Origin of the sequence: Chengkuizengella sp. SCS-71B (genome assembly GCF_040100845.1) — a bacterium.
Classification (GTDB): Bacteria; Bacillota; Bacilli; order Paenibacillales; family KCTC-33759; genus Chengkuizengella.
In genome coordinates, this window is record NZ_JAZHSH010000001.1 from 2,669,216 (window position 1) to 2,726,886 (window position 57,671).

68 protein-coding genes and 3 pseudogenes (2 of these 71 running past the window's edge) are annotated in these 57,671 nt (G+C 33.7%); 27 read left to right on the top strand and 44 right to left on the bottom strand.

Going from position 1 to position 57,671, the window contains the following annotated elements:
* Together VQL36_RS12960 and VQL36_RS12965 are read left to right on the top strand one after the other, a co-directional pair.
* A protein-coding gene (locus VQL36_RS12960; RefSeq protein ID WP_349249725.1) for an ABC transporter permease crosses the window boundary here: on the top strand, positions 1-572 show its 3' portion. Its footprint begins 454 nt before the window's first position; only the last 572 of its 1,026 coding nucleotides appear in the window; the start codon falls outside the window, past its left edge; it ends in the stop codon at positions 570-572.
* Between the two features lie 45 nt (positions 573-617).
* Positions 618-1,298, top strand: coding sequence for a TetR/AcrR family transcriptional regulator (locus tag VQL36_RS12965; RefSeq protein WP_349249726.1), 681 nt, complete (start codon positions 618-620; stop codon positions 1,296-1,298).
* 64 nt (positions 1,299-1,362) lie between these two features.
* Here the strand turns inward: VQL36_RS12965 and VQL36_RS12970 are convergent, their stop codons facing one another.
* Complete coding sequence (locus tag VQL36_RS12970) at positions 1,363-2,520, bottom strand: MFS transporter (protein WP_349249727.1); 1,158 nt, start codon at positions 2,518-2,520, stop codon at positions 1,363-1,365.
* A gap of 360 nt (positions 2,521-2,880) precedes the next feature.
* A complete protein-coding gene (locus VQL36_RS12975) occupies positions 2,881-3,300 on the bottom strand; it encodes an organic hydroperoxide resistance protein (RefSeq protein ID WP_349249728.1) in 420 nt (139 codons plus the stop codon).
* Between the two features lie 186 nt (positions 3,301-3,486).
* Here VQL36_RS12975 and VQL36_RS12980 point away from each other — a divergent pair, with 186 nt between their 5' ends.
* Positions 3,487-4,959: an aminotransferase class I/II-fold pyridoxal phosphate-dependent enzyme gene (locus VQL36_RS12980; protein ID WP_349249729.1), complete on the top strand. Its 1,473-nt coding sequence runs from the start codon at positions 3,487-3,489 to the stop codon at positions 4,957-4,959.
* 43 nt (positions 4,960-5,002) lie between these two features.
* Here the strand turns inward: VQL36_RS12980 and VQL36_RS12985 are convergent, their stop codons facing one another.
* Positions 5,003-5,290 carry a DUF3055 domain-containing protein gene (locus VQL36_RS12985; RefSeq protein WP_349249730.1) on the bottom strand — a complete coding sequence of 96 codons (288 nt, stop codon included), beginning with the start codon at positions 5,288-5,290 and terminating at the stop codon, positions 5,003-5,005.
* A 201-nt stretch (positions 5,291-5,491) separates the two neighbouring features.
* Between VQL36_RS12985 and VQL36_RS12990 the strand changes: the two genes are divergently transcribed.
* On the top strand, positions 5,492-5,911 hold the full coding sequence (locus VQL36_RS12990) for a DUF1885 family protein (RefSeq protein ID WP_349249731.1): 420 nt from the start codon (positions 5,492-5,494) through the stop codon (positions 5,909-5,911).
* 123 nt (positions 5,912-6,034) lie between these two features.
* Here the strand turns inward: VQL36_RS12990 and VQL36_RS12995 are convergent, their stop codons facing one another.
* The 4 genes from VQL36_RS12995 to VQL36_RS13010 form a co-directional block, all read right to left on the bottom strand.
* Entirely contained in the window at positions 6,035-6,316 is a 282-nt protein-coding gene (locus VQL36_RS12995) for a DUF1292 domain-containing protein (protein ID WP_349249732.1), read from the bottom strand.
* 111 nt (positions 6,317-6,427) lie between these two features.
* On the bottom strand, positions 6,428-7,024 hold the full coding sequence (locus tag VQL36_RS13000; RefSeq protein WP_349249733.1) for a stalk domain-containing protein: 597 nt from the start codon (positions 7,022-7,024) through the stop codon (positions 6,428-6,430).
* Positions 7,025-7,142: 118 nt separating this feature from the next.
* On the bottom strand, positions 7,143-8,039 hold the full coding sequence (locus VQL36_RS13005) for an alpha/beta hydrolase (RefSeq protein ID WP_349249734.1): 897 nt from the start codon (positions 8,037-8,039) through the stop codon (positions 7,143-7,145).
* Positions 8,040-8,072: 33 nt separating this feature from the next.
* The gene (locus VQL36_RS13010; RefSeq protein ID WP_349249735.1) at positions 8,073-8,414 is read right to left on the bottom strand and encodes a hypothetical protein; all 342 of its coding nucleotides are present in this window, start codon (positions 8,412-8,414) and stop codon (positions 8,073-8,075) included.
* Between the two features lie 179 nt (positions 8,415-8,593).
* Between VQL36_RS13010 and VQL36_RS13015 the strand changes: the two genes are divergently transcribed.
* Positions 8,594-9,343 (top strand): MBL fold metallo-hydrolase, encoded by a 750-nt coding sequence (locus tag VQL36_RS13015; RefSeq protein WP_349249736.1) that lies wholly within the window; start codon positions 8,594-8,596, stop codon positions 9,341-9,343.
* A gap of 132 nt (positions 9,344-9,475) precedes the next feature.
* Here VQL36_RS13015 and VQL36_RS13020 read toward each other — a convergent pair whose 3' ends face one another.
* A complete protein-coding gene (locus VQL36_RS13020) occupies positions 9,476-9,727 on the bottom strand; it encodes a DUF3892 domain-containing protein (RefSeq protein ID WP_349249737.1) in 252 nt (83 codons plus the stop codon).
* Positions 9,728-9,820: 93 nt separating this feature from the next.
* Entirely contained in the window at positions 9,821-10,939 is a 1,119-nt protein-coding gene (locus tag VQL36_RS13025) for a conserved virulence factor C family protein (protein WP_349249738.1), read from the bottom strand.
* A 233-nt stretch (positions 10,940-11,172) separates the two neighbouring features.
* Between VQL36_RS13025 and VQL36_RS13030 the strand changes: the two genes are divergently transcribed.
* From VQL36_RS13030 to VQL36_RS13050, 5 genes are all read left to right on the top strand, one after another.
* Positions 11,173-11,325, top strand: a complete 153-nt coding sequence (locus VQL36_RS13030; protein ID WP_349249739.1) for a hypothetical protein — start codon at positions 11,173-11,175, stop codon at positions 11,323-11,325.
* Between the two features lie 225 nt (positions 11,326-11,550).
* Positions 11,551-13,083: an aldehyde dehydrogenase family protein gene (locus tag VQL36_RS13035; RefSeq protein WP_349249740.1), complete on the top strand. Its 1,533-nt coding sequence runs from the start codon at positions 11,551-11,553 to the stop codon at positions 13,081-13,083.
* Between the two features lie 88 nt (positions 13,084-13,171).
* On the top strand, positions 13,172-13,789 hold the full coding sequence (locus VQL36_RS13040) for a sterol desaturase family protein (protein ID WP_349249741.1): 618 nt from the start codon (positions 13,172-13,174) through the stop codon (positions 13,787-13,789).
* A 172-nt stretch (positions 13,790-13,961) separates the two neighbouring features.
* Complete coding sequence (locus VQL36_RS13045) at positions 13,962-14,576, top strand: TetR/AcrR family transcriptional regulator (RefSeq protein WP_349249742.1); 615 nt, start codon at positions 13,962-13,964, stop codon at positions 14,574-14,576.
* A gap of 2 nt (positions 14,577-14,578) precedes the next feature.
* Entirely contained in the window at positions 14,579-15,712 is a 1,134-nt protein-coding gene (locus VQL36_RS13050; RefSeq protein WP_349249743.1) for an alpha/beta fold hydrolase, read from the top strand.
* On the opposite strand, the pseudogene VQL36_RS13055 reads toward VQL36_RS13050, so the two are convergent.
* The 3 genes and pseudogenes from VQL36_RS13055 to VQL36_RS13065 form a co-directional block, all read right to left on the bottom strand.
* Positions 15,713-16,197: pseudogene (locus VQL36_RS13055) on the bottom strand (tetratricopeptide repeat protein).
* Between the two features lie 69 nt (positions 16,198-16,266).
* Entirely contained in the window at positions 16,267-17,040 is a 774-nt protein-coding gene (locus VQL36_RS13060; protein WP_349249745.1) for an ATP-grasp domain-containing protein, read from the bottom strand.
* Positions 17,041-17,197: 157 nt separating this feature from the next.
* Complete coding sequence (locus VQL36_RS13065) at positions 17,198-18,124, bottom strand: S-Ena type endospore appendage (protein ID WP_349249746.1); 927 nt, start codon at positions 18,122-18,124, stop codon at positions 17,198-17,200.
* A gap of 237 nt (positions 18,125-18,361) precedes the next feature.
* Between VQL36_RS13065 and VQL36_RS13070 the strand changes: the two genes are divergently transcribed.
* From VQL36_RS13070 to VQL36_RS13085, 4 genes are all read left to right on the top strand, one after another.
* Positions 18,362-19,849: a DUF11 domain-containing protein gene (locus tag VQL36_RS13070; RefSeq protein WP_349249747.1), complete on the top strand. Its 1,488-nt coding sequence runs from the start codon at positions 18,362-18,364 to the stop codon at positions 19,847-19,849.
* Positions 19,850-19,961: 112 nt separating this feature from the next.
* On the top strand, positions 19,962-21,464 hold the full coding sequence (locus VQL36_RS13075; RefSeq protein ID WP_349249748.1) for a DUF11 domain-containing protein: 1,503 nt from the start codon (positions 19,962-19,964) through the stop codon (positions 21,462-21,464).
* Between the two features lie 198 nt (positions 21,465-21,662).
* Complete coding sequence (locus VQL36_RS13080; RefSeq protein ID WP_349249749.1) at positions 21,663-22,061, top strand: S-Ena type endospore appendage; 399 nt, start codon at positions 21,663-21,665, stop codon at positions 22,059-22,061.
* 325 nt (positions 22,062-22,386) lie between these two features.
* A complete protein-coding gene (locus tag VQL36_RS13085) occupies positions 22,387-23,115 on the top strand; it encodes an NAD-dependent protein deacylase (protein WP_349249750.1) in 729 nt (242 codons plus the stop codon).
* 28 nt (positions 23,116-23,143) lie between these two features.
* Here the strand turns inward: VQL36_RS13085 and VQL36_RS13090 are convergent, their stop codons facing one another.
* The 4 genes from VQL36_RS13090 to VQL36_RS13105 all read right to left on the bottom strand — a co-directional run bounded on the left by VQL36_RS13090 (position 23,144) and on the right by VQL36_RS13105 (position 27,919).
* Positions 23,144-23,509: a hypothetical protein gene (locus VQL36_RS13090; protein ID WP_349249751.1), complete on the bottom strand. Its 366-nt coding sequence runs from the start codon at positions 23,507-23,509 to the stop codon at positions 23,144-23,146.
* A gap of 211 nt (positions 23,510-23,720) precedes the next feature.
* Entirely contained in the window at positions 23,721-24,998 is a 1,278-nt protein-coding gene (gene aceA / locus VQL36_RS13095; protein WP_349249752.1) for an isocitrate lyase, read from the bottom strand.
* A 50-nt stretch (positions 24,999-25,048) separates the two neighbouring features.
* A complete protein-coding gene (gene aceB / locus VQL36_RS13100) occupies positions 25,049-26,638 on the bottom strand; it encodes a malate synthase A (RefSeq protein WP_349249753.1) in 1,590 nt (529 codons plus the stop codon).
* Positions 26,639-26,938: 300 nt separating this feature from the next.
* Positions 26,939-27,919 carry a D-glycerate dehydrogenase gene (locus tag VQL36_RS13105; RefSeq protein ID WP_349249754.1) on the bottom strand — a complete coding sequence of 327 codons (981 nt, stop codon included), beginning with the start codon at positions 27,917-27,919 and terminating at the stop codon, positions 26,939-26,941.
* A 126-nt stretch (positions 27,920-28,045) separates the two neighbouring features.
* On the opposite strand from VQL36_RS13105, the gene VQL36_RS13110 reads away from it, so the two are divergent.
* Entirely contained in the window at positions 28,046-28,252 is a 207-nt protein-coding gene (locus VQL36_RS13110; RefSeq protein WP_349249755.1) for a hypothetical protein, read from the top strand.
* Between the two features lie 76 nt (positions 28,253-28,328).
* Positions 28,329-28,973, top strand: a complete 645-nt coding sequence (gene fsa, locus VQL36_RS13115) for a fructose-6-phosphate aldolase (RefSeq protein WP_349249756.1) — start codon at positions 28,329-28,331, stop codon at positions 28,971-28,973.
* A gap of 225 nt (positions 28,974-29,198) precedes the next feature.
* On the opposite strand, the gene VQL36_RS13120 is transcribed toward fsa, so the two are convergent.
* Positions 29,199-29,645 (bottom strand): hypothetical protein, encoded by a 447-nt coding sequence (locus VQL36_RS13120; protein ID WP_349249757.1) that lies wholly within the window; start codon positions 29,643-29,645, stop codon positions 29,199-29,201.
* A 305-nt stretch (positions 29,646-29,950) separates the two neighbouring features.
* Between VQL36_RS13120 and VQL36_RS13125 the strand changes: the two genes are divergently transcribed.
* Together VQL36_RS13125 and VQL36_RS13130 are read left to right on the top strand one after the other, a co-directional pair.
* Complete coding sequence (locus VQL36_RS13125) at positions 29,951-30,415, top strand: hypothetical protein (protein WP_349249758.1); 465 nt, start codon at positions 29,951-29,953, stop codon at positions 30,413-30,415.
* Between the two features lie 258 nt (positions 30,416-30,673).
* Positions 30,674-30,970: a hypothetical protein gene (locus VQL36_RS13130; protein WP_349249759.1), complete on the top strand. Its 297-nt coding sequence runs from the start codon at positions 30,674-30,676 to the stop codon at positions 30,968-30,970.
* Between the two features lie 376 nt (positions 30,971-31,346).
* Here the strand turns inward: VQL36_RS13130 and VQL36_RS13135 are convergent, their stop codons facing one another.
* Together VQL36_RS13135 and VQL36_RS13140 are read right to left on the bottom strand one after the other, a co-directional pair.
* Positions 31,347-31,601, bottom strand: a complete 255-nt coding sequence (locus VQL36_RS13135; protein WP_349249760.1) for a spore germination protein — start codon at positions 31,599-31,601, stop codon at positions 31,347-31,349.
* 656 nt (positions 31,602-32,257) lie between these two features.
* The gene (locus tag VQL36_RS13140) at positions 32,258-32,719 is read right to left on the bottom strand and encodes a hypothetical protein (protein ID WP_349249761.1); all 462 of its coding nucleotides are present in this window, start codon (positions 32,717-32,719) and stop codon (positions 32,258-32,260) included.
* A gap of 1,063 nt (positions 32,720-33,782) precedes the next feature.
* Between VQL36_RS13140 and VQL36_RS13145 the strand changes: the two genes are divergently transcribed.
* Together VQL36_RS13145 and VQL36_RS13150 are read left to right on the top strand one after the other, a co-directional pair.
* Positions 33,783-34,049 carry a hypothetical protein gene (locus tag VQL36_RS13145; RefSeq protein ID WP_349249762.1) on the top strand — a complete coding sequence of 89 codons (267 nt, stop codon included), beginning with the start codon at positions 33,783-33,785 and terminating at the stop codon, positions 34,047-34,049.
* Between the two features lie 215 nt (positions 34,050-34,264).
* Positions 34,265-34,810 (top strand): hypothetical protein, encoded by a 546-nt coding sequence (locus VQL36_RS13150; protein ID WP_349249763.1) that lies wholly within the window; start codon positions 34,265-34,267, stop codon positions 34,808-34,810.
* Between the two features lie 414 nt (positions 34,811-35,224).
* Here the strand turns inward: VQL36_RS13150 and VQL36_RS13155 are convergent, their stop codons facing one another.
* The 5 genes from VQL36_RS13155 to VQL36_RS13175 form a co-directional block, all read right to left on the bottom strand.
* A complete protein-coding gene (locus tag VQL36_RS13155) occupies positions 35,225-35,377 on the bottom strand; it encodes a hypothetical protein (RefSeq protein WP_349249764.1) in 153 nt (50 codons plus the stop codon).
* A 47-nt stretch (positions 35,378-35,424) separates the two neighbouring features.
* On the bottom strand, positions 35,425-35,601 hold the full coding sequence (locus tag VQL36_RS13160) for a hypothetical protein (RefSeq protein WP_349249765.1): 177 nt from the start codon (positions 35,599-35,601) through the stop codon (positions 35,425-35,427).
* A gap of 250 nt (positions 35,602-35,851) precedes the next feature.
* Positions 35,852-37,927, bottom strand: coding sequence for a right-handed parallel beta-helix repeat-containing protein (locus VQL36_RS13165; RefSeq protein WP_349249766.1), 2,076 nt, complete (start codon positions 37,925-37,927; stop codon positions 35,852-35,854).
* Positions 37,928-38,181: 254 nt separating this feature from the next.
* Entirely contained in the window at positions 38,182-38,649 is a 468-nt protein-coding gene (locus VQL36_RS13170; protein ID WP_349249767.1) for a hypothetical protein, read from the bottom strand.
* 109 nt (positions 38,650-38,758) lie between these two features.
* Positions 38,759-38,920, bottom strand: a complete 162-nt coding sequence (locus tag VQL36_RS13175) for a hypothetical protein (RefSeq protein ID WP_349249768.1) — start codon at positions 38,918-38,920, stop codon at positions 38,759-38,761.
* A 151-nt stretch (positions 38,921-39,071) separates the two neighbouring features.
* On the opposite strand from VQL36_RS13175, the gene VQL36_RS13180 reads away from it, so the two are divergent.
* The gene (locus VQL36_RS13180) at positions 39,072-39,581 is read left to right on the top strand and encodes a hypothetical protein (protein ID WP_349249769.1); all 510 of its coding nucleotides are present in this window, start codon (positions 39,072-39,074) and stop codon (positions 39,579-39,581) included.
* A gap of 699 nt (positions 39,582-40,280) precedes the next feature.
* Positions 40,281-40,751, top strand: coding sequence for a hypothetical protein (locus tag VQL36_RS13185; protein WP_349249770.1), 471 nt, complete (start codon positions 40,281-40,283; stop codon positions 40,749-40,751).
* A 282-nt stretch (positions 40,752-41,033) separates the two neighbouring features.
* Here VQL36_RS13185 and VQL36_RS13190 read toward each other — a convergent pair whose 3' ends face one another.
* From VQL36_RS13190 to VQL36_RS13210, 5 genes are all read right to left on the bottom strand, one after another.
* A complete protein-coding gene (locus VQL36_RS13190) occupies positions 41,034-41,159 on the bottom strand; it encodes a YjcZ family sporulation protein (protein WP_349249771.1) in 126 nt (41 codons plus the stop codon).
* A 296-nt stretch (positions 41,160-41,455) separates the two neighbouring features.
* Complete coding sequence (locus VQL36_RS13195) at positions 41,456-41,614, bottom strand: hypothetical protein (RefSeq protein ID WP_349249772.1); 159 nt, start codon at positions 41,612-41,614, stop codon at positions 41,456-41,458.
* 643 nt (positions 41,615-42,257) lie between these two features.
* Entirely contained in the window at positions 42,258-42,386 is a 129-nt protein-coding gene (locus VQL36_RS13200) for a hypothetical protein (protein ID WP_349249773.1), read from the bottom strand.
* A 175-nt stretch (positions 42,387-42,561) separates the two neighbouring features.
* A complete protein-coding gene (locus VQL36_RS13205) occupies positions 42,562-42,729 on the bottom strand; it encodes a hypothetical protein (protein ID WP_349249774.1) in 168 nt (55 codons plus the stop codon).
* 59 nt (positions 42,730-42,788) lie between these two features.
* Positions 42,789-42,938 carry a hypothetical protein gene (locus tag VQL36_RS13210; protein ID WP_349249775.1) on the bottom strand — a complete coding sequence of 50 codons (150 nt, stop codon included), beginning with the start codon at positions 42,936-42,938 and terminating at the stop codon, positions 42,789-42,791.
* A 227-nt stretch (positions 42,939-43,165) separates the two neighbouring features.
* On the opposite strand from VQL36_RS13210, the gene VQL36_RS13215 reads away from it, so the two are divergent.
* Positions 43,166-45,139, top strand: a complete 1,974-nt coding sequence (locus tag VQL36_RS13215; protein WP_349249776.1) for a phospholipase D-like domain-containing protein — start codon at positions 43,166-43,168, stop codon at positions 45,137-45,139.
* A 470-nt stretch (positions 45,140-45,609) separates the two neighbouring features.
* Here VQL36_RS13215 and VQL36_RS13220 read toward each other — a convergent pair whose 3' ends face one another.
* From VQL36_RS13220 to VQL36_RS13230, 3 genes and pseudogenes are all read right to left on the bottom strand, one after another.
* Positions 45,610-45,924 carry a hypothetical protein gene (locus tag VQL36_RS13220; RefSeq protein WP_349249777.1) on the bottom strand — a complete coding sequence of 105 codons (315 nt, stop codon included), beginning with the start codon at positions 45,922-45,924 and terminating at the stop codon, positions 45,610-45,612.
* A gap of 20 nt (positions 45,925-45,944) precedes the next feature.
* Positions 45,945-46,523 (bottom strand): annotated as a pseudogene (locus tag VQL36_RS13225) (peptidase G2 autoproteolytic cleavage domain-containing protein).
* Positions 46,524-46,852: 329 nt separating this feature from the next.
* Positions 46,853-47,083, bottom strand: a complete 231-nt coding sequence (locus tag VQL36_RS13230; protein WP_349249778.1) for a hypothetical protein — start codon at positions 47,081-47,083, stop codon at positions 46,853-46,855.
* A gap of 872 nt (positions 47,084-47,955) precedes the next feature.
* Here VQL36_RS13230 and VQL36_RS13235 point away from each other — a divergent pair.
* Together VQL36_RS13235 and VQL36_RS13240 are read left to right on the top strand one after the other, a co-directional pair.
* On the top strand, positions 47,956-48,465 hold the full coding sequence (locus tag VQL36_RS13235) for a hypothetical protein (RefSeq protein ID WP_349249779.1): 510 nt from the start codon (positions 47,956-47,958) through the stop codon (positions 48,463-48,465).
* Between the two features lie 341 nt (positions 48,466-48,806).
* The gene (locus tag VQL36_RS13240) at positions 48,807-48,995 is read left to right on the top strand and encodes a YjcZ family sporulation protein (RefSeq protein WP_349249780.1); all 189 of its coding nucleotides are present in this window, start codon (positions 48,807-48,809) and stop codon (positions 48,993-48,995) included.
* A gap of 226 nt (positions 48,996-49,221) precedes the next feature.
* Here the strand turns inward: VQL36_RS13240 and VQL36_RS13245 are convergent.
* The 4 genes and pseudogenes from VQL36_RS13245 to VQL36_RS13260 form a co-directional block, all read right to left on the bottom strand.
* Positions 49,222-49,467 (bottom strand): annotated as a pseudogene (locus VQL36_RS13245) (transposase); the annotation flags it as partial.
* A gap of 590 nt (positions 49,468-50,057) precedes the next feature.
* Complete coding sequence (locus VQL36_RS13250) at positions 50,058-50,270, bottom strand: hypothetical protein (RefSeq protein WP_349249781.1); 213 nt, start codon at positions 50,268-50,270, stop codon at positions 50,058-50,060.
* 100 nt (positions 50,271-50,370) lie between these two features.
* On the bottom strand, positions 50,371-50,841 hold the full coding sequence (locus tag VQL36_RS13255) for a hypothetical protein (protein WP_349249782.1): 471 nt from the start codon (positions 50,839-50,841) through the stop codon (positions 50,371-50,373).
* A gap of 94 nt (positions 50,842-50,935) precedes the next feature.
* Positions 50,936-51,277, bottom strand: a complete 342-nt coding sequence (locus VQL36_RS13260) for a YolD-like family protein (protein WP_349249783.1) — start codon at positions 51,275-51,277, stop codon at positions 50,936-50,938.
* 157 nt (positions 51,278-51,434) lie between these two features.
* Between VQL36_RS13260 and VQL36_RS13265 the strand changes: the two genes are divergently transcribed.
* Positions 51,435-51,920, top strand: a complete 486-nt coding sequence (locus VQL36_RS13265) for a hypothetical protein (RefSeq protein WP_349249784.1) — start codon at positions 51,435-51,437, stop codon at positions 51,918-51,920.
* Positions 51,921-52,092: 172 nt separating this feature from the next.
* On the top strand, positions 52,093-52,611 hold the full coding sequence (locus tag VQL36_RS13270) for a hypothetical protein (protein ID WP_349249785.1): 519 nt from the start codon (positions 52,093-52,095) through the stop codon (positions 52,609-52,611).
* A gap of 48 nt (positions 52,612-52,659) precedes the next feature.
* Here the strand turns inward: VQL36_RS13270 and VQL36_RS13275 are convergent, their stop codons facing one another.
* The 8 genes from VQL36_RS13275 to VQL36_RS13310 form a co-directional block, all read right to left on the bottom strand.
* Positions 52,660-53,004 carry a phage holin, LLH family gene (locus VQL36_RS13275; protein ID WP_349249786.1) on the bottom strand — a complete coding sequence of 115 codons (345 nt, stop codon included), beginning with the start codon at positions 53,002-53,004 and terminating at the stop codon, positions 52,660-52,662.
* Position 53,005: 1 nt separating this feature from the next.
* On the bottom strand, positions 53,006-53,788 hold the full coding sequence (locus tag VQL36_RS13280; protein WP_349249787.1) for a peptidoglycan recognition family protein: 783 nt from the start codon (positions 53,786-53,788) through the stop codon (positions 53,006-53,008).
* 23 nt (positions 53,789-53,811) lie between these two features.
* Positions 53,812-54,123, bottom strand: a complete 312-nt coding sequence (locus VQL36_RS13285) for a hypothetical protein (protein WP_162038556.1) — start codon at positions 54,121-54,123, stop codon at positions 53,812-53,814.
* 1,142 nt (positions 54,124-55,265) lie between these two features.
* Positions 55,266-55,418 (bottom strand): hypothetical protein, encoded by a 153-nt coding sequence (locus VQL36_RS13290; protein ID WP_349249788.1) that lies wholly within the window; start codon positions 55,416-55,418, stop codon positions 55,266-55,268.
* Between the two features lie 469 nt (positions 55,419-55,887).
* Positions 55,888-56,058: a hypothetical protein gene (locus tag VQL36_RS13295; protein ID WP_349249789.1), complete on the bottom strand. Its 171-nt coding sequence runs from the start codon at positions 56,056-56,058 to the stop codon at positions 55,888-55,890.
* Positions 56,059-56,556: 498 nt separating this feature from the next.
* Positions 56,557-56,682, bottom strand: a complete 126-nt coding sequence (locus VQL36_RS13300) for a hypothetical protein (protein WP_349249790.1) — start codon at positions 56,680-56,682, stop codon at positions 56,557-56,559.
* Between the two features lie 454 nt (positions 56,683-57,136).
* Positions 57,137-57,325 (bottom strand): helix-turn-helix domain-containing protein, encoded by a 189-nt coding sequence (locus tag VQL36_RS13305; RefSeq protein WP_349249791.1) that lies wholly within the window; start codon positions 57,323-57,325, stop codon positions 57,137-57,139.
* A gap of 47 nt (positions 57,326-57,372) precedes the next feature.
* A protein-coding gene (locus VQL36_RS13310; protein ID WP_349249792.1) for a hypothetical protein crosses the window boundary here: on the bottom strand, positions 57,373-57,671 show its 3' portion. 40 nt of this gene lie beyond the right edge of the window; only the last 299 of its 339 coding nucleotides appear in the window; the start codon falls outside the window, past its right edge; its stop codon occupies positions 57,373-57,375.

Consider the following 57,671-nt stretch of genomic DNA (forward strand, 5'->3'; position numbering starts at 1 on the left):
TGATTGGAGTTTTTGCATTTTTCTTCGTATTTCTTACATCAGGAATTTCATTTTTAAGGGAACGAACAACAGGCACATTAGAACGTTTATTAGCAACACCGGTTAAACGATGGGAACTTGTAATAGGATATGTGATTGGATTTGGAATATTTTCTGTTATTCAAGCGGCACTTATTGCCTGGTTTTCGATTCAAGTACTTGGCATGTTAATGATGGGGTCCATTTGGTTTGTTTTATTAATCACTTTGTTATTAGCCCTGACAGCACTTACATTAGGTACTCTTTTATCTGCATTTGCCAATAATGAGTTTCAAATGGTGCAATTTATTCCACTTGTGATCGTGCCACAAGTATTTTTGTCTGGACTTTTTAATTTGGAAAGCATGTCCGAATGGTTGCAGTGGTTAAGTGTATTGATGCCATTATCTTACGGAGCAGATGCTTTGAGAGAAATTATGGTACGTGGAAGTGGATGGAGTGAAATAGCAAGTGATGTTTATGTGCTCTTAGGATTTTCTGTTACTATTATGATAGCCAACATTTATGTACTGAAAAAATATAGAAAAATATGAAATACTCCAAGAAGTGAACAAAATTATTACAGAGGAGGAAGCTTCGTGTCAGAATCAATGGAACAATGGATCGAAGAACTACTAAAAATTAACGATGAAGATGAAAAGAAAACAGATAAACAAATGAAAATTATTACTGCAGCCATTGAAATTTTTGCTAAAAAAGGGTATTCCGCTTCCTCTACAAATGAAATAGCGAAGAAAGCAGGTGTCGCTGAGGGAACGATTTTTCGCCATTATAAAACGAAGAAAGAATTATTGATTTCAATTGTTGCACCAATGATGGTAAAACTTGTAGCTCCATTCATATTACGAGATGTTGAGAAACTCTTAACTAGTTCACACCATTCATATGAGCATTTTTTAAGGCAATTGATGAGCAATCGAATTCAGTTTATTAAAAAAAATACTTCTGTAATAAAAATACTACTACAAGAAATTCCCTTTCAACCTGATTTACAAGCTTTATTTGTAAAACATGTAGCTTCAAAAGTCTACACGAAACTGTATAAAATTGTAGAACATTTTCAAGGTAAAGGAGAAATTATATCAGTCCCCCCTCCATCTGTCGTTCGATTTACTGTATCCACAATCATGGGGCATTTATTAGTAAGATATTTTATTCTTCCTGATTTGAAATGGGATGATGAAAAAGAAATAGATCATACGATACACTTTATTATGTATGGTATAAGTAATATCCCAAAAGAAGATGGATTCTCTTAATTCAATTTTATAAGGTTAAAGAAAAAGAAGTTATCTACTTGGATAGCTTCTTTTGAGTTCAACATTATTTCATTAAAACAGTACTGGTATTCATTTCTACTTTTTTGTAAGTTATTACAAGTTGAATTGCTGCAACACTTATAACTGCTCCTATAATAAAAGGTAAAGTTTCGTTGATTGCGAATAAAGCCGAAGCAAAAAGTGGTCCTGTTATTCTACCTAAGCTATCCATAGAAGAATTTAAACCTGTTGCAACCCCCTGACCTACTTTTGTTTTTTGAGTAATTAAAGAAATGACACAAGGTCTAATAAAAGCGTTACCTGCAGCAAACACAGATAAATATAAGGAGGCTGTCCATAAATCTTTTGAAAATAACAACAATATAAATCCAAGTGCTGAGAGTAACAGTCCGAATTGTATAAATTTAGATTCTGATCCTGGTTTTACATATCTGCGTATTACTCCGCCTTGAATCAGAGCTCCAACAATTCCACTTATCAAAAACATAATTCCAATCTTTTCAGACGTTGCATCAAATTTAAGATCCACATAATAGATTAAAGTTCCCTCAAGTCCAGCTAAAGTAAACGTTACAAAAAAGGACATGATGTATAAATATTTCATTGGACCTGTAAATGCTGACCAACGTGAAACCTTTTCTTTTGTTTTATTCATTCTTTGCTCTTTAGATAAGGATTCTGTCAAATAAAGCAACACAAAAATAAAAGTAATAAAGGCAAGACCCGAAGAAACAAAAAATGGTGTTTGTGTACTAATTGTACTTAATAATCCTCCTATAGCTGGTCCAAAAATAAAACCAAGACCAATGGACATCCCAACAAGTCCCATTGCTCTTGTCCGATTTTCATTTGTTGTAATATCCGCTACATACGCTACTGCACATGAGGTTACAGCACCAGAAAAGAATCCGCCCAATATTCTAGATATGTACATTAACCATAAACTTTCTATGGAAAGTGCAAAAATAAAAAAACTTATACTGAAACCTAGAATTCCAATTAAAATAATCGGTCTTCGACCCCAACGGTCAGAGAGTTTCCCCCAAATTGGAGACATAATAAATGATACCGCAGAGTATAGGGCCAGCATCATATTCATATGAAAAACAGTCACTATTTTTGGTAGTACAGGGATAATGATAGCAAAGCCAATAAAAGTCGTAATTAGTAAAACCATGATGATACCAATCTTTTTCTGCAACTTAACTCCTCCAACTTCCAATCAACATATAAAAAAAACCTTATATCATCGTACCATAATTTTTTATTTTGTAAAAATGAATATGTGTTAAAATTTCGAAATAAGACAAATGTAAAGTTAACTATATCAAATAGAAAAAACTCGCCAATTGACGAGTTTTAATAAAAGAGTAGTTCAAAAAATACCCTTCTTAGAGTTTTCTTCTCAAATCAATCTAATCTATCTAAACTAGCCTTTGAACACAGATTTATCCAAAATATTTTTGCGTACAGACGCCCATCTCTATAGATGGTATCTTCAAATCAGGTGGAGTAGAGTCTCCATCTGATTTCTCGATGTTTAAGCTTTTCTTAAACGAGTTCACTGTGCTAATAATAGTTTTACTTCTATATTCCCTCGCGTTGCTTTGGAATATGGACAGACTTGATGAGCTGCTTTAACTAACTCTAACGCCTGTGCTTGCTCTATTCCTTCAATTTTCACTAATAACTCCGCTCCTATTTTAAAACCTCCTTCTGGATCTTTACCAATTGAAACTTTTCCTGTAACAGCAGTAGATTTCACTTCAACTTTCTTATTTCTAAGCACTACTTTTAATGCACTATCAAAACAAGCTGAATAACCAGCAGCAAATAATTGCTCTGGATTCGTAGCATGACCTCCAGGTCCTCCAAGCTCTTTTGGTGTCTTTAAATCTAAATTAATCACATTGTCATCTGAAATAACTTTACCATCTCTTCCCCCTGTTGCAGTTGCAGTAGCTGTGTACAATACTTCCATGTTTGTTACCTCCAAATTTTATTTACATTGTACATACATCATCGTTATTTTATGCAGTTTTCAAAGATCTAATCATATGAAAGAACAACCTTTATTACCTGAAAGTAAAAAAGGTGAAAAGTTATTTTATATTTGGTATACTCTAGCTTTAATATTAATTTAATTTTGAAGGAATGAAGCAAGCTGATGAATCAACAACATCGTACTCCTCTATTTACATCTTTAATTGAACATGCAAAAAAGAAACCTCATCAATTTCATATTCCTGGTCATAAAACTGGGGAAGGTATGGATGAACAATTTAAGAACTTTATTGGAAGCAACGCACTCTCCATTGATTTAATTAATATTGCACCTTTGGATGACCTCCATCAACCTACTGGCATTATCCAAGAAGCCCAACAATTGGCAGCAGAAGCTTTTGGGGCAGATCATACCTTTTTTTCAGTACAAGGTACTAGTGGAGCGATAATGACAATGATTATGTCGGTATGTGGACATGGTGATAAAATCATTGTTCCAAGAAATGTTCATAAGTCCATTATGTCTGCAATCATATTTGCAGGAGCAAAACCTATTTTTATCTACCCTGCTATGGATGAAAAATTAGGTATTGCACATGGGATTACAACTCAAGCCGTACAAAGAGCTTTAGAAATTCATCCGGATGCAAAAGCAGTACTTGTTATCAATCCTACCTACTTTGGAATTGCAGCAAACTTAAAAGAAATAGTTGATATCGCACATTCTAATGCAATTCCTGTGTTAGTAGATGAAGCTCATGGTGTTCATATTCATTTTAATGAAAAGCTACCTTTATCAGCGATGCAAGCTGGAGCGGATATGGCAGCAACTAGTGTTCATAAATTAGGGGGGTCTCTTACTCAGAGTTCAGTTTTGAATGTGAAGGAAGGGCTGGTTGATGCAAAAAGAGTTCAATCCATTATGAGTATGTTAACTACAACTTCAACCTCATATATTCTATTGGCATCATTAGATACTGCTCGTAAAAATTTAGCTATCAATGGTGAACAGATGGCTGAGTTCAGTTTATCCTTAGCTGATTATGCAAGGAAGAAAATTAATGAAATCAAAGGATTTTATTGTTTTGGAGAGGAGATACTTGGGAGTGAAGCAACTTATGATTACGATCCAACCAAATTAACTATACATCTTCAAGGAATTCAGCTTTCTGGGTATGAAGTTGAAAATATATTAAGAGATGTTTACAACTTAGAAGTAGAATTAAGTGATATGTATAATATTCTTTGTATAATCACTCCAGGTGATACGATAGAAAAAATAAATTGGTTGATACAATCTCTACAGAACATTTCTGAACGACACTATAACCAAAACGAATTAAAAAATTTATTTGTAAAAACACCAGAAATCCCGCAGTTATCTCTCTCACCACGGGATGCCTTTTATGCAGACACTGAGGTAATTCCGTTTCAGGAATCTGCAGGTAGAATTATTGCTGAATTTATTATGGTATATCCGCCTGGGATTCCAATATTGTTACCAGGTGAAATTGTGACGCAGGAAAATATTGATTATATAAATGAACATTTAGAGGTCGGTTTACCTATTCAAGGACCTGAAGATAAAACAATTAAAAATGTGAAAGTTATCGTAGAAACATCAGCCATTCGTTAAACCTTTATATGGTGAGGGGTTCTGAGGACATGGAAATCAAGGATTAGTATTGAGCAATATTAGGTACGGAAGGTATTCTATGTTTTAAAAAACCTGAAAGCTCCTCTGCCTCCACCTCATTGATGTTAAAAATACGTTGTAAATAATCTAAGTTATCTAAATCATCAAAACATAGTAGTGAAGATCTTCCCGTTTGCATACACACTACAAGTGGCTTACCAAAAAAATTATCTGTGTAAACAAAAGCAAAATCATAACGAAAATGTTCAGAAGTAAATCCAATAAAATTAACATGTGTATTCTCATTTACATCATATAATTTATCGAACATACTTTTCACCTCCTATTATTTTTCTGAATATTGTTTACAATTTATTATAACATAAATCTATAGATTATTTATAATTATGAATTAATAATAACAATTTATTCATACCTTCAAGATATTCATTGTAAATGTTACCATCAGATGTTATGATGTTTATGAAAAAAAGCTTGTTAGTTAGGTAATAAATTAAGGCGGGTGTCTAATTTGAGTCAAAGCGCATACATAAAATTCAAAGAGAAATCTACAGTAACGTCTATAACCTTAGATGAAGTGAAAGCGCAATTATTAACTTATAAGGAACAAGTGAATAAAACAGGCCAACAATTAGGGTGGGATTATGGTGAGGCTGCATTTCCTTATACTATTGAAACAAAAACGGATGCAGAAGGAAATTGGTTTTATCTCAAAGGAATCAATCATCTGTATAAATATATTATCGTAGGGGTTAAGAATTTGACTCAAGATGATGATGAACAGACATACATTCAAGTTGTATTACCCGATGGCTGCACTCATGGAGATAAAGCAAAAGGGAATGAATTGTGTAAATATTTAGGAAAACAATTCAAAGCTGAGCTACAATTATTTAATGGACGTAAAATGTACTTCAACCCTCGTAAGTAGAATTTTAAAAAAATTTATAATCATACATTTATATTGATTCGACTATCGATCAATCATTTGTTTGTAAAATTTATAAAGTGTAAAAAACCGTTTAATGACTAGTCATTAAACGGTTTTTATATGTTATGATTTTTTGTTTTCTTCTGCAACAATTTCCTCATAAATGGTTACAACTCGTTGCCACTCCTCGTCACTTTCAATGGGTTCAAGAAAAGTCTCTTCGTTTTCTTCAACCAGTTTAAAAATTACTCCGTCACCTTCTGGATTGTTATTATCAATTAGTACAGCATATTGATCATCAACCACCGAAAATGTATAAACAATCGACATTTCATATTCATTACCTTGATCGTCCGTAATAACAAAACTTTGTTCATCATCTTGATGGTTTAATTCTTCCGTCATTTTGTACCTCTTTTCTAGTAGATGTTCATCATACTATGTTTTGTGTAATTCTCATAATTTACGTATGTACACACATATCGTATCATGAACAGTTTATGAAATCAATTTGCCTTATCCTGCAGTAAACACTTTTTGTCCTACAAGAGAATACTCTTTGCTTCCAGTCAATTTCATATAAACATTTACTGTATATTCACCTGTTAATTTAGCTGTAAATTTAATATTTGGAGTATACAACCACATATTCTCCTCTTGATCAGTCAAATCTGGCTCAGTATAATTATAAACAATAGAACCAGCAGGATCAATAATCTCATATTTCAGAGAATCTATATCTGTTAATAACGTATCAATTTGAGTAAAGATAAAAAACTCATTTTCATTGTTTTTAGGTACTGTACCAAATGTGCCAAATTGCCCATCTTTTAATCTAGTTAATAATGATACTTGGATATTTGGCTTGTAGATAGAAACAGTATCTGTAGCTGCATTATATTCAACCATAGCTTGAAGTATGTTTGTTATATCTCGAACTGGCAACATTGTCGTCCCTTCAATATTTAAAGCCGGTTTAGATAACAGCTCTCCATTGACTTCGACAGAAATTTCCTTTCCGCTGTATTGTTTAATTTTACTGTCAGCGGCAACAGTGGCAGCCCCTAAAATGGAAAGCCCTATTATAAGTAAAAACGTGCGTTTGAATTTCATACTTTGTTAAACCTCCAAATAATTTCTTCTTAATAATGTTATACTCTCATATCAAACAAGAGTTGCGATAAGTACATAATTTTTTTTAAAATATAGAGAAATTTATATTTTATATTCATCAAGAAATTTTATTGAAAAATGTAATGACTTTATTTGTGTATTCTACTGGAAACTGTTGAAAAGAACGAACATGTACTTCACATTTTGTTTTCCAAAAATTAAAATGATCAGGATGTTTGTTGAACATCTTTTCACTGTCCGTATAAGAGATAGATTGATCACCAACACTATGAATAAATAAAATTGGTCTTGGATAAACAGCATCTACTGATTTAATAGGTGACACCTCTTCTGGTTTAATTCCAACTATAGGCCCTAATAGATTCATAATTAAAGGTGTGAATATAAAATTAGGTAGATTAGACCATGTTGCTAAATTAGTTTTCAAATAAGTTTTCAAATCATGATAGGGACTATCTGCTATAAGTCCAGCTACAGAAGGCTCCTCGGCCGCTGCTTGAATTGCAGTAGCAGCACCCATGGATACTCCTAGCAAACCTACTTTTCCTTTTTTATTTTGTTGTATCCAATCTATTGCTCCTAATACATCATACTTTTCAAGCTGCCCTAATGTGGTTACATCTCCACTTGATTCACCTGAGTTTCTTAAATCAAATAATAGAACATTGTATCCTGCTTTAACTATGAAGTAAGCTAATGATAAAAATGGAAAATTATCTTGCTCCCTGTTTTTTGTATAACCATGAACAAAAATGATGGTCATATTAGCAGGTTCAATTGAATGATTAGGTATAAACCATCCTTTTAGTTTAGTGGGCTGATTTCTGCTTTTAAATTCAATATTTGCATATTTAAGGTCGTAACTTGTAGGAGAATCTAAGATGGGTTGTTTTTTGGGGTGAGATAAGTGCCACCCTACATACATGGCTATTGAAATACACCCTAACCCTATGAATATAAAAAAAATAATACTTAGGACTATGACTATAATCAATTTATTAACAACTCCCTCATTGTAAGAACAGCCTCATTTAATCATTAAAGCATTTAGTTTTTCTTCACATTTATTTTTTAATACGGCAGGCATAATCTCACAATGATGCTCATAACCTTCGAAAACATACATAACATGAACATTTTTGTTATTTAACATTTCTTCAACTACAATTTTACAGCCAATTTGTTTTATTCTTTTTTTTATACGTATATGATCGTGAAGCACCACTTTATGTAAACGATCAATAAATGTAATCCAAAAGCGATTTAACTTCAATGATTCTATTGTTTTTTTATCAAAATCCATTGCCTTTAACAAATACAATGATACTATATATTCATTTATCATTCGATTGATATTTGACTCTTTCATTTTCATCCAACCTTAAATTTTTTTCTTTATTACATATAATATCGAACATATGTTTGTTTTGGCAATGTTAATATATGCAAAAAGATCGACTTTCATGCAAATAAAATTTTTGATCTGCATTTTTTACATCATTATGGTAAGTTTATAAAAGAGAATTGAGTGTGGGAGGAATTCAAGACATGACAATACAAATTCAAATGATTGGAACTGGGAGTGCCTTTTCAAAAAAATACTTTAATAACAATGCATTGGTCTATGCTGATGATTTCACTCTTTTAATTGATTGCGGCATCACAGCCCCTATGGCTTTACATCAATTAAACAAAACGGTTCAAGAAATCAACGGAATATTAATTACTCATTTACATGCTGATCACGTAGGTGGAGTAGAGGAATTAGCCTTTCAAGCGAAATACTTATATAATATAAAACCAAAACTTTTTATATGTTCTAAATTGTTACCTATTTTATGGGAAAACAGTTTAAAAGCAGGGTTGAGTGATGGACAAGGAAATAAGTTAGAAGATTTTTTTGAGGTCATTCCGATAATTGAAAATGAAAATATAATTATCACTCCTTCTTTAAATATAGAAATGATACAAACAAAGCATTTTCCAAATAAATTAAGTTACTCATTATTTATTAATAATGACATATTTTATAGCGCAGATATGCAATTTGATCCTGATCTGCTTGCATACATTCATAAAGAAAGAAATTGCAAAACCATTCTTCATGATTGCAATTTAGAAGAGCCTGGAAAAGTCGAAGTACATGCTAGCTTAAGCCAGCTTTTAACTCTTCCAGAAGAGATTCAAGATAAAATTTTACTCATGCATTATGGGGATAACATGGAATCGTTTGTTGGTAAAACTGGAAAAATGTCATTCATAGAGCAACAAAAAAAATATATATTCCCCCAACAGTGATGAAGAATCACAAAATAACATGAAGGTAATCTCGATGGAGATGAAATCATGGAAACGATTAAAAAGCATGAGTCCGATTCAATACCGGACTCATGCCAACAAATTGCCTAATGAAATAGTGAATATAATATATTAAAATATAGGTAATTGATCTAAATTATTACTAGGATCTCCATCCGCATCTCCACGTAAATAGGTTTCACCATCTCTACCTTTAAATGCATTCACACCACTAATATTGCCGCTCTGAACTTCTTGCAAAGCTTGTTGATAACCTAATGTTCGTCCATCGGATGTTTTAAATTCAGTTAAATCCCCATCTCCATTTTTTCTTACAGCTACAATTTCAACACGGTTTCCTTGATTCTGCTGATTATTCTCCATTCGAACTCATCCCCTTAGTTGAAAAATTGGTGTTGCTGTGAATATGTTATTACACTAATATTTTTTACAGAAAAGAATGATTTATTCTAGAATTTATTTCCGGCTTTTCGTCATCTGCTGCCAAACAGTTCCTGCAGCTTCTTCGCCACTGTTAATTCTCTCCAAAGCCATTTTCACTTGTAAACTGACTTCAAATTCTGGATCACTTTCAGCTTCTTTCAAAGCAGCTAAAGCTGTTTCATCTCCTACTTCATACAAAAAGCGTGCTGCTCTCCAGCGAACTAATTTATTTACATCTTTTAATGCTTGTATCATGGGCTCAACTGCCTGCGGATCACCAATATCTGATATTGTATCTCCAGCTGTTCTTCTCACAGAAACAGATGTGTCTTTCAAAGCTTCAACCAACAAAGGTAAAACTTCAGTATTTTGAATTTCTCCTAAATAAACCACGGCTAACCGTCGGATAGATGCTTTAGGATCCTTTAATGTTTTTAAAATTATAGGTAGTACTTCAGCAGTTGGTTCCATCTGATCTAATGCGGCAAACCTTCTGCGCCAATCAGGGTCATCCAATGACTTTTTTGCTTCCACTAGTGTCATTTTTCCAATAATCATAGGGGTATCATCATTCGTATGTTGTGCTTGCTGTAACAACCCTTCTATTCTTTCGACATTATAGGATGCATCTAATTCATCCAACACTTCATTAGCGATATCTTTCGGCTCTCCATAACGAATGCCCCACTCCTCTAGCTTTCTCTCTTTTATTAAATTTGGAGATGCTAAACCTGCTTCTATAGCAGCATTCGTAAATCTTTCGGGTAAATTTTCCCGTACTTCTTCCATTTCTGACTTTACTCTAATTTGCATGGGTATTTTTCTAAATGTTTGTACATAAACTTTAACTTCTCCAAACCCTTGATCCATGGAATCAAAATCGTTTATAGCTTGTCCCTCACCAAATATATCCTTTAATTGCTTTAAAATTGATTTCCAATCTGCGTTTGGTACTCGATCAACTGCCAAGAAATCGACGGTGTGAAAGATCGAAGTAACCCCTTTTATATCTAGAATTTGTTTCATTAATTCAGGTGCTTTTTCTTTATTTTCTGCAGTATAAGTTTTTCGTACCCCAGTTGGAAGCGACTCATCTATATTGATCTTCATAGAATTTGGACTTGGAGTAGGTTCAATTGAAACTATTTTCATATATATTCACTCCTCAAAAATTTAATAAACTAATAGCGCTAAAACAAAATAACGTATAAAAAAACTTACTGCTGATAAAAATAATATTTATTACTGGGGAATAGCCAGATGGATGGCACATATGACAAATAAAAGTCATTATCTAGGTTCAAATCCTAGTTCTCCAATCAATTTGTACTGTAGAATCATTTTAATCTTATCATAATTATAAACAAAACAGAGGTGATAATAAAATGAATTCAAACGAATATCAAATTGCTCAATTAAATAACGAACAAATCGAAGAAATAAAACTTTTAGAAAGCAAAATTAAAAATAAGTCTGGAGATCTAGTCACTTTAATTGCCTATTCTAATACAAATGAGCATGAAAATACTCAAAAATAAGATTTACTCACCGTGAACATAAGGAAAACCGATCGAAAAACCATGAACTGCACCCCAATTTTTAGACAATATCTAATAATCGAAGGTGCAGTTTTTCTATGTCAAAATTTTTACCATTGGTTGAATAAAAATAAGTTTAAAAAACTAAATGACTATTTTAGTACACTGTAAAAAAATAAGATTTTATCATATAATAAGATTAATTAAATATGGGAGGAGATTAAGATGGAAGCATTAGAAGTTATGAGCCCACTTAGTGGTGACACTATTGGCTTTGTAAATACTACTCCACTCCACGCAACGACTCTTATGTATGATCAAGCCAGAAAAGCACATAGTACTTGGCAATACATATCAATTAAAGAACGTTTGCAGTACATACGTAGATTAAAGCATATTATTGTTGAACAATTAGAAGATGGCATTGATATTATTCATCAAGATGCAGGAAAGCCTAAAGTAGAAGCGATTACAGCAGATCTATTTACTGTATTGGATACAATTGCCTATTTAGAAAAACACGCAGCAAAAATTTTAAAAACACACAAAACAAAAACTCCAATTGCACTCATTGGGAAGAAATCCTACTCTTCCTACCAGCCTCGAGGAGTTGTTTTGGTGATCTCTCCTTGGAATTACCCCTTTCAGCTCGCAATGAATCCAGTTATTAATGCTCTTTTAGCAGGAAATTGTGTCATACTCAAACCTTCAGAAGTTACCCCGCTTGTGGGGCAGTGGATGGAAAGTTTATTTGAACAAGCAGGATTTCCTGAACATGTCATTCAAGTGGCTCATGGTGGTAAAGAATTAGGGGCAAAACTTGTATCTGAAAAACCTGACTATATCTTTTTCACTGGATCAGACCGAACAGGAAAAATCATACAACAAGAAGCTGCAAACCACCTCATACCAACTTCCTTAGAATTAGGTGGAAAAGACCCCATGATCGTATTCAATGATGCTAATTTTGATCGAGCTGTTAGAGGCGCTTTGTGGGGATCTTTAACAAATTACGGTCAAGTATGTATGTCTGTTGAACGTATTTATGTAGAGAAGGAAAAATATGAATCATTTATTCATGAATTAAAAAAGGAACTTCAGAATTTAAAAATTGAACCATCAGATGATGCAGACTTAGGATCAATGACATTTGAAAACCAACTTCAAGTAGTACAAAACCATGTTACATCTGCTGTTTCAAAAGGGGCTAAAATTTTCAGCGGGAGTCACAAGAATCTTCATAAGTTTCAAGGAATGAAAATGGAGCCCATCATATTAACTAATGTTGATCACGAAATGGACGTTATACAAGAAGAAACCTTTGGTCCTGTAATCAATGTTATTCCATTTGAAAATGAAGAGGAAGCGATTCAGTTGGCAAACGATACACGATATGGGCTCAGTGCAAGTGTATGGAGTAAAGATCTAAATAAAGCAAAAAGAGTAGCAGTAAAATTAGCTGCTGGTAGTGTTGTTGTTAATGATGTCATTATAACCATCGCAAATCCGTATCTTCCTTTTGGTGGTATAAAAGATAGCGGTATAGGCAGGTACCACGCTCAGGCTGGTCTACAAATTTTTTGCCACCAAAAATCAATTATGGTTGATAAAGGCATCAAAAAATCTGAAGTAAATTGGTATCCCTATGAAGGGAAACTCCCTCACTTTAAAAACTTTATTACAAGCTGGTATGGAAAAAGGAAAAATGTAATTAAATTTCTTTCGTCGTACATTCAACTTCTTAGAAAATCCAAATGAAAAATGATGAGATATACATTTTCATAAATCTATATCTCATAAAATGAAACGGGATAAGTATTTTTCAAAAAAGTTGGAGGTTAGAATAATGAAGTATATTAAAGAGTTTTTTAGTATCAAAGATATTCAAATTACTTCTATTACTTTTCTTATCTTACTCCTAATCACATCACTTAACCTAACAAACGGAAAATTGTGGATAGCTATGTTTCTAGGTATTGTTGGATATGCAATCACTGAATATTTGATTCATCGTTTTTTATTTCATATGAAACCCCCTCGAAAAAACTTTCTATTAAACTTAATGAAGCGTATACACTATCACCACCATGCTCATCCTAATGATTTGAACTTATTATTCCTTCCTGTATGGTATAGCTTTCCAATCTTTTTAACTGCTGGTATTATTGTGTTTTTCATCACATTTGACCTAATGATAGCCATTGCATTTACAACTGGAGTCCTCGCTTATTTGTTGTATTATGAATGGTCACACTATGTTGCACATCGACCCATCACCCCGCTTACCCCCTGGGGTAAATTCATGAAACGAATGCACTTATGGCATCATTATAAAAATGAACAATTTTGGTTTGGTGTAACTCACCCCACATTTGACGTGTTATTTAATACGTACAAAAATGAAAAAAAAGTAGAAAAAAGCGACACGGTGCGTGATTTGGAAAAGAAACAGTTAAATTCATAAAATCTCTAAGCCCTCAAATGATATTGGGGGCATATAGCTCACCCCTCTTGAAAGCTTCGGCTAGTTCAAGAAGGGTTTTTTCATATTTTAATAGACTTGACGGTCTAGACCTGCAGGTCTATAATTGGTTTATGGATAATTTATACCTTTTCTTTAAGCTAGGAGGGATTTTTTGAGCACAGGTTTTAACAAGAATTTTGAACATAACGAAGCTTTAATGAAAGCATCACTAAATGAGTTTATAACAAGAGGATATGAAAAAGCCTCTATAAATCACATTTTAAAGATGGCAAACATGAGTAAAGGATCATTTTATTATCATTTTAAAAACAAAGAAGATTTGTACTTTCATTTGATTCAGACATTAATTGAGAAAAAACAAGCATTTCTTTCTAAGGCAATGACTGTGGAAGACTACTCTACAGACATCTTTTCTATTTTTAAGACACAGATTCGACTTGGTATGCAATTTGCGGCAGATTATCCAGATATCAATCGATTTGCAAATAGTTTCGTAAAAGAGAAAGGAAATGACATCTATGAAAGAGCATTAAAAAAGTATAATTTTGAAAACAATGATCAAATAAACCAAATGATAGAAGCTTCATATCATAATGGGGAGTTTAGAGAAAATTTACCGATTGAATTTATTAAACGAATCATTGGGTTTTTGTTCACCCACCTCGGGGAAATAACAGATATTAGCAAGCCTGAACATATTGAAGAAGAAATGAATTATTTCATAGACTTTTTAAAAATGGGGTTATCGAGGGAAAGGAGAGAATAATGATGTTAGAATTCAATTTTCCTGTTGGTTATCATCATTTTCACAAGACAAAAATCATGGATTTTCAGATGAATCGCTGGGTTTCTATGGGATACTCAAGAATGGAAGATATGATGGATGCAGCCAGAAACATTCAGAAAGTCGATGATTGGAAGGATGAAATGATACGTCAAGCTAAGAAAGCGAGAGCTGAAAATCGAATCATGAACGCTACATTTTATTATCGTGCTGCAGAGTTTTTTACGCTTCCAACCGATCCTGATAAAATGAAGATTTATGATCAATTTATAGCATTATTTTATAATGGGCTCGTTGCAGGTGAGAATATAGAACGTGTTTTAGTTCCGTACGGTAAGCACTTCTTATCCGCAATGAAAGTGCCAGCAAAAGGCAATTTAAAGAAAGGAACACTCGTTATCCACGGTGGGTTTGATTCTTTCATGGAAGAATTTTATTCTATGGCAGTATATTTCTCTAAACTAAACTATGAAGTCATTCTATTCGAAGGACCTGGGCAAGGTTATGCTTTGAAAAAACAAGGATTACCACTAAGTTATGAGTGGGAGAAACCTACTTCAGCGATATTGGATTATTTTGAATTGGACAATGTCACTTTATTGGGCATATCAATGGGAGGATGGCTGTGTTTTCGTGCTGCAGCGTATGAACCTAGAATCAAAAGAGTCATAGCTTCTAGCATTGCATACGATTATATGAAAATCCCTCCTCCATTTGTAGAGAAATTTGCACTATGGTTATTTAAACATCCAAAATTGATGGCTTGGATGTCCAACTTAAAAATGAAAATGATGCCACAGGAAAAATGGGGCATAGAGCATTTAATGTATATTACACATACAAAAACTCCACTAGAAAGCGGGTTTGCTATACTCGAATTCAATGAAGAACATTTAAAATCTGCAATGGTAAAACAAGACGTACTGATATTAACTGGTGAAAAAGACCATTTCATCCCAGTAAAAATGCACCATTTACAAATTCAAGCTTTAAAAAATGCAAAATCCATTACAGACCGTATCTTTACAGAAAAGGAACAAGGACAAAATCATTGCCAAGTCGGTAATATGGGACTTTCCCTTAGTGAAATAGCAGAATGGATGGAAAATATATCCTAATCATTTCCACACACGCCTAGTTTATCGGAATAAAAATTAATTGCTCTTTTATAATTAGTAATGGATTGATCATTTGTTGTTTCCACAATATTTTTCAGGAGGATTTCCATTGCTTTTTCATGATTTGCTAAGTTGAATAAAGTCATGCTATAAAACACTTGTAGTGCTCTATAATTCGGAAATTCTTCTATTGCTTTTTGAAAAACAAGCTTAGATTTCTCATACTCTCCTAGTGTTCTGTATGTACTGCCTAGCCCAAGATAGGCATCCTTTAATTCCTCTTTAGATAATCCTAAAGATATTGCCTTTTCATAGAAAGGTACCGCCTCTCTTTCTTTTTCCATCACATCAAAACTCCATGCAACTTGGTAATGAACTGCAGCATCTTCAGGATTCTTCTCAACCAACTGCATCAATAATAAATTTGACTCCTCATATTTACCCTCTTCACGTAATTTAACCGCTTTTTCTAGGTTTAAATCCATTTTCATCTCTCCCTCTTACTATTAATTATGCTATATCTAGCCTCAATTTTAATATCTAAGCAATGCTTCTCAATGTATTTCAGTACTCCTCGTAATATATTCAACTATTTTTTGTTCAAGAGATACTTTATGTTTTGGAACGCCTTGGTTTCCAAATAAAATATTAAACTCTAGTATATATGGTTTTCCATTGTTGAAAATCACATCGAAACCAGCATGATTTATCCCTAGTTTCTGAGAAACGTCTAATACTAGCCGAAGTGTTTCATCTGGAATATTGTCATAAGATACCTTTCCACCTTTTGCTACATTATGATGAAAGCCGCCAGTTTCCTCTATTCTCCAATATGCAGTTACAACTTCATCCCCAATCACGCAGATTCTCAAATCTCGATCATTTGATAAGAACTCTTGAATGTATAATACTTCTACTTTGTCAGCATAGTCCTGAAACTCTTTTTCATTCTGTATCAAAAACACACCTTGTCCCATTGAGTTTTTGATTTCTTTAGCAACAAATGGAAGCGGGAAGATTTCCATGATATAACGTCTATTTTCATCTGTATTACTTAATATTTCTGTGTATGGAATCTGTTCAGGACAAACAGCCTTCAGTACACGAGTCATTTCAATTTTGTTATGACCTAAATGGTAAGACTCAATGCTAGGAAAAATCTTTTTTTTCAATCCGTAAACGAGAGAATTTACCTGCCAATATTCAGGAAATAACAGCATATCCGCTTCTTTGATCTTTTCGATATCTTTGTACATATTTAGTGGTTTTATATATGATATGTTCGGAATACCTATCGTTCTAAGTGGGTTAAATGTAATTAGTTTCATATTTTTGTATCCTCTCTCTTAACTTCCTTCAAATTTTAACAGAAAGAAATCATGTCAGCAATGGAGATCCTTTTTTAGGTCTGAAAAAAAAGTAGCCAATAATTACAAGACTACTTTTCTCCAGTCTCCCTTGTTTAAACTCCTCATGCTAGAACTATCAATTTGCTTTCTTAATTGAAGATATTCTAAATAATTTCTGCCACCATTTTATCTTATTATTTCTTGGTGTTTTTTCCATTGAAGTTTCTTCAAAAGCTTCCGTCTTCAATTTTTCTTTAGATTCTATACTCTCTATAGCTTTTACTTCTACTTTCTTTGGATGTTCCTCCGTGATTTTTCCTATTTTCTTTTGATTTTCATTCATTTCCTTCAAAGCTGTTAAAAAGAGTTCATCTCTTCTATTTATTGTATTATCTAAATTTTTCAACTGACGATCAAGTTTATCAACTATTTTACTCATCTCTTTAGAAAACCTTTCATTCTGAACTTGAATATTACGTTGTCTTTCTAGTTGCTTATTCTCAATTGTACTCGGCTCTAACATCTCGATATGATCTCTATTTTTTGTGTTTATAGACCTAATCTCTGTATCGTAAAATGAGTGTCTCCTTATATGATGTTTTACTTTTTTTCGATCAAGTTTAGTACAAACTGTAAAAGCAAAATCAAGTTGAACAGTACCTGTACAGTTATCTTTCTCAGGACCCATACATACTATATCCACTCGTATGATATCCGCTAATGTAGTTGTAAAAGATGATCTTGGTTCAATTTCTGTAACCAGAGGTGTCATGGAGTATAAGATTTCAATTGCTACTTGCATCGTACATGTCTCACTTGTATTCACAATGGTAATGGCACCTGAAGGCAAGGAAATTCCACTTGTTTTATCACCTACAAAAATAGGGGTAGGCATAATATCATCACAGGCTTTATTGATAGGAATACAACGACTGATCTGTAAGGTTTTTTTATTTGATTTTTTCTTACACTTTTTATTAGACTTTCTTTTTTTACGAGTAGATTTTGTAGTGCAGTGAACATTGACGTTTACACTACAATGATTCTTCTTTATTCTACTCAAAGCAATCACCTCCTACATGACTGAATTGGTTATCATGTACCATACTATTAAGCTAATCACTTATTTGATTTATGACAATCGCACATTTATTAAAAAATTGGCGAATGACACATGGGAATTGTCATGTATTTTTGTAGCAATAGAGATTTATAGGAATATATTATATTAAATAAACAAGCACTCACAATACTAGAAACTAAAATGTAAGAATACTCGATGAGTTAGGAGTGATACAACATGTTCATAAACCGATTTACAATAAATACTTGTGGTGCGATGACTTTTACTGGCAACACTTTAGGTTTGAGTCAACAAACAAACCAAAATGCTGCTGGTACAGCAGGAAGTATTGGGGCTTTTATTACATTGGATACTAGTCAACCTATGGTAGATGCTTTTCCTCTAGACCCATTCCCAGGTGGTGGAATAGCTACAACTACACTTTCTATTAATATAAATAGTTCCGCAGCAAATTTGGTCATTCCAGCTGGGAGTACGATACTTTATGCAGAGTTAATCTGGGGTGGTAATTATTTATCAAGAGATCAAGATATTACTGGATTAATAAATAACGATGTCATCTTCATGGTGCCTGGTGGCGGTGCTTTTCAAATTTCACCTGATCCGCTAACAGCTAATGCACCTACTTTTATGACTGGTGGTAATACATTAGGATTTTATATGCGATCAGCAAATGTGACCAATATTGTACAGAACTTTGGAGCCGGTCAATATGCAGTTAGCCAAGTCTCAGGATTGGTAGATCCATTAATAGCTTCTACAAATAATACAAATCATGCTGGTTGGACACTTGCTGTTATTTATGAAAATTTCACTTCTTTTCCTTTTCGTAATATGACTCTTTTTGTAGGAGCACAGGGAATAGTAAACGCCACCACAAATCCAATCATTGATGTATCAGTAGCTGGATTTAATACCCCTGCTGTAGGAGCAGTATCAGGGAGAGCATTGATTAGCGCTGGGGAAGGAGACGCTAACATCACTGGAGATCAATGCCTGTTTGGTCCAAATGTAGCATCACTAGTTAATTTATCTGGGCCAAACAATCCTGCAATGAATTTTTTTGGATCACAAATCGAAGATGATACAGGAGCCGTAGATACGTCTGGTACTTATGGATCTAGAAATCAAATGCCTGGAACGCCAGGAATGAACATAAGTGCTGGACGTCAAGGATGGGATATAGCAAATGTGGATGCTTCAAGTGCATTAATTAACAACCAAAATGCTGGAGTTTTTAGATTTACCTCTACACAAGACGCCTATATGCCAAATGCTCTAGGTTTACAAATTGATCAGCCAGATAGCGTATTAAATATAGAAAAAAATGTAGACAAATTTCTTGCAAACAAAGGAGATATTTTAACCTACACGATTGAAATAACTAATCCAGGACCATCAATTGCCACAAATATAGTATTAACGGATATCGAACCTGTAGGTACTGATTTTATTGAAAACAGTGTAACTATTAATGGGGTTTTACAGCCAGGAGCTGATCCAAATGCTGGAATTGAGTTAGGGGATCTTGAAGTCGGGGAAACAATCACAGTTCAATTCAGAGTTAGAGTTACAGCAGGTAAATGTTTTGTCACAAACGTAGCCATTGTAAGATTTAGCTGTAATCAAACAGCAGAAAGTAATCAGGCTCTGACGACGATTTGTCATCATTGTCCTGGTTGTAAGAATTGTTTAGATTACTAACATCCTATTTCAATTTATAGGACAGCCGCATAAGCATTCATTGAATAATCATTTTATAAATAGAAAATCACATTTTTTTCTTGAAAATATGAACTCTAGAAAGGAGTACAACATGTTCATAAATCGATTTACTATAAATACTTGTGGCGCTATGACTTTTACAGGTAATACGCTAGGACTAGGTCAACAGTTCAATCAAAATAACGCAGGAACTGATGATAGCATCGGAGCATTCATTACACTAGACACAAGCCAACCAGGACAGAGCAATTTTCCACTGGACCCTGATCCTGTCGGTGGAATTGCAACTACTACTTTAAACATTAATTTGAATAGCTCTGCAGCAATTTTAGTGATTCCCGCAGGAAGTACGGTTCTTTATGCGGAGTTAATCTGGGGAGGGAATTATTTAAGCCGTAATGAGGATCTGACCACTTTGATCAATAACAATGTGATCTTAACGGCACCTAATGGCAGTATGTCCTCAATTACACCTGATCCTGTAACTGCGAATGAACCCACCTTCCCTGGAAATCCCCCACCAAAAACTTTAGGATTTTATATGCGTTCATCAAATGTAACCAATATTATTCAAATGCATGGAGCAGGTGAATATTCCGTTGGTCAAGTAACGGGATTGACAGATCGACTGAATAATTCGACTGATTCTACAAACCATGCAGGATGGACATTAGCTGTTATTTATCAGAATTTATCTCTTCCCTTTCGAAATATGACCCTATTTGTAGGTGCACAAGGAGTTGTCAATATTATGACAAACCCTATTATCGATGTAAATGTTGCTGGTTTTTCTACTCCATCAGCTGGAGCAATATCAGCTAGGGTGCTGATTAGTGCTGGAGAAGGAGACGCAACGAAATCAGGAGATGAATTCCTATTTGGTCCCGATACAGCCTCACTCTCAAATTTATCTGGGTCTGCACCAAATAATCCTGCTATGAATTTTTTTGGTTCACAAATAGAGGATGACAATGGAGCAGTAGATATGTCAGGTACTTATGGATCTAGAAATCAAACACCAGGAACACCAGGGGTCAATATGTTTGCAGGACGTCAAGGTTGGGATATCGCAAATGTGGATGCATCAAATGCATTGATAAACAATCAGAATTCAGGTGTTTTTAGATTTACTACTACAGAAGATGAGTATTTACCAAATGCAATAGGACTACAAATTGATTTGGATGATAGCATTCTTAACCTTGAAAAAAAAGTAGATCAATTTTTAGCTCACAAAGGAGATGTAATAACCTATACAAGTGAAATCACCAATCCTGGCCCCTCCATAGCAACGAATGTAATTTTTACTGATATCGAACCAATTGGCACTGATTTTATTGAAAATAGTGTAAGCATTAACGGAACCCTACAACCTGGAGAAGACCCTAATGCAGGAATTCTTATTGGACAAATCGGAATAGGAGATACTGTGATCGTTCAGTTCAGAGTAAGAGTAACAACAGGTAAATGTTTTGTAACAAATGATGCTAGTGTAAGTTTTAATTGTGACCAGACTGTGATAAGCAATCAAGTACTCACCACCATATGTAATGATTGCCTTGGTTGTCCCAGTTGTTCAAAAAAGCCTCATTAAACTTATTAAAATATGAAGTGGGATTTAACTATAATCAATCAATAATCCCTATTATATCTGTAATGTGATTTATATAAGAAATTGTGCTTTTTATCTAGTAGATTCGCACATGCAGCCAGTACCTATTCGACATATATTATTTTATGGGGTTATACAATATACCTCAAATATATTAAAAATATAAGGAGATGTTTTATAATGAGTTGCAATAGTTATAAAAGTGACGTTTGTTGTCCAATCTCGTGTGCTGGTATTGATTTATTCCCTTCACAATTAATTTTAATTAAAAGATGTACACCTATTAGAACTCAGTGTGATAATTCAACAGAAGCTACTTTATTTACAACAACAATTACAACAACTTCACAACTTCCTAGCGGAATGATTACAGTCGTAAATACTAGTTCTGAGTGTACAATGACAGTCACAGTAACAGATGAAGGAGTAGCTACTCCTTATGAGGTTATGCCCTTATCTTCAATAACAGTGGAAGTAAGCAGCTTATCTCTGGTTACTGTAACATGTGATGGAACTGATCCGGATGCGTTCTGTAATGGTACTTTTGATGCTGATTTACAATATACTATCAATAAATAATCTTAAGCATTGATTGGCTTAATTTACGTACGGATTACAACTAGTTTGAAATTATATCAATCCTGATAGTATTATCGGGATTGATATAATTTATAAATAATTTTATTTTACATTACCTTCATCCCTTTCTACTGATAAATATGTCTTCTGATTATATTTCCATTTTCAATTTGAAGCTTTTTCCTCCTTTTCACCATTAGCATTTTTTGCACTATAGAATTTTTTTAATATTGGTAAAAAAAAGATCATTTCTTCATATAATTAATGTTAATATGAGGTAATCTAATGAATTGATTACTTCTACTTAATGAGGGAGGATGTAACCATGAACAAAGGGGTAGATACAATAGAACGCGTTCGATCCATCATTAAACGAAGTTCTAATATCGTTTTTTTGGGAGGGGCTGGTGTGTCGACGGAAAGCAACATCCCTGACTTTAGATCCAATAAAGGTTTATTTCAGCAAGATCGTTCAGTAGAAGAGATTTTAAGTTTTAGTTTTTTCAAAAAGTACCCAGAAGAATTTTATTCATTTTATAGAGAGCATTTGATACATGAAAATGCGCTGCCCAATCAAGCCCACCAATCACTAGCGCGTTTAGAACAGCAAGGAAAAATAAAAGCAGTAATCACCCAGAACATTGATGGGCTTCATCAATCTTCTGGGAGCCATATCGTTCTTGAATTACACGGTTCTATTCATCGAAACTTCTGTATGGATTGTCAAATGTTCTATGCACTAGACAAAATAATAAATAATGAAGGAACTATTCCTAGATGTGAACAATGTGAAGGAATTATTAAACCCGACGTTGTTTTATATGAGGAAAGATTAGACGAAGATATTCTTGATAGCGCTGTAGACTTTATTTCAAAAGCCGAGGTATTCATCGTTGGAGGGACTTCCCTAAGTGTATACCCGGCTGCGGGATTGATTGAATATTATAGAGGGGAGCACTTTATTCTAATTAATAAAGCACCAACTCCCTATGATTCTAGGGCAAATTATGTCATTTATGATCATGTCGGAAAGGTTATGAGTCAATTCGTTTAATTTAATAATTTACTGCCCCTATTCATTACTAGCGAAGGATTAGGATTCCAACAATTGTAACGATCATCGCTCCAAAAGCTACTACAACGCCTGCCCAAGCTGGAACAACGGACTTACTGTTTCTTTTATCCTGACGTAAATCATCAATTTGCGAGTTCAAATCATCAATTTCTTTATCTCTTGCTTTGAACATTTCATTAAGCTCTGGTCTCGGAACAAAACTCTTATTCCAAGTATCAAGTTTTGTATCCATTTTAACAACTACGTCACGTATTGATTTGAGCTCAGCTTCCAATTTTGCCATGCGTTCAATATCTTCTTTCTCCATGTTCATCTCCCCCGTTTCTATTAAAATTTCATTTTTTTTATATTGATATGCTTTATAATATGACACTAATGAATGAATGGATTGGATGGATGTCCAATAGAATTAAAAATCCGCAAATATCATTTTTTATTACCACATTTTTTTTCATAAAGTTATACACAAAGAAAAAAGCTTCCCCTAGTTAAAGTGAACCCTTTGTAAGGAACCTTTTAGTATTGGAGAAGCCTTTTTAACCTTCAAGTTTTTATGTTTTTAATCCAATGAATGTACTAAATGTTTACGCACTATGAAATTGCGCTTCTTCAGTTGAGCCTTTTAAGGCTGTAGTTGATGATGTACCACCAGTAATCACTTGTGAAACTTCATCAAAGTAACCTGTCCCTACTTCTCTTTGATGTTTAGTTGCTGTATAACCATATTGTTCGTTCGCAAATTCTGCTTGCTGCAGTTTGGAATAAGCAGCCATACCGCTTTCTTTGTATCCTTTTGCAAGTTCAAACATACTGTGATTCAATGCATGGAAACCTGCTAGCGTTACAAATTGGAACTTATATCCCATCTTCCCTAATTCCTGCTGGAACTTTGCAATGGTTGCGTCATCAAGCTTTGCTTTCCAATTAAAAGATGGGGAACAGTTATATGCAAGTAATTTGTTTGGATACTTTTCATGAATAGCATCAGCAAATCGTTTTGCCTGTTCTAGGTCTGGAGTGGAAGTTTCACACCAAATTAGGTCTGCATATGGTGCATAAGATAGACCTCTAGCTATTGCCTGATCCAAGCCTGCTTTTGTTTTAAAGAACCCTTCTGAAGTTCGCTCACCTGTAATAAATGGTTTGTCAGCATCATCAATATCACTTGTAATCATATCTGCTGCATCTGCATCTGTTCTGGCAATTAATACTGTCGGAACCCCCATTACATCTGCTGCTAATCTAGCTGAGATTAAATTACGCACAGCCGTTTGTGTAGGTAATAATACTTTACCGCCTAAATGACCACATTTTTTTTCTGAAGAAAGCTGATCTTCAAAATGCACACCAGAAGCACCGGATTCGATCATTCCTTTCATTAATTCAAATACATTTAATTGACCGCCAAAACCTGCTTCTGCATCTGCAACAATCGGTGCAAACCAATCTATACTATCATCTTCTTCTAAATGACTTATTTGATCTGCACGCTGTAAAGCTTGATTAATTCTTTTTACAACGTGAGGTACACTGTTTGCCGGGTATAAACTTTGATCAGGATACATTTGTCCAGCTAAATTAGCATCTGCTGCTACCTGCCACCCACTTAAATAAATCGCTTTTAAACCTGCTTTCACTTGTTGAACAGCTTGATTTCCTGTTAATGCGCCTAATGCATTAACATAACTTTCAGACTGCATTAATTTCCAAAGTTTTTTTGACCCTTCTTTTGCTAATGTGTGTTCAATATCCATAGACCCACGTAATTTGATTACCTCTTCTGCTGTATACGGTCTAGTTATATCATTCCAACGCTCATCAATTTGCCAACTTAATTCTAAATTTTGTATTCTTTTCATCATTTCTACTTCCTCCAATTTGTTTTTTATTGTATTTTATAAAATGATTTCTTTTATAAATGTTTGTAACCAGGTAACGTTAAGAATTCAGTAAATTCATTATTTTCAATTAATTTATTAAACAGTTGTACAGCTTCCTTTATAAAACTATTTTCAAATCTTTCAGCACCTCGCTCAGCCTTTATTTTCTCTAACTCTTCTTCTTGTAATTGCTGAACAAGTTCCAAAGTTAATTTTCTTCCATCATCGAGAATCCCTTTCGGATGTCTTATCCACTGCCATAACTGTGCTCGTGAAATTTCAGCAGTTGCTGCATCTTCCATCAAATTGTGAATAGGAGCAGCACCATTACCAGACAGCCAAGAATCAATATATTGAATACCAACATTAATATTGGTACGTACACCAGTCTCAGTGATGTTTCCTTCTGGAACAGCAAGTAAATCCTTAGCTGTTACTTTAATATCTTCTCTTTTTCTGTGAATCTGATTTGCACTCGGCATGATTTTATCAAACATTTCTAATGCAACAGGAACCAGACCAGGATGTGCAACCCATGTTCCATCGTGACCATCTAAAGCTTCTCTTTCTTTATCTGCGCTAACCTTTTGGAAAGCTTCTTCATTTGCCTTAGGATTATTTTTAATCGGAATTTGAGCAGCCATTCCTCCAATTGCTGGTGCATTTCTTCGGTGACAGGTCTGAATGACTAATTGTGAATAAGCCCTCATAAATGGCACAGTCATCGTTACTTCAGAACGATCTGGCAAAATCATTTCATCATGATTTCTGAATTTTTTAATATAGCTAAAAATATAATCCCATCGTCCACAATTTAATCCTGCTGAATGCTCTCTTAATTCATATAAAATCTCATTCATTTCAAAGGAAGCTAATATCGTTTCGATGAGTACTGTTGCTTTTATCGTCCCTTGCGGAATTTGCAACTCATTTTGAGCAAAAACAAACACCTCATTCCAAAGCCTTGCCTCAAGGTGATTTTCTAACTTTGGTAAATAATAATAAGGACCGCTTCCAATTTCCATACACTTCTTAGCATTATGATACAAGTACAATCCAAAATCTACTAAGCTTGCTGATGCTGGTTCTCCATCTACAATGATATGTTTCTCCTCTAAATGCCAGCCTCTAGGACGAACGATTAATACAGCGATCTCTTCATTCAAACTATATTTTTTTCCATTCGCGTTTTCAAAAGTAATTGATCTATTCACGGCATCACGAAGATTGATTTGCCCCTCTATACAATTTTCCCATTTGGGGGAGTTAGCATCTTCAAAATCTGCCATAAAAACCTTTGCTCCAGAATTCAAGGCATTGATTATCATTTTCCGATCAACTGGACCTGTAATTTCTACTCTTCTATCTTGGAGATCCTTAGGTAAAGAGGCAATTGTCCAATCACCATTACGAATATGTTCTGTCTCCTTAATAAAATCAGGCATTTCTCCTTCATCTATTCTCTGTTGGCGTAAAATTCTGTTATATAACAATTCTTTTCTTTTACCTCTAAATTGGCGTTCTAAATTTGAAATAAATTGTAAAGCTCCGTCTGTTAATACTTCCTTAACTTTTCCATTTACTTCATTAAGAACCTCAATCCCAGATATATCGGTATTCATTAGATAAACTCACCCTCTCAATCATTTGTTATAGTACAGTTTATTAAATTTAATTGTATTATATAACAGATAACTTAAAAAGAGAACCCCTTTTTTAAAATTTCTAAAAATTTTTAGTTAGGAGGATACTTTAAGTGTCATTAAGGGCGTTTGTTGAATACTTAAATGGTTTCTAAACTATGTGATCGCAGATGATCTATTTGTAAGAGAAGACAATGAGGGGTAAAAAAGGAATGTTATTAATTAAAAATAGAAATGTATACTATTCCGCACCAAATTACTAATTGGTACGGAAAATTTTTATATTTTCACTTCTTTATTAACATAAGCTTCAGGGTAATTTCCTTTTAGAACATTTACAATGTTTTGAACCGTTAACTTCATCATTTTGGTTCTAGTTTCAATGGTAGCACTTCCTATATGAGGAACAACCACAACCTGATTAAATTTTAGTAAAGGATGTTGATTTGATATTGGTTCTTTTCTAAACACATCTAATCCAGCACCTGCTATTTCTCCATTCTGTAATGCTTGGACCAGATCATCTTCAACAACAGATAATCCACGTCCCACATTAATAAAAATGGCAGTGTTTTTCATTTTTGAAAAAGCTGCTTCATCAAATTTATCTCTTGTTTCATCTGTTAAAGGAAGTAAATTGACAATAAAATCTGCCTTTTCCAACAATTCATAAAAAGAACAGTACTTTGCATTTAGAGCTCTCTCTACACTTTCTCTTCTAGTACGGTTGTGATATATCACTTCCATATCAAACCCAGTTGCTCTTTTCGCTACTTTTTCTCCAATCCGTCCCATACCCACTATTCCAAGAGTTTTATGATGAATATCTCTACCAACTAATAACAAGGGATCCCAATCCTTCCAATTGCTACCCTTTACAAATTGATAACCTTCTACAATTCGTCTAGCAGTTGACATCAATAAGGCAAAAGCTAAGTCTGCAGTTGTATCATTTAAAATATCCGGTGTATTACATACAAAGATTTTCTGTTTAGTAGCTGCTACAATATCAATATTGTCGTATCCTACAGCCATGTTAGAAATAACTTTTAATTGTGGAGAATTGTCAATGATGGAGTGATCAATGGTATCATCAAGTGTCGTGAATAGTGCTGTAGCTTTAACTGCCTCTTTTTTTAAAATATCTAACGGCACTTTTCCATTTTCTCCATTCCACATTTTTACGAAAGCTATTTTCTCTAGTGGTTCCACAACTTCATTGGGTATTTTTTTAGTGATATATACATAAGGTTGATTCATATATTCATCTCCCAACTTCAAGAAAATATTTAAATATAGAAAAAATCCCTACTAGTATTTTCAACTATAGGGATCTTATTGTAAAGTTATTATAATTCCTCACCTTTAAATGCATCTAACAAGCAGTTGAAAATAATAATTACGATTGGAATTATCAGAGTCAAATATTTGTCGATTTTTATAAAGATTGAGAAAAAAGATGAGGAAGTTGATGAATCTGATTTTTGGGCAAGCTTCATTGAGAAAAATTCCTTGTTTGATATAATGGAGTTATTCGTAATGATTCGCAACCACTTGATGAAAATTACTTTTACGAAAAAAGTAGTTGAATAAGCTGTTCAAGTGTAGATGAAATTGACGGTGAATTCGTAGAAATTACTTACATTTACTTAGCCTAGGAGGAATAAATATGAAATTTTTTATTGATACTGCAAACATTGAAGAAATTCGGGAAGCTCATTCAGTAGGAATTTTATCTGGAGTTACAACAAATCCAAGTTTAGTTGCAAAGGAAAACGTTTCTTTTCATGATCGCTTAAAAGAAATAACCTCCATAGTATCTGGTTCAGTTAGTGCCGAGGTTATTGCAACAACAGCACCAGAAATGATTGAAGAAGGAAAAGAACTTTCAAAAATTGCACCGAATATTACCATTAAAGTTCCTATGACAATAGAAGGTCTAAAAGCTGTTAAAGCTTTTTCAGACGAAGGAATCAAGACGAATGTAACACTCATTTTTAATGCAAACCAAGCATTACTCGCTGCAAGAGCTGGGGCTACATATGTTTCACCTTTCTTAGGGCGTTTAGATGATATCGGACATAATGGATTAGAATTAATTTCAACAATTTCTGAAATATTTAATGTGCACAATCTTGATACAGAAATTATTGCAGCTTCTATTCGTCACCCACTTCATATTACAGATGCAGCGTTGTATGGTGCTCATATTGCAACTGTTCCTTACAAAGTCATCATGCAGCTTTGTAATCACCCTTTGACAGACCAAGGAATTGAAAAGTTTTTAGCAGATTGGAATAATCGAAACGACTAAAAAGAATCTTTTCGGCTTAGTGTGATGAGGACAGCAAAGTTAATTTTTTATACTCTATTGGGAATCTATATAAATCCACTGGCTTAATGTCAGTGGGTTTATATCCATTCTCATCCCCCTCTCTAATCATAATTCTACCCTTTATACTAATAAAAAAAAGAAACATATTCACGTCAGTTAATCTTTTTTTTATATGAGAAAAGGTACACACATCCAGTCAATTTACTAAGATTTTATTTCAATAAAATTGATTTGACAAGTAGATATTGCAGTATTACTAACATCAGCACCAAAAGGATTGGTAACATCAGTTAATATAACGATACCTTCCCCAGCTTTTGCAACAGTTCCTATTAACCTAGATAGAGGCGAACCTGGTCTAGTTAAATAATTAATTTCAACAGTTTTATTTAATAAGGTAGCTAATTCATTTGTAGCTGGATCTTCACAACAACTACATTCACCTTTCATATCCTTTCTAACTGGTTTTAATTGTGTTTTCTTACCTAATATATTATTTCCAACTGCAGTGACATTACATATGGGAAAACATCTTATAACCCCTCCTACATTTATTGTTGCTAGAAAATTCTCTACAGAATTGATTGTACCTACTTGTTCAGCTGAAATTGTAAAGACCCTAGTATCGGGTATATTTATCAATTGTTGCATTACGCATTGCATAGGACAAACACAACAATCGCATTTTGACTTGTCAAAAACACCCATCCTAATCACTCTCCTTCTCACATTCATTATTTGTTAAGATATAGTATGAATTGGACTGCATCCATGATTGTACATATACCTATAAGAAATTCACATTTTATCTCTGTCAACTCCATGCAGAAGAGATTGCATTATTATTTCAAAACCTGACAAAAGCACAATTTAATAAAGAGGCACAAACATCCAATCAAAACTTCTTTTAAATCTATATAATATCTAATTAAATAAATTTATAAGGGGTAGAGATTATGGGACATTTTGATGAGAGTATTTGTGATTGCTGCGTCTGCCCGATGCAGTGTGTTTTAGAGCAATTGGTGGGTATAGACAATATAGGTATCGTAACTCCAACATTTGCAGATGATGGAATCATTATTAACCAAGTAAAAGATTTTATAGCATTCACAAATCGAGGGAATTTCCCAATTTGTCAAATTTCATCAGTTTCTAACGATAACTCAATAATTCCAGTAATTAAACAATCTATAAAACAAAGTAAAGGAGTGTGTTCCTGTTGCGAAGACCCTATTACAAATTTAGCAAAGTCAATGATTGGAAAAAACGTTAATATTGAATTGATTTCTCCTACTGGTGTTTCTTTTTTCGATGAAATTATAGTTGTTGGGGAAGGTATTATTGTAGGCAGATTTCCTTTGAATTTTGATGTAATAGAAATTTTTTCTTCGTGTGCAGTAACAAGGATTTCTAATTAAATTAATAACAACTTGAAAAGTCCTCACCACCAGTTACCTAAGCCAATAGAAGAAAATCACTTCTGTACTTTATTCTTTGCCCCACTCCACAACCCATTAACAGAACCCCATCACTATACCAACTAAAATTGTAACAATTGAATCTATTATTATTTGTTCTGACTCATTTTTTTCTCTTTGGCATACATTTTTTTCACTTAATAACACAACCTATTCTATATACACTAACAAATCTTATAAGGAATGGAGTTCGAGAATATGAAAAGATTAACATCTATAACATTGACAGCTTTACTGTTATTTAGTGGAATAATATCAGCTTCTGCTCAAACAATGGATAATGAAACAACAATGAATCCTAATAAAGGTCCTGAATTAGAACAGAGAAAAGAAGAGCCTAAACAAGAAAAAAACAATTCTTCTTCAGCAATGGATGAATATAAAGAGATATTGTATAAATTAGATGAATTAAAACAACAAATTCATGAGCTTCACATGCAGGTTAATAGCAATAAGGATGAAATTGTCGACTTATTCTCGAAGGGTGAAGATTAAAGTTAGATCGCGATATCTTATGGGCGCAGGATGATACGCAAAAGCACAATTTTTGAATACAGTACACACGTCCAATCAAACAATACTTATTTGAATACATTAATAAAAAATGAAAAGGACGTGTGTAATATGGGACATTTCGATAAATCCATCTGTGATTGTTGTACCTGCCCAATGCAATGTGTCTTGGAGCAATTGATAGGGAAAACTATAGCTACAATATCGTTCCTTAGTATAGGAGTTGATAGTTGGACGTGTGTCCTAGGGCAAGTACACATTTTTCAGTTTAAAACCCCACTACATAAATAGTGAGGTTTCCGTAGAAGGATCTTATGAGCGGACTACTCTATGTTCAAACTCTTCATAACGATGCAGTTTAAACAAATAAAAAAGGAAACACATTATCTTCGATTCCAAAATTATCTTGAGTATCATCTTTTATATCAGCATCAATTGTATTTGTTGCACTCACAAAATTATTCGTTCTTGGTAAATCTCCTCTATTAAAACAACCACTACCAGCATATGCTTTTGTGTATTCTACAGGTGTTATCTGAACTGAATCTCCTGCACGTACTTTACTTCCACCCGAAACATTAATGATTTTGGCAACGCCTAAAATGGATGGCATATCCTTCATCACTCCTTGTGTTTTTGATAGAGAATCGTAGTTCCCTTATACACCATATGTAGATATTAGACTATGTGAGTGGGCATCTACCTATGAAACTTATTATTTTCTTGTTGAAATCGAAACCCTTGTGAGCATCTAACATAACAAACGCAAGTACACATTTTCATAGTTAAAAACCCCACTATATAAATAGGTGAGGTTTTCCCTAGAGAGATTATATGAGTAGATAGTAAGCTGCCAATATATTCTATGTTCAAATGCTTCATTTGGTATAGACACGTGACTTGATTGTTTAAAATGTGCTTTATCCTACGTCCATTAAAAACCATCATTGTCAAAATTCTATCGGTTCCAAACTTGCCATATAACCTTTTTATCTTTCTATCCCTAGATATTCGCACAAATAGCCAAGGAACTGCAATAGCTCCTTGGTAAAGGGGTAAGTCAATGGGTGTTGTGTTTGCTGCATTCCAAAGTCTCAAAGCAAATGTATTTACAGTATATATTATGCTATCCAACTATCTTTGATTGTGTGAATGCGGATGTCTGAAATAAATAGGCGTTGTTAACTAATCGTTATTTTTCTTTGTCATCCCATATCAGCGCCCTTCTGTTAACCGTTTAATCATAAATTTAATTTTCAAACTGTAATTCTATAATATGAATACAGTTGCTTTAAGGCTCCGAGACCCAATTAAAACAAATCCTAAGGTCGGTCTAGTTACACTAGTACATCTGATATCATACGTATTTAATCCAGCAATTGGGTTGTCGTCCACTAGGGGAAAGCTTGGAAAGTTTGTATGTCTTCCTTGAACAACAGATTCATAATCCATTTCATCATTGATCGTTGCAATAACAGTGTCATTACGTAGCAGTTCATATGTTACTTCAAAAGTTTGCCCCATCAAAGTAAGTCCCAGTACAGCTATTTGTGCCATTGTATCGATAGAAACTTGTGTTTTCTGTGGTTGTTTCACACACACATCGACGGTAGATACAACTGCAGATGGATTAGCTGGTGTTAAATTAATTACATTTGGATCACTTGTATTATATACATCTAGTACTGAAACTGTATCCGCAACAACAAAAAAGCCCTTTTTCATCTCCAAAAACTTACCTCCCAACTCGTTAAATTATCTGTTCATCATATCTTATGAAAAATCTAATAAAGTTGCTTGGACTCTTATCTATAGGCTGGAATGTAAAAAAGGCAACCACACAAAATAATTTACCAAATATTTATTTTAAAGTATAATTTAGGGATGTACTGGATTCTTTATCAACCTATGAATAGGATATAGTTGATAAAGTTTTAAAGTAAATTCAAATCTCTGCCTATTAAAGATTGGCTACCTACTATTACGCACTCATATTATCTCTCTAAGGAAACCTCACTATTAATGATAGTGGGTTTTTTTCTATCAAAAATGTGTACTTGCCTTAGGAACACCAGTCCAACCAAAGTAGAATTTCCTAACATAGTATATAGTACATCATATTGTAAAGGGATTAACATGAGTGGACAAAGTTCTGCTACAGGTGCTATTGTACTATTCATACTCTTAGTTATCATATTAATAGGTTCATGGGGTTCAGATATTTGACCATGATCCACTAGCCATTATCCAAGTACACTAAAATAAAATATATAATGTAATTGCACTAGAATACTAGCCTATACAAATTCATTTAACTACAAGACTACTAACTAAGAAACTTATAACAAAAAAGCTTATAATTTTTACCCCTAATATAATCTTGAAATATTCAAATATGACAAGATATAGACTTTTTTATGTACGTTTCTATCATAAAGTTTTTTCACAAAAAAATTAGTCCATAAGGAATTGGGTTCTCTGAACATAAAGTATAGCCGGAGGTGAGATGTATGATTTTAATAGGGGTAATAATCTTTTTTTTACTAAAAGGATTTATAGATTTTGTTAATGAATTATTGATTGAAATCATAACTGAGTTAGTTTTAATAAAAGAATCCGACTAATAAATAAACAGGGACCATCTCCCAAGGCTAAATACTCCCTAGTGACCGATAGTGAACCAGTACCGTGAGGGAAAGGTGAAAAACACCCCGGAAGGGGAGTGAAAGAGACCTTACTCAACACCCCAGACGAGTGATTAGCTTCCTGGGGGCTTAGTTGCTGTGAAGATTCTATGACAAATTTAGCAAATTCAATGAAAGGAGGCATTATTAATGTTGATTTTTTGACCCCTAGTACTGGTACTTTTCTTGATGAAATAATAAATGTAGGAGAAGGGATAGTCGTAGGTAGGTTTCCACTTGATATGTCTTTCACCGAGATTTATTCTACTTGTACGATAACAAGAATTACTTCAGCTAATCAACAACAAATTAATGATTCTTCTAGAGCTTCTAATTCGCATTGGTTTAAAAATGCTACACCCCCACCAGTTATTTAAAACCAGCGAGGGAACAAAGAATCTATTTTGATTGGACGGGTGTCCCAGTAAAAGTACATATTTTTCATAAAATAAAGCCCCACTACGTTGAATAGTGAGGTTTATTCTTCACACCTGACAAAAGCACAATTTAATAAAGAAGCACAAACATCCAACCAAAACTTTTTTGAACCCATATAATATTTAATCAAATAAATTTATAAGGAGTAGAGATTATGGGACATTTTGATGAGAGTATTTGTGATTGCTGCGTCTGCCCGATGCAGTGTGTTTTGGAAGAGTTGGTTGAAGTCGAGGGTTTGGTGATTGATACACCTGTTAATAATATTCCTACAACTATTACTGGTGTTAATGATTTCATTGCATCAACTACTGATGGAGATATTCCAGTATGTCAAATTACTCATGTAGAAATTATTAATCCTCCAGATACGCTAATTACCACAGCATTATCTGCTTTAAAACCTATAAGAAAAAATAGTAAAGGGGAATGTGCTTGTTGTGAAGACCCTATGACAAATTTATTAAAGTTTGAAATCGGAAATACTTTCGAAGTTGAATTCATTGGTACAACTGGACCATTCACAAACGAAATCCTAGGTGTAGGTGAAGGAATTCTTATAGGAGTTGATAGTGGACCTAGCCTTTTTTTAGATATTTATTCTACATGTGCAATTACAAGGGTTATTCCAATCACCCAACAACAAATTAATGATCCAACTAGACTTTCAAGAAAAACCACTCTCCCACCAGCTACCTAAAAGCCAGTGGGAAGAGGTATATTTATTTTATTTTAATTTCATTTTGATTTCTTCCCTCGGTAAATTAATAAACTATCTAACTTTTGTAGGATCTGAACTTACATAATCCCGCTTAAAATTAGACAGGGCTTTGAATTTGCTATATTGATTATTATCCTGCCTCTGCAATTTCAAGAGCAGAATAACTAACAACGAGAATGATAACTAAAAGAATAAATAGCACTAGAACAATTCCTGCTCCAGTAGCAATTCCACTATAGCTACCCATACAAACGCCTCCTTTCAATTTATCCAATTTTGATGTATATACTATGTTCAGAAATCTAAACTGCTTGGGTCGATGTTCTGATACAAGCGCACAATTTCCATAGTTTAAAATCCCACTACATAAATAGTGAGATTTCCGTAGAGAGATTACATGAGTGATGATACTGGCTCTGCTGTCTCAGGTCTAGGAGCACTCGGCGGCAAAAGTAACATCAGGTTTCCACTATATCTACCTCCACTTGCAGCAGCTAGGATAATAACTAATAGAATAAATAAAACCAAAACTATAGCTGCTCCCATAAAAACGCCTCCTTTCTATATGAGATGTACGTTATTATTTGATATTTTTATAAGCTTACATTACCTAAAAAAGGATCGTTTGGTGCGAAAACAATTGTTCCACTACGACTACTGCCTCCACCTGCAGAAATTAATATGATAACTAAAAGAATGAATAGCACTAGAACAATTCCTGCTCCAGTAGTAATTCCACTATAACTACCTATGTTAATCCCTCCTTCCAATATGATGTAATATACTATGAAAGGAAATTCTACTTTGTCTGGACTGGTGTCCTAGTGCAAGTACACATTTTTAATAGATTAAAACCCCACTACATAAATAGTGAGGTTTACATCGTAGAGAGATTATATGAGTGCCCTCCTATTTCTAGGAGATCAATGTCAAAATTTTAGGTCTGAATGTAAATTGTGTGCACAGTACGGTCTCCTTGGTTTTTATTCATTAAATTGAATAGGGGGTATTGTTTTCTTGTTACCTCTTAAACAACTTTTTCGTACCACAAGACCCTTCACAAAGCCCATCTGGTATACTTGAATTACATTTATTTTCATCAATTGCAATATTATCGACTTCTAGTGAATTATTTTGAATGTCTGGGTTATTGCCTAATAAACAATTAGAACGGATGCCAAAGAAATCAGTATCTGTTTCTTCTATAACTATTCCAGCACCTAGGTTGTTCTCTATACAATTATCATCTATAATGGTTTGGATTTCTGGCTCAAAAGATTGATTCATCTGAATTCCATTTTCTTTATTCCTCTGACAACAATTCTTATTAACTATATTATCTATGTTATTTAATTCTATCCCATCACCCTCATTTTTGTTGCATATATTTTCCCATAGGATGATTATACTAGAATCTTCCTCGGGTACCAGAATACCATTTTTTTTATTTTTTATAGCTCTATTATTAAATAATAAATTTCTAATATTAGTGATAACAAAACCATTTCCTTTATTTTTAAAACTATAATTTTCGATACATTTATTTATAAAATCTAATTGAATACCATGATGGCCATTATTTTTTGCCTCGTTAAATAATAATAAGTTATGAGCATCTACAATAAAACCCTTACCTCGATTGCCATCTGCATGACATTTAATAAAGTAAGTTAAATCACCTTGAGGACTATTAAACCCAATTTTTTTGCTCATACTTGCCTTACATTCATTGAGAAGATTTAGTTTTAAGTCTGCTGAAATATTAAATCCATGTTCTCTATTGCTATTGGATTGAACTCTTTCTAAAGTATTAAACTCGTCATTTATATTCACTCCGCTGAGCACAAAATTTTGAACTGTTAGGTTTTCTATTGAGCTGAGCTTACTGTTGAGTAAAATACCATTTTCTACTATATTTGTTCCATCAATGATAGTTTTCCACATGTCTGCTCCTACAATTCTGAGACGATCTTTATCAACAATAACTGCTTCGTTAAATACTCCATCTCCAATATTGATTTGAAAGCCGTCTGGCGCATCATCTATAGCTTGTTGTATGGTTTCACCTTCCTGTACATCGATGGCATCATTTCTTTCACATAATCCTAAAGGTGTACTCGTTTCACAATCGTTGTCTGCAAAAGTACAATCTTCCACCATATCTTCTACGAAAATGTCCGGTGAGTTTCCTTTTAAACAATTAGAACGAACGGCAGTATCATCCCCAGCTATTCTGATACCAGCAAGTGCGCTATTTTTAACTATATTCTGATCAATGATATTGTCAGTATTTTTTACAAAAATTCCGTTGTTTTTATTATTGATGATTTGATTTTTTATCATTTTTGTAAAATTTCCAGTCATGACGATTCCATTCGATTCATTTGCTTTACTGATATTATCGCATAAAGTTATAGATGATCCATTTGTAAATCCATTTCCTTTGTTATTATTGGATTTGTTAGATAGGAAGATATTTGTATTCCCATTTCCTCCAAAACCATCACCACCATTATATAAAGCAGCATTAGAGATGATATAACTTTCTCTTCCAGATACATGAAATCCATCTTGCCTGTTATTTTCTGCTAAACAACAGGTTATTAAATTGTTGTCCCTAGAGCTTTCTATAAAAACCCCATTTTCGTTATATATCATTTTACATTGGATAATATTATTATTGTCGTTGCCCACGTGGATCCCATCTCCAACATTTTCATTGATTTCACATTGCATTAATATATTGATAGTTCTTGTTATTTTGATTCCATGCTCTCCATTATTTAGTACTTGAACCTTATGAATAATATTCAACTCATCATTCATTTCAATACCAGAACCACCACTGAAGTTTTGCACCGTTAAGTCTTCGATCGCAACTAAGATTGCATTGATTATAATGCCAGATGTTGCAGCGCCCTGTCCGTCAATGAACGTTTTTCCTTTGCCTGCACCGATGAGGCGAATGCCATTTTTATTTATGGTAATTGCTTCTGGAAATATCCCTTTTGCTACTCTTATGGTATCGAAAGGTTCTGCTGCTGCTAAAGCAACATTTATGGTTGGAAATTCAGATGGTACTTTAAGTACGGCCATCTTTGTTTCACCCTCTCTGTTCTGAATTACTCATTAAATGCATTATATTCAAGATGAAAGGATGGCGTATGGACGAATGTATAGAAATTTATAAAATTTAAAATACAAAAAAGCCTCTGTTTATCGGTTAATTCCTCCGATTCAACAAGGCTCATTACTACTTCATTTGATTTCGTTTTCTTGGTTGCATCCTTTGCAAACTACGCCCTTCCTGTTAACCGTTTAACAATAAAATTTTATTTTCAAACTAATATTTATACTGTAAATACTGTTGCTTTAAGACTTCTTGAAGCAACAAAAATATCTCCTTCTGCATTTGTTGAAACCCTTGTAATTCTTAGTTCATACGTATTGATTCCAGCACATGGATTATTATCTACTAAAGGAAAGTTTGGAAAGTTTGTATGTCTTCCATCGGCGCCTGCTCTCGCATAATCCATTTCATCACTGATCGTTGCAATGGTAGTGCCATTGCGTAGGAGCTCATATGTTACTTCAAAAGTTACAGAAGGAGGTCCATCATCATTACATATTGCAATTTGTGCCATTGAATCAATGCAGACCTGTGTTTTCTGTGGATCCTTAACACATACATCGACAGTAGCTACAATTTCAAAGTCACCATCATTACTAAGTATAATTATATTTTCATCCCCAGGATCATATGGATCATCTACTGAAACCGTATCAGCTACAACTAAAATTCCTTTCTTTAATCCCATAAACTCACCTCCCAACTTCATAATTACCCGTTCATCCTATCTTATGAATAATCTAATGAAGTTGCTTGGACTCTTATCCTTAGGCTGGAATGTAAAAAACATACTAAGATTAGTAATGCAGACCAAGGCATTGGTTTGCATTACTATTTTTATATAGTAGAAGTGAAGAATAGATCGAGCGCTCTTTTGGATCATGAATCCGTATTAAAAACTGATCTACTTCACTACCCTTATTTGAACCAGGTGTTAGTTTGTTTTCATGTTGTTTCATTCCACTCACCTCTCACGGAACACTTCTATTCTTATTGTGTAAGAAGTACAGGAGAATACGCAAGAGCACAATTAATATTGTATAGTACACGCGTCCAATCATCGTAATCCCAATTTGAATACACTATTAAAAACTGAAAGGTCGTGTTAATATGGGCGTTTTCGATAAATCCATCTGTGATTGCTGCGTTTGTCCGATGCAGTGTGCTTTAGAACAGTTGATCGAACCGCAAACACAAATAAATGTCATAGTCACTACCCTTGGTGCTATAACTATCTTGCTGGGAACTTTTACGTTAACAGAAGTCAAAGGTTTTATTGCAACGACGAGTGTGGAAATAGACGTCGCAATCTGTAAAATCATTACAGTCGGTTTTCAAACTCTTCCAACTGATTTTAAGTTAAAGCCCGTTCGAAAGGACATCGTTGGAGAATGTGTATGTTGCGAAGATCCGATGACGAATTTGTTAGTAGGTAAGATTGGAACGAACATCTCTATACCTTCTGGTGGAGGACCTAGTGGCATTATATCAGCAGGTGTAAAGGATGTTGGAGAAGGCATTGTTTTATTAGAAAATATAAATATGGGCGGCGGCATACCAATAACACCTTTTGGTATAACTTCTACATGCTTGTTAGACGCCATAGGACCTCCTAGTTAGTTTTCCATTCAACTGCACACACCAACTACCTAATACAAGCCAATGGGGATTATTCCTATTTCTTTACTGTATTCATCACACCCCTGATAACAGCACAATTTAATATTACAGTACAAACGCCCAATCAAAACACTAATAAAAACATAAAAAAACAGAACACTTGGCTAACCACTTTCAATATGATGTAAGAGGCTGGGACATAAGTTGAAAACTAACTGATTTTTGCTTAATACGCATAAATAAAATCGCATGAAATCAAGGATTATTAAATTGATTTCATGCGATTTATTCATTTTAATTGGGTTTTGTCCCAGCCTCTTTATTCTATGAAAAATCTGTACTTGCCCTAGGATACTAGTCCAATCAAAGTAGATTATTTAACATTATATATTACATCATATAGAAAGGAGGGATTAGCATGAGTAGACACAAATCGTTCTGCAGCAGGAATTGTTCTAAGTACTATTCATACTCCTAGTTATTATTTTAGTTACCAACTAAAATAGCTTGTTGTTTTGGATCACCAATAGATACAAAAAAATACCTGTGAACAAGTCAATGTAACTGTAGTTTATATTAATTCCGACTACATATTGACACTGGCATTAGCGGATATTCCTTAATATAGCACAAACATACAGTCAAAACTTCTTTTGAACCCATACAATAATCAAATAAATTAATAAGGAGTTGTTTAATATGGGAGTCTTTGATAAATCTATATGTGATTGTTGTGTCTGCCCGATGCAATGTGTATTAGAGCAGTTAAAGGGAGAAAGAATAAGAATTGGATTTTTATCTAATCAAGGCAGTTTTAGTTTTAGTAATCCGACTAATGTAAACCGTGTAGAAAATTTTATTTTATTTACTGATTCAGACGATTATGCGATTCATACTATTGATTTTATAATTTTGGACTTTGTTCCTGATCCTCAAATTCAATTAAAACCAATAAAAAATAGTCTTGGTGAATGTGCATGTATTGAAGGACCTATGACTAATTTATTAGAATCTAGAATAAATCAAACAGTACGCATAAATAGGAGTATTGAAGTAAATATTGTGAAGGTTGGACAAGGAATTGTATCAGTTAAAGATATTGTTGCATCTGCTGATAATTTTCCCTTTGGTCTATTTTCAACATGTTCAATTAGTCAAATTAGAATTTAAGTAATAACTCATCCAAATAAGTGAGGGATAATCTATTAAATCAACGGATTTATCCTATATCCACTTATTCTTATCAGATTTATAAATAGTCACACCAAAAGCAAGGAATATTACTAAATCAGCCATTGTTTCAAATGTAGCCTATTCAACACCAATTCCATAAAACTCTAATCCTTGATATAAAAGTGCAGTTATCATAAGTAATATATGTGGTATGGTATATCAGGAATGTCCACCTGGGTTTTCCCTCTACTTTCTTTTTCCATTCATCAACATCATTTACTAGACCAACGGGCTTGATCCTTGTGGTAAACCTGGAGACGTAGCCCAAGAAGCTAATAAGATAATAACTAAAAGAATAAAGAGTACTAGAACTAATGCAGCTCCAGAACCATTATGTCCGCCCATGTTAATCCCTCCTTTTACTAGATGTAATATATACTATGTCAAATCATCTGAACTGCTTGGGTTAATGCTCTGATACAAGCGCACAATTTTCATAGTTTAAAACCCCACTGTATAAATAGTGAGTTTTCCGTTGAGGGATTTTATAAGTGCTGTTAATATATTCTATGTTCGTATATTTCATTTGGTATAAACAAGTGATTTGCTTGATCGAAAATGTGCTATTATACCATTTCAAACAAAAAGGACCGTGAAAGGGTCCCTGGGTTAAAAATATTGAAAAATTCCAATTTATACTATTACATGTATTCTGAAATCGGAAAGAAAAATTCAGTCACCATAGGAGCTGTAGTATATCTCGAACGTCCACTTGCAGCAACTATAATGATTACTAAAAGAATGAAAAGGACTAGAACTATAGCTGCTCCACTACCAGAGTGTCTTCCATAAGAACTCATTAGAATTCCCCCTTTCTATATAATGTAATATATACTATGAAAGGAAAATCTATTTTGTTTGGACGGGTGTCCTAGGGCAAGTACACATTTTTCATAGTTTAAAACCTCACTACATTAAATAGTGAGGTTTCCGTAGATTTGTTTTTATTTATTAATTCTTTTTAATTTCTTTTTTAAAGCGAATATGTCGCTCCTCCTTAAAACTTCTTTTTCCCTGCTCCTTGATCAAGGGAATTTATTCTACCTCTATCCCCTCTGTTCGTTTACTAGCTTATACTACTAGTTATTCGATTACAATCTTCCTAATGCTATGAGTTTAAAGATCAGGGAGGAGAAGGGATCTATAAATCCTGAACCGTTGCTATCTCCCCATGAACAATATCTCGAATGTCCATTTGCAGCAATTAGAATAATAACTAAAAGGAGAAAGAGTACTAAAACAATACCAATACTACTACCGCCTCCGTCATAACCCATGTTAATTTTGATTGGACGAGTGTCCTAGGGAAAGTACACATTTTTCATAGATTAAACTCCCACTATATAAATAGTGAGGTTTCAGTAGAAGGATTCAATTGAGTGCATAATAATCGCTGCCAATATATTATATGTTCATACCCTTTGTCTTCCCTATTTGGAAAATTTAGATCTCCAAATCAAATTGTATAATTTCTCCAAATTCAATAGGGGCTAGAAAGTAACATCTATCTCCAAGTAAAACGATCACTAACAATATAAACAACACTAACACCACTGCTATAAATACGCTCATATCTTTCACCTCCATATTTTCATACTATATACTATGTTAAAAGCTTACGTTTGGTATAGGACAGGTGTTCTAAGACAAGCGCACATTTTTAGTAGAATCACTAACTTGGGTTGGTGGTTTTTTATATTTTAAATTAATAGACCCATAACATTAGGTTATAGGTCTATGGTTTTGATTACCCTGGGAAAGCGTATTTATAATACAGTTTATTATAACTCTCATAATATTTTTCCAAGTATTCATTAGCTCTTTCTAAATCTTCATATGCTTGATTTTTCAGTTCTTCATCTTGTTGTTCAATAGATTTTTGTAACAATTGGAATCCACCACTTCGAAGTTGCATTGCAAACCCATAATCAAAGAGCAAACTCTTTACTTCTTCTGTTTCGAAATGACGATAACTTATATTGTCAATTTTTGTATATATGAAGTATATTTTGGGGGAATTTCTTCAGTTAATGTTTCAAATAATACAGTGTCATTTTGAAAATTTTCTCCGGTTACACTTCCAAACAAAGACATTAAGTCTTCTTCCTCATTCTTCTCAATCAAGCTAAATAAGTATTATTTTTTTCAACAAACCCATCCCCTTTTGAATTAATCATATAATATCCAATCATTAATTCAATCGGTAAATATAGGTGTCCCTTGGTTCAAGTTTCATAAAACAGTATTTGTAAGATTTTTCTTGTTTAAAAATAATAGACAAAGGTGATATCATAACATAGATATGTGTAAGCGTTTTCTTATTCTATTTTTACTTAAAGGAGTGTTGATTCATGAATAGTAAATTACTAGTAGTACCATTAATTCTATCCTTGATTTTATCTTTGTACATCCCTGTTATAACAACCGCAATTGCGGGAACTGAAGGAGAAGTTGTGATTAATGAAATAGCATGGATGGGTACAAATGTGAGTAGCAGCGATGAGTGGATAGAGTTATACAATAATACCAATTCACCAATTTCTTTAGATGGCTGGTCTCTAAATGCCACTGATGGAACTCCAAGTATTCAATTAAGTGGGACGATTGCTGCTAATGGATACTTTTTGCTGGAACGAACTGATGATAATACGGTTTCAAATGTAACAGCAGATATAATTTATACAGGAGCATTAAGTAATGCAAGTGAGAATTTGGAGTTGAGAAATAACAATAATAATCTAGTAGATGTAGTTGATCAATGGTATTCAGGAGATAATAACACAAAAGCAACAATGGAGAGAATCAATTCAAATTTAACATCAACTGAATTAAATTGGACTAATTCTAGTGCTGTTTACAATGAAGGTCTTGGTACACCCAAACAATTAAATTCTCAGACAGAACCCATTGATGATACACCTGAATTGAGTAGTTGTAATACTACTGACGAACAATTAAACAATGTTTCAAATGAAATAGGTGCGATTAACGTATATTTTAATAAATGTGCTTTAGAAGAATACGCTAGTTTTCAAAATGTAGCTAATTATAACATCAATTTGGAAGATCGTTTGATCCAGCGATTAAATGAAGCTACAACTAGTATAGATATGGCCTTATATGAAATTAATTTACCGAGAATTGTAGATGCACTAATATTAAAAGCTAATGAAGGAGTTGATGTTAGGCTTATTGCAGACTCTAAAAAAGCTGATGACCCGAATTATATAGAACGATTTGAATTAATGAGATTATATATTGAAAAAATGGTCAGAGGTTACGATGGAGTTATTGGTACATCTGATGATATTTATGTGTTCTCAGACTCCCCAATGTTTGTTGTTGAAGATGTGACAAAAAGAATAGAATATGGATTGCCTTCTGATTATAGTGATTTTCCTGAAGTAACGGTACAAGTCGGAAGTGCAGATCAAACAGGATATATGTTTGTAGAGGCTGAACAAAAAGGAACTAACTCTTACTATTCACCAAATACTCAAATGCATAATAAGTTTGCTATTATTGATGATCAGTGGGTATTCACAGGAAGTTGGAACTTTACAGTAACAGGACTTTATGGTTCTTTAGAGAATATGGCAAGTGGGATCTTAGATGGAAACCAACAACATGTAGTTGAAGTAAACAGTACAGAACTTGCATCAATTTATGAAGTTGAATTTAATGAAATGTGGGGAAGTACTACCCTAACTCCTGATCCTGGAAACTCTAACTTTAATACACGAAAAACGGATAACACTATTCATAGTATAAATATTAATGGGACAACAGTAGAAGTGTATTTTTCCACTGGTGACAATGCATTAGGGCGTGTTAAAGATATCATTAAGAATGAAGCCCAATATAATTCCTATTTTACGATATTCGCATGGAGTGACCAGTCCATGCTAGATGAACTGAAGTATAAATGGGAAGGTTCATATTCAGATTTACAAGGCACATTAACTGGATTTGATATAAAAGGTGTCTTTGACTCTAGTTATTGGAATCAGTGGTGGTCGGCAAGTGTTGATATGACAGGAAGAACTGCATCACAGTCAAGTGCCGGAAATCCAAATATTCGTTGGGCAAATCCCGCACCAGTATTTAAAGATAATGAATCAAGAAAACTCCATAGTAAGACCATGTTGATTGATGCAGATACCACAAGTGATCCTACAGTTATCGTTGGTTCTACTAATTGGAGTAACAATGGTAATAATGTGAATGATGAAAACATGTTAATTATTCATAGTGACAAGATCACAAATCAATTCTTACAAGAATTTAATGCTCGATACCAGAGTGCCGGCGGGAATATAAATTAAAAAAAATAATACCGTCCTTATGAATATGGCAAATTCCGAATCCAGCAGGGATGCTCTCCCAAGACTAAATGACCGGTACCGTGGTGGAAAGGTGAAAAGCACCCTGGAAGGGGAGTGAAAGAGACCCTAACATTGGGGGTAATCCTTTTGAGGGTTTTCCTTGATTAGCATAGTCTACCAACTGTGACAAAAAGTTATTTATTAATTTTGTATTAATTTCATATAAATATTTGAACCCAACGGTCATAGTCGTCAACACGAATAGCAAAATCTCGAAATCTATCAGGAATCCCTTTGATATAATCGAAGACTAATAGGGTTCCGCTTGCTTCTTCGTCAATAATCGCCCAATCGTATTTTTCCTTTATCCAACGATTTGTTTTGTGATATGTGACAGCTTAAATAAAAAAGAGAATGGAGTCTTTTCGATTCCAATCTCTTTTTTTAAAACTATACAATTTATATTTAAATCAAAGTCTAACTTGTAATCTTTTTAGTGATTGTTCACTTCGCTCTTCCACTCTTTGAATGAGCTGATCTATTCGCTTACGTCTCTTTTCTATACGTTCTTTACTCCCTTTTGAATCTTTCATTCTTTCTTCATTTTTATCTATAGAACTTTTTAGTTCTTCAATGATTTCTTTCTTTCTATCCTTTTCTCGAGCCATGACTTCTGATAACTCTTCTCTTAATCGTTCTCTTCTATTTTCCATTGTTTTATGATCTCTGGTTTTATCCTTTGCTCTTTCTAACAACTCTTCCCTTAATTTTTCTCTGCTTTCCAATAAACAGCTCTCCTTTGATGTTATTTTACAATAATTAAAATTTGATCTTCACCTGTTCGTTTTAATACTCGATAGCCACTATGAGCTCTTGTAGCAATTCCGTCAGCATTAGAAGTGCAAAACCCATTCACTTCACATGTACCGTCGTCTCTCACTAATAATTGACCAACTAATCCTACAGCCTTCCATTCTGGTCTTTCTGATCTTGGGATATATTGTTTATCTGGATCATATTCTGGATTTAGCTTTTGTCTTTTTTCATTTCGCTCAGGTGAAATGATGTTACCATTTTCATCTTTTTCCACTGGAATGGTGATCTCTTAGTATAACACCTGACCCCACTCATCTGTCATATATCGCTTATTCCATTCATAACCCGATCCTGCTAAGACAGCCGGGACCGCACTGGTTACACCTAAGATATAATTATCTTTATCTGTAGCTTTCCTTATTTTATCACCTTCTGTTGTTACAAAATATCCGTTATCGATTGGTTTGCCATCCAACGTCTCAAATAACTCAGCGAAATCACATCCTCTACCTGAAGTAATTTTACCTGCAAAACAGGCATCTCCTGTGTTTCCGTTTATTAGAGCCATCAATGTTCCATTCACTAAATGCCAGGAGTTCAAGCGATTGCTCAACGATAGTTGCTTAAATTTCGGGTCTTAATCCTTTCCTATCTTATCGTCTTTACCTGTTTTGAAAAAGATATTAAAGGGAAATGTAGTTGTTGCGAAAATCGAGCTACAAATGAATTGCAACAGCTCATTGGAAAAGAATATGAAAGGAAAATCTATTTTGTCTGGACGTGTGTCCAAGGGCAAGTACATATTTTTCATAGTTTAAAACCCCACTATATAAATATTGAGGTTTCTGTAGAGGGTTTTTTGAGTAAATTAGCAGGTGCCAATATATTCATCAATTGCTAGACTAAAGCCCGTTGGGCTTGTGAAATCCTTGAAATCAAAGCCAATTCCTCATTAATTAAATTTAACCGTTCAATTAATGCTAATAGTTCCTCTGGATTTGTGAAATCAATGGTCCCTCCTGAGCTATATCTCGAACTTCCTCTAGCAGCGACCATAATGATAACAAGAAGAATAAAAAGTACTAGAACAATGGTAGCTATTCTACTAAATCCTTTTTTAGATGCCATAAGTATCATCACTCCCTTCAATATGATGTACTATATACTATGTTTGGAGAATCTATTTTGATTGGACGGGTATCCTAGTGCAAGTACACATTTTTCATAGATTAAAACCCCACTATATTAACAGTGAGGTTTACACCGTAGAGAGATTTTATGAGTAGTAATAGTCGCTGCCAATATATTCTATGTTCAAACCCTTCATTTGGTATAGACAAGTGACTTAATTGTTTGAAAATGGGCTTTATCCTAAGTAAAGATCATCCTTATCTATTAAAAAGGCTTTTTTTTATAAAGCGTGCCAAGTTATTTTTAAATCAAAATTTTCTGTGATTGATGCTCGGTTATAAAAAATAAGTTTCAGCGCAATGACTTCTGGTTTATCAGGATGCGGCATCAAATGGCATCATATAAATACGTGTATGATTTACCAAACACTTTCGGATCAAGAATATAAGCACCCGTACAAGACGTTCATCTCTGTATTTGTTAATTAACAAAATATTTTACTTTAGCTTACTAAAGGTTGTCACTTGGTTGTCAAATTTAATTTTAATAAAAAATATGGGATTTAATTTTCAGCAAAAAGAAAAACCCCTTGATATACAAAGGATTTCAGCATTTGATATTGGTGACCTGAGCAGGGTTCGAACCTGCGACCTCCACCCTGTCAAGATAGGACAAGACCGATTAAACCTTGATATTAAGGGATTTTCTCAATCCACTTCTAGTTATAAAATTAGAACATTGTTCTGGTTATATAAAAGGTACAGGATGATACGCAAGAGTACAATTTTAACACCAGGTACACACGTCCAGTCAAACCTCTCATAAAACTCATAACATACATTAGATAAAAAATGAACGGAGGTGAAATCATGGGAGCTTTTGATAGAACAATCTGTGACTGTTGTGTTTGCCCTATGCAATGTGTCTTGAAACAGTTGGAGGGGTTAGATGTTGGGTTTGCTACACTAGTTAGTTCATCTACTGTTGGATCAGCTCCATTATTAGTAAAGGTAGAGGATTTCATTGCATTTACAACAGAAGGAATGTACGCCATTTGTGAGGTTAATGCTGTAGCAGTTGCTTCTGAAAATTTCCCACCTATTAATTTAAAACCACTACACAAGGACAAAAAAGGGGAATGTAGCTGTTGTGAAGATCCTACTACAAACTTACTTAAGAAGTTGATAGGACAAACGGTGAGTATTGAAGCCTTGGTTGATCCATCTGTATTTATAGCACCGTTACCAGGTGTAATATTTGCAGTAGGGGAAGGTATTGTCCTATTTGATACAACACTTGTAAATCCAATGACTGGAGAGTTAGTCCCTGTACGATCTGCTGTATCTACATGTAAAATAACTAGAGTAATAACTTCTTGAGAACATAAAATATCACCCATCGTCCATTTATATATAGAGCATTGAGGGACAATACTCACTTCTCTACTGTATTCTTCACACCTGATAACAGCACAATTTAATATTTCCAATACAAACGCCCAATCAAAACAATCATAAAAACATATGATGGAATAACAGAATAAATAAGACTAAAACTAATGCATATCCTGTAGTAAATTTACTCTACGGAAAACCTCACTATTTATGGTAGTGGGGTTTTAATCTATGAAAAATGTGTACTTGTATCAGAGCATTAATCCAATCAAAGTAGATTTTATTTTCATAGTATATATTACATTATAGTGAAAGGAGGGATTAACATGAGTGGACACGTTGGTTCTGGAGCTGCATTAATTCTAGTACTATTCATACTTTTAGTTATTATTTTATTAGCTTCTTGGTGTATGGGTGGTGCAGGGCGCCCACACAGTTATGGAAGTTGCGTAGGAAAATTCGGATTCGCTAGATCTCCAGATATAGTTCAAGGAGTGACCCCATTTATAGGCTAGTATAGTCTATCAACTGTGACAAAAAGTTATTTTTTGAGTATTTTAATTTTGTATTAAATTCATATAAATATTTGATAACCCCCACCAGCTACCTAAGGGGGGCACTGAAAAACTTACACTTTTACTAGGAAAACAAATAGTCTAATCGAAAAAGACACCTTTAAATTTAGAAACTGAATTTAAAGGTGTCTTTTCATCTATTGTGCTAACATTCTATCCCTTGTTTTTAGTCGGTTAGTTTCAATATCCTTTTTAAATTCACTGCAAATATCGCCATTGCTCCTTGTAATTCCATGCCAATAAGACCCGAAGATGTTGCAACATCATACCCGTGTCTAAGTTTTAATTCGCTGTTTTTGGCTTCTATTTTATATCGTTCTTTCGATTTTTCTTTGAAATACTCGCTCTCTTGAAATTTTTCCTGCTCAATATGTTCATTGGACTTAATGCTAACACCATAACTTTTACTCTTCTCTCAAAGGCGGAGGCATCTTCGTAATAAAACGCGCATACCTACCTTTACTCTTAACGTAGTTCAAACTGTGATATCTTTTTAAATTACTTAGGTCCTCCGCTGTAAACGGATATAACTTGTCTTTCAGCTCGGTATAGTTCTTTTTGTCACATCCTTCAAGTAGCATATACGTAGTATTCGCACTCATTAATTCGACCCTCAGGTATTTCAACTGATACATTCTTTTGTCTGCCTTTAAACTATTGCTCCAACAACAATTTAATCGAGGGAATTAAGACCGGATTTCTAACATATTTAGAGGATCGCATTGTTCCAGCAAGGCGACTTTCCTATTTACATTATAATATAAGTTGTTTAATATCATTAAAAATAAAATTTCTTACAAAATAACCTTATGTTTCCACCAAAAAAACCATCCCACTATCTTAGTAGAGTGGTTTTATAGTTCATGACTTATCGTTAATGTTTCTACCAACCTGGGTCACCGCCAGTCTCTAATAAGGCTATGATTTTCGGTGCATTTACTAATGCAAATAATGTAATCACAGTTAAGACCTTGAATGTTGCTATTTTTGCTCTTTTCATATTTAATCACCTTTCTTAACTTTGTCATCATAATAAATTTCTAGTTTATTAACAGTTAAAGTATCTATCGCCTCTTTGTTAATATTATGTATATTCATAATTTGTCGTAAGCATTCACTTTCTTTGGTGATGAGGTCAACCTTAGCATATCGTTTCGCCGCATCTAAATAATAATTTATTCCTTCATCCACTTTATTTGTAAGGATATGAATCATAATCCCTAGTATATATAATCTTTATATTTTGTGTATCTCCATCAGGACAATCAATATATCCACCTTTAACAAGTCCGTATATTTTTTTAAACCATAAAAATCACCTTATACCATTCTTCCTTTCTGACAATTGAGTACCCGTAAACGTAATCGGACCCAATAAAGAAACATCTGGAGTCGATCCCATTATTGGTTGTACACTCACAACCACTTGATATGTTACATTCCTTTCCAGATTATTAATCACATCTACGTATTGTTGTGAAAATATTTGCCCGATATTAGTGCCTGTAGTACGACCAATTTCGGTTTCCGCAGCATAAATTGGCATCGGAACATTATTTTTTATTATACTGTGATCTATAATCACATTAGAGGCGGGGGTAGTATTATTAGTTACGTGAAAAATACTGTTTAAACAAATACTATCCCCTAGTTTTAAACAATCAAAAGTAATTTTTGCCACAATTGTAGGATCAGCAGAGTCTCCAATCTTTTCTCCCATCCCAGGGCTATTTTCAGGAGTAACGAACACAAATTGTTTTACCTCTACATTATTTTTGAAAGGCATTTGATTATCACCCTCTTATCTTTTTCTAACTTAATTTTTATATACGTTTTATATAATGCAAACAGAATTGATTTTTTAATTTTCTTTCTCGTTTTTATGAAACCCCCACTATATCATTAAACTTGATCCATTCATAATCATCTTCACGCTCTAATTTAATCCGCCTTAATTGGGTATCAAATTTATTTACTGTTCCAATTTTAAACTCATTCTGACCAATAGCTCTGAACAACTCAACTGTAATTTCTGATTTACTTAACATTGAATCTGATAACTGCTCTGATATAACATTAACTTCTTCCTCAGCAAGTTCAGGTTTCGACTTTCTATTTAGCTCTTGTTGATAATCATTTATACGTTCTTTATGTTCAGGAAGCATCATTCTGCTTGATTCCCATAGCATATTAGAGCCTGGTGTTAGTTTGTTTTCTTTCATTATTATTCACCCCTTACAGAACATTTGTTCTTATTATATAAGAGGTACAGGAGGATACGCAAGAGTACAATTTTCGATAATAGTTACACGTCCAGTCAAAACCACTCAATAATGAATACAATATCTCATTACAATTAATTCATAAGGTGTGTTTATTTTGGGTATTTTTGATGAGAGTATTTGCGATTGTTGTGTGTGTCCGATGCAGTGTGTTTTGAAGCAGTTGGTTGGAGCGAATGTAGTTATGTTAAGCAAACAATCAGCTGTATCTGGTGTCATTGAAGAGGTGAAAGATTTTATTGTATTTATTTCTTCAGATGGAAACGGTCAGTTAGATCAACTACCTATTTGCAATGTTACAGCTGTTATATGTACTAGTATAGATAGACTCTCTCCTAAATTAAAACCTATCTCAAATAGTAATAAACATAAGGGAGAGTGTAATTGTTGTGAAAGACCTATAACCAGCTTGGCTAGCTCTTTAACAGGTGAAACTGTAGATGTTGAATTTATCGGTGAACCACTTGATCTTGATATGAGTATTACCATCGTAAACGTTGGGAAAGGAATTTTATCGGGGAAAGTTAGCGATTCACCTATATTGATTTCAACCTGTGCAATAACAAGAATTATTCCTCAATAATCCCCATCAACTACCTAAAGCCAATGGGGATTAAACTCACTTCTGTACTATATTCTTAGCACCACTCCATAAACCACTAGCATTAGCGGATATTCCCTTATACAGTACACACATCCAGTCAAAGAAACACCACCATGAATACACTAATAAAAACTAAAAAGGACGTGATTTCATGGGCGTTTTTGATGAGTCTAAGTGTGATTGTTGCGTTTGCCCGATGCAGTGCGTAATGGAGCAGTTGGTTGGGGAAGAAATTGGTCTAGACACTTCATCAGGAAGTAATATTTCTGTTTTTTTAAACGAAGTAAAGAACTTTATCGCTTTCACTGATCAGGGAAATTTTCCAATTTGTAATATAACTTTTGTTCTACCAAGTGAAACATTCTCCTTAGACTTAAAACCAATTAAAAAAAATAAAGGAGAATGTGCTTGTTGTGAAGATCCTATAACAAATTTAGCAGAATCTATGATAGGAGAAATAGTAATTATAGAACTTATAGGGTTCGGTCAATCTGAAGTAGTAAGAATTGTTGATGTTGGTGAAGGAATTATTATTCTTGGAAATCCTGTAGGAGCAGAAACAGTAGCTGTTTCTAGTTGTTTTACCACTAGAATTATACCAGCTGCAAGTAGCGTTAGTTTATCAGAAAGAACAAATTCAAGTTTTTGGAATAGAGAACTTAAAAAATAACAAATACTCCCCACCAACTACCTAATAAGCCAGTGGGGAAATGTATACTTACTTCACTTTAGAATTATACTCTAATACTGCTTTTTCAATCGTTGCTTTGATTTCATCTTTAGTAAATTGAATCCCTAAACTACCTAGTTTTGAACTTGCGTAATCATAAGCAGCATCTAACTTTTCTGGTCCCTTTGATTGATAAAATACTTTCTCAGCATAAGAAAAAGCTTCCTCTGAAATTTTAAGAAGAAGCTCTCTTTGTTCTTTATTTGTTTTTGACTGTATCCAGAATAATACTTTATTCCTTAACTCAATTAATGCAGCTACTACCAAAGTTGATATAACTGAAATAAGAGCAAACACGATTGTTTCTAAATATGGTTGTATAAGCTCATTCATTTTAATTTCCACCTTCCAATGTTTTATTTGATAATCGGTCTAACATAACGAAAAGCAACCAAGGTAAATCATTCAAAACCTCATCAGGCTTGTCCTCTACTTTCTTTTTCCATTCATCAACATCATGTAGCAATTCTTTTTCATTTAGGTTTTCAATAGATTGATGAGCCATTTCTATTTGCCATTTTTTTAGTTTCAAAATCAATTCCTCCTTAGATAAACAACCATAGTATTCTTTCACTACATCTTGTAATAGTTGGTCATATGATTTACCCATTTTTGATAGAGCGTTTTGTGGGTCTGTTTTACGCTGCGGATCAAGAATATGATGACCGATGATAGAATTTGACGGATCTAGTCCAGCTACATAACAAATATAAGCAAGCACCCATACATACCTGTTATAAGCTTCTTCATTATTAATACTGCCTCTTTGATGAGAAAAACAAAGTTCAACACCTGCTGCTATATCATTCGCATCATCACCAAATATCTGATTATCTAAAGGTTTTTGATATAGAACATGCCAAGCCTTTTCTGGTGTATCTGTTAGTAAAGGAATACACTCATAAATACCTGTGTCATCTACAAAAATATGAGCGGATGCAGACATAACATTGTTTGAGTTTTCGTAGTATTTAATATTTTGTAAAGCTGTGGAACCATCATTCCCTGTATCGTGAGCAACGATAAACCCCACTTTTGGCATCTTAATTCCTGATCGTCTTTTTGTGCCTTTAGTGAGGTGTTTCTTCGTGATGGGATTTTTTACTTTGAAGGTCAAAGTGCTTCACTTCCTTTCTAAATTCACTGAAATAAATAGAAGATCACCGCACCAATCGTGGCAGTGATCACATATTTAAAAAGCTCCATCCAGCCTTGACGTTCTTTAAGATTGTTTGCTGTGGTGTTTGATAAAGCATTGAATAATTTTGTTTCTAAACTATCTAACTTTTGCAGGATCTGATTTACATAAGCTTTTGTTCCTTCTTGATGTGCGTATAATTGCCTTATATCTTCCTCATGTCTTTCATCATTAATTTCCAATTTATCAAGACGACGTTTCATTTCTACTTGCTCAGTATCCAAACGATTGACTTGTCTCATAATTTCTTCCAATCTATCCACCCTCCTTAACAATAAAGAACCCTGCTTTAAATAGGCAGGGATTTGAATTTATTATTAGTTAGTATTTTATATAATCACCATATCTTAGAGCACAGGCAGACAGAGCAATCATATCTCGAATGTCCACTTGCTGCTATAAGAATAATAACCAAAAGGATGAATAAAACCAAAACTATAGCTGCTCCCATAAAAACCCCTCCTTTCTCTGTGTTGTAATATATTCTATGTTAAATCATCTACTTTGATTGGACGTGTATCCTAGGGTGAGTACACATTTTTCATAGTTTAAAACCCCACTACATAAATAGTGAGGTTTTCCGTTGAGGAATTCTATGAGTGGTAATAGTTCTACTTTATATTCTATGTTCAAACCCTTCATTTTGGTATAGACAAATGACTTGCTTGTTTGAAAATGTGTTCCAACCCAAGTCCATACAAAAAGGATTGCATAGGGTGAATGATATTTAATTCCAATCTATCTACCCTCCTTAATATTAAAGAACCCTGCTTTAATAAGCAGGGATTATAAATTTACTATATAAATAAACATATTAAAAAGCTGGCGTGCATCTTGTAATTGGTGAACATACACATATAAATGTTCCTTGCCAAGCAGCAATTAAAATAATAACTAAAAGGATGAATAAAACCAAAACTATAGCTGCTCCCATAAAAATCTCTCCTTTCTATATTTTATGTAATATATACTATGTTAAATCATCTAAACTGCTTGGGTTAATACTCTGATACAAGCGCACATTTTTCATAGATTAAAACCCCACTACATTTAATAGTGAGGTTTCCGTTGAGGAATTCTATGAGTGGTAATAGTAGCTGCTAATATATTCTATGTTCTACCCCTTCATTTGGTATAGACAAGTGACTTGATTGTTTGAAAATGTGTTATTATACCCTTTCATAAAAAAAGGATCGCATAGGGTGAATGATATTTAATTCCAATCTATCCACCCTCCTTAACATTAAAAAACCCTGCTGTTAACATAAGCAGAGTTTTGAATTTACTATATAATTTATCTATTCACATGCTCATGAAGTTCTCCGTTAGTGGAGATGCTTCACTGGGGTGCCTGCATAAGTGGTGGTTCAATTGGAAAAGGAATTTTTACAGCACATCATTGTATTATACATACCCCACGGCAAATTACATCCATTGATTGTAAATTACGATTACGATTATAGGTTCTAATTGAAGCTAACAAGATAATAACTAAAAGTATAAATAGTACTAGAACAATTCCTGCTGCAGAACCATTGTGTCCACTCATGTTTATCCCTCCTTTCAAAATGTTGTACTATATACGTGTGTTGTAATATATTCTATGTTAAATAATCTACTTTGATTGGACGGGTGTCTTAGGGTAAGTACACATTTTTCATAGTTTAAAACCCCACTATATAAATAGTGAGGTTTACACCGTAGAGAGATTCTATGAGTACACAGGTTCCAATATATTCTATGTTCAAATGTTTCATTTGATATAGACAAGTGACTTGCTTGATTCAAAATGTGCTATTATACCATTTCAAACAAAAAGGGCCGTAAAAGGGTCCTTGGGTTAAAAATATTGAATGATATTTAATTCCAATCTATCCACCCTCCTTAACATTAAAGAAACCTGCTATACATAAGCAGGGATTTTAAATTTACTATATAATTTATCTATTCATATCCTAATTATAGGTTGATAAAATACTTGGATTGTAATACTGATAGGGACTATTCAATATTTATATTTATAATAACCCTATAGGAAAATCTGGATTACGATATACAAATTCCGTTACCATAGGTGCTGTAGTATATCCAGAACGCCCATTTGCTGCAATTAAAATAATAACTAAAAGAATGAATAGTACTAATACAATTGCAGCTCCACTACCAGAACGTCTTCCATAATCACTCATGTTAATCCCTCCTCTCTAAATGATGTAATATATACTATGTACAGAAATCTAAACTGCTTGGGTTAATGCTCTGATACAAGCGCACATTTTTCATAGATTAAAACCCCACTATATAAATAGTGAGGTTTCCGTAGAAGGATTCTATGAGTGCGTAATAGTTCTTCCTTATATTCTATGTTTAAACCCTTCATTTTGGTATAGACAAGTGACTTGATTGTTTGAAAATGTGTTATTATACCAATGTCAAGATCATTCTTATCTATTAAATAAGCTTTTGTATTTTATAAAGCGTGCCAAGTTATTTTTAAATCAAAATTTTCTGTGCTTGATGCTCGGTTATAAAAAGTAAGTTTCAGCGCAATGACTTCTGGTTCATCAGGATGCGACATCAAATCGGCATCATATAAATACGTATATGATTTCCAGAGCTGTCAACGTAAGTACCCCATATAGAACGTCCTAATCCATCGGCATTGTTTGCGGATTTACGTCCCACAACTAATGAAGCGCCATAGGTGTATTTATCATATTCACTTCCATCTGTACGAGTAATTGAAATAGTAGCTGACCGTTTGCCTTTTCCAAGTTTAAGGAAATGGTTTTCGTATTCTTTCCCTGTGACATTGAGATTAATCGTTTTAGCTCCGTAAGGAGTGCCCCCTATCGCAATATCATCACCAGAGGCACGTACAAGACGTTCATCTCTGTATCTGTTATCGTGATAGATTCGTTGTTTGAAGTTAGGTTTTATAGTGCACTGAAAAAATCCGTTCCCAAAATGTTCCCAACTACGTTCTTTTACTAAAAATATATATAATCAAAAATGAAGTGAAAAAGAAAAATACCTTGATATACAAAGGATTTCGGCATTTGATTATGGTGATCTGAATAGGGTTCGAACCTGTGACCTCCACCCTGTCAAGATTCTGGATGCAGTTTTCAGTACCTTCCTTTAACAACCTAAATCCCTTAATATCAAAGGTTTTAGAGGTTAAATTTACCCTATTTAACTATAAAAGTTGTCCAAAAAGTTGTCCAAAAAGGCAATAAAAAAAAAGCAAGGTTTTCCTCACTCGATTTAACTTCCATTCAACCATTTAAAAAAGGTTTCTCTTGATATTTTATACATTCTTCCAACCCGTACATAGTGGAATGGCTTTGAAAGTAGCAACTCATAAGTTTGACGCTCACCAATATCTAAAATCTCCTGTATATGTTTAGGTGTCAAAACTTCTGGATATTTTCCAATGTTTATTTTTCCATTCATTAAATTCTCCCCTTTCTTTATACTTACAAGGGAATGTGTTGCAAGAATCATACGTTTTGTGACGCTTCACGACAAATTTCGTTTGAATTTCTTTGATCGGCTTTCACTTGTTCGATTGATCGTTTATTCGCTTCACACCAAAACGTAAATTCACGAAGTTCTTCAACCGTTAAATCATTTTGTCCTGCGATATACGAAACAAGTGCATTCCAACCTTCTTCATTAATCTTTTCACGATTTTCTTCTAACCAAACGAATGAATTTTTATCTCTTTTACAACTATTCAAAGAAGCGTCCAACGGATATACATTTTCAATCGTTAAACCACCATGTCCCCACGAAGCAG

Coding starts and splice junctions, on each gene's coding strand:
- VQL36_RS13120 (WP_349249757.1), bottom strand. CDS start 29,645: ATGCAACAATTGATAAATATACCCGATACTAGGGTCTTTACAATTTCA.
- VQL36_RS13295 (WP_349249789.1), bottom strand. CDS start 56,058: ATGAGTGATTATGGAAGACGTTCTGGTAGTGGAGCTGCAATTGTATTA.
- VQL36_RS13190 (WP_349249771.1), bottom strand. CDS start 41,159: ATGGGCGGACATAATGGTTCTGGAGCTGCATTAGTTCTAGTACTCTTT.
- VQL36_RS13240 (WP_349249780.1), top strand. CDS start 48,807: ATGAGTGGACACGTTGGTTCTGGAGCTGCATTAATTCTAGTACTATTC.
- VQL36_RS13075 (WP_349249748.1), top strand. CDS start 19,962: ATGTTCATAAATCGATTTACTATAAATACTTGTGGCGCTATGACTTTT.
- VQL36_RS13050 (WP_349249743.1), top strand. CDS start 14,579: ATGTTAGAATTCAATTTTCCTGTTGGTTATCATCATTTTCACAAGACA.
- VQL36_RS13250 (WP_349249781.1), bottom strand. CDS start 50,270: ATGATTCATATCCTTACAAATAAAGTGGATGAAGGAATAAATTATTAT.
- VQL36_RS13030 (WP_349249739.1), top strand. CDS start 11,173: ATGAATTCAAACGAATATCAAATTGCTCAATTAAATAACGAACAAATC.
- VQL36_RS13300 (WP_349249790.1), bottom strand. CDS start 56,682: ATGTCACAGGGAAAGAATACGAAAACCATTTCCTTAAACTTGGAAAAG.
- VQL36_RS13135 (WP_349249760.1), bottom strand. CDS start 31,601: ATGCCATCCATTTTAGGCGTTGCCAAAATCATTAATGTTTCGGGTGGA.
- VQL36_RS13105 (WP_349249754.1), bottom strand. CDS start 27,919: ATGAATCAACCTTATGTATATATCACTAAAAAAATACCCAATGAAGTT.
- VQL36_RS13070 (WP_349249747.1), top strand. CDS start 18,362: ATGTTCATAAACCGATTTACAATAAATACTTGTGGTGCGATGACTTTT.
- VQL36_RS13175 (WP_349249768.1), bottom strand. CDS start 38,920: ATGAAACAACATGAAAACAAACTAACACCTGGTTCAAATAAGGGTAGT.
- VQL36_RS13260 (WP_349249783.1), bottom strand. CDS start 51,277: ATGAAAGAAAACAAACTAACACCAGGCTCTAATATGCTATGGGAATCA.
- VQL36_RS13125 (WP_349249758.1), top strand. CDS start 29,951: ATGGGACATTTTGATGAGAGTATTTGTGATTGCTGCGTCTGCCCGATG.
- VQL36_RS13270 (WP_349249785.1), top strand. CDS start 52,093: ATGGGCGTTTTTGATGAGTCTAAGTGTGATTGTTGCGTTTGCCCGATG.
- VQL36_RS13230 (WP_349249778.1), bottom strand. CDS start 47,083: ATGGCATCTAAAAAAGGATTTAGTAGAATAGCTACCATTGTTCTAGTA.
- VQL36_RS13205 (WP_349249774.1), bottom strand. CDS start 42,729: ATGCAACTTCGAAGTGGTGGATTCCAATTGTTACAAAAATCTATTGAA.
- VQL36_RS13040 (WP_349249741.1), top strand. CDS start 13,172: ATGAAGTATATTAAAGAGTTTTTTAGTATCAAAGATATTCAAATTACT.
- VQL36_RS13010 (WP_349249735.1), bottom strand. CDS start 8,414: ATGAAAGAGTCAAATATCAATCGAATGATAAATGAATATATAGTATCA.
- VQL36_RS13305 (WP_349249791.1), bottom strand. CDS start 57,325: ATGAATGGAAAAATAAACATTGGAAAATATCCAGAAGTTTTGACACCT.
- VQL36_RS12985 (WP_349249730.1), bottom strand. CDS start 5,290: ATGTTCGATAAATTATATGATGTAAATGAGAATACACATGTTAATTTT.
- VQL36_RS13085 (WP_349249750.1), top strand. CDS start 22,387: ATGAACAAAGGGGTAGATACAATAGAACGCGTTCGATCCATCATTAAA.
- VQL36_RS13195 (WP_349249772.1), bottom strand. CDS start 41,614: ATGAGTTCTTATGGAAGACACTCTGGTAGTGGAGCAGCTATAGTTCTA.
- VQL36_RS13150 (WP_349249763.1), top strand. CDS start 34,265: ATGGGACATTTTGATGAGAGTATTTGTGATTGCTGCGTCTGCCCGATG.
- VQL36_RS13165 (WP_349249766.1), bottom strand. CDS start 37,927: ATGGCCGTACTTAAAGTACCATCTGAATTTCCAACCATAAATGTTGCT.
- VQL36_RS13000 (WP_349249733.1), bottom strand. CDS start 7,024: ATGAAATTCAAACGCACGTTTTTACTTATAATAGGGCTTTCCATTTTA.
- aceA (WP_349249752.1), bottom strand. CDS start 24,998: ATGATGAAAAGAATACAAAATTTAGAATTAAGTTGGCAAATTGATGAG.
- VQL36_RS13290 (WP_349249788.1), bottom strand. CDS start 55,418: ATGAGTGGACACAATGGTTCTGCAGCAGGAATTGTTCTAGTACTATTT.
- VQL36_RS13185 (WP_349249770.1), top strand. CDS start 40,281: ATGGGAGTCTTTGATAAATCTATATGTGATTGTTGTGTCTGCCCGATG.
- VQL36_RS13015 (WP_349249736.1), top strand. CDS start 8,594: ATGACAATACAAATTCAAATGATTGGAACTGGGAGTGCCTTTTCAAAA.
- VQL36_RS13020 (WP_349249737.1), bottom strand. CDS start 9,727: ATGGAGAATAATCAGCAGAATCAAGGAAACCGTGTTGAAATTGTAGCT.
- VQL36_RS12995 (WP_349249732.1), bottom strand. CDS start 6,316: ATGACGGAAGAATTAAACCATCAAGATGATGAACAAAGTTTTGTTATT.
- VQL36_RS13080 (WP_349249749.1), top strand. CDS start 21,663: ATGAGTTGCAATAGTTATAAAAGTGACGTTTGTTGTCCAATCTCGTGT.
- VQL36_RS13255 (WP_349249782.1), bottom strand. CDS start 50,841: ATGCCTTTCAAAAATAATGTAGAGGTAAAACAATTTGTGTTCGTTACT.
- VQL36_RS13155 (WP_349249764.1), bottom strand. CDS start 35,377: ATGGGAGCAGCTATAGTTTTGGTTTTATTTATTCTATTAGTTATTATC.
- aceB (WP_349249753.1), bottom strand. CDS start 26,638: ATGAATACCGATATATCTGGGATTGAGGTTCTTAATGAAGTAAATGGA.
- VQL36_RS13180 (WP_349249769.1), top strand. CDS start 39,072: ATGGGCGTTTTCGATAAATCCATCTGTGATTGCTGCGTTTGTCCGATG.
- VQL36_RS13200 (WP_349249773.1), bottom strand. CDS start 42,386: ATGAGCGTATTTATAGCAGTGGTGTTAGTGTTGTTTATATTGTTAGTG.
- VQL36_RS13215 (WP_349249776.1), top strand. CDS start 43,166: ATGAATAGTAAATTACTAGTAGTACCATTAATTCTATCCTTGATTTTA.
- VQL36_RS13170 (WP_349249767.1), bottom strand. CDS start 38,649: ATGGGATTAAAGAAAGGAATTTTAGTTGTAGCTGATACGGTTTCAGTA.
- VQL36_RS13130 (WP_349249759.1), top strand. CDS start 30,674: ATGAAAAGATTAACATCTATAACATTGACAGCTTTACTGTTATTTAGT.
- VQL36_RS13145 (WP_349249762.1), top strand. CDS start 33,783: ATGACAAATTTAGCAAATTCAATGAAAGGAGGCATTATTAATGTTGAT.
- VQL36_RS13275 (WP_349249786.1), bottom strand. CDS start 53,004: ATGAATGAGCTTATACAACCATATTTAGAAACAATCGTGTTTGCTCTT.
- VQL36_RS13025 (WP_349249738.1), bottom strand. CDS start 10,939: ATGAAAATAGTTTCAATTGAACCTACTCCAAGTCCAAATTCTATGAAG.
- VQL36_RS13035 (WP_349249740.1), top strand. CDS start 11,551: ATGGAAGCATTAGAAGTTATGAGCCCACTTAGTGGTGACACTATTGGC.
- VQL36_RS13235 (WP_349249779.1), top strand. CDS start 47,956: ATGGGAGCTTTTGATAGAACAATCTGTGACTGTTGTGTTTGCCCTATG.
- fsa (WP_349249756.1), top strand. CDS start 28,329: ATGAAATTTTTTATTGATACTGCAAACATTGAAGAAATTCGGGAAGCT.
- VQL36_RS13060 (WP_349249745.1), bottom strand. CDS start 17,040: ATGAAACTAATTACATTTAACCCACTTAGAACGATAGGTATTCCGAAC.
- VQL36_RS12980 (WP_349249729.1), top strand. CDS start 3,487: ATGAATCAACAACATCGTACTCCTCTATTTACATCTTTAATTGAACAT.
- VQL36_RS12975 (WP_349249728.1), bottom strand. CDS start 3,300: ATGGAAGTATTGTACACAGCTACTGCAACTGCAACAGGGGGAAGAGAT.